This is a genomic window from Mesorhizobium sp. WSM3859 (genome assembly GCF_002295065.1).
In the GTDB taxonomy this organism is placed as follows: domain Bacteria; phylum Pseudomonadota; class Alphaproteobacteria; order Rhizobiales; family Rhizobiaceae; genus Mesorhizobium.
On the sequence record NZ_NSGG01000004.1, the window covers coordinates 453,768 to 511,166 of the forward strand.

A 57,399-nucleotide genomic window follows, 5' to 3' on the forward strand; every position below is an offset into this window, starting at 1 on the left:
CGTTCTACTGCCCTGGCGATCACAAGGTCTATCTCGACATGACCTTCTTCCAGCAGCTCGACCAGCAGTTCGGCGCTTCAGGCGAGTTCGCACGGGCCTATGTGGTGGCGCATGAGATCGGCCACCATGTGCAGAACCTCACCGGCATCATGGGCAAGTTCAACCAGATGCGGCAAGGCATGAGCGAGGCCGACGCCAACCAGCTGTCGGTGCGCATCGAGCTTCAGGCCGATTGCTTCGCCGGGGTCTGGGCGCATTACACGCGGCAGAAGGGCATACTGGAGCAGGGCGACATCGAAAGCGCGCTGAATGCGGCCAAGCAGATCGGCGACGACACGCTGCAGAAGAAGATGCAGGGCTATGTCGTGCCGGAAAGCTTCAATCACGGCACTTCGCAGCAGCGGCAGACCTGGCTGGCGCGGGGCTTCAAGAGCGGCAAGCTGTCCGACTGCAACACGATGAGCGGTCCGATCTGAGGCGGCGTTTCCGCTTCTTTTCGGGTGACGATTTGCAATCAGTGGCAGCTGGCAAGTGATGTCAGCATAAGGCATTCGTGTTCGTTCGCGGATTGTTCCCGCAGCCAACCTCGCCTATAAGGTCCGTCCCGCCCGTGCCCCAAGGCGGATGAGGAGCTTGTCATCATGATAGACCCGAAAACCGCCAAGCGGGGCCTTGCGCTCGTTTTCACGACGCTTTTGCTCGACATCATCGGCTTCGGCATCATCATGCCGGTGCTGCCGGCCTATCTTGAGGAACTGAGCGGCGTCAGCGTCAGCGAGGCCGCCATCGAGGGCGGCTGGCTGTTCTTCGTCTATGCGGCGATGCAGTTCTTCTTCGCGCCGGTCATCGGCGGGTTGAGCGACCGCTTCGGGCGCCGGCCGGTCCTGCTGGCCTCGGTGCTGACTTTCTCGATCGACAACCTGATCTGCGCCATCGCCTGGTCCTATCCGATTCTGTTCATCGGCCGGGTGCTCGCGGGCATTTCCGGCGCCAGCTATTCGACGACATCCGCTTTCGTGGCCGACATCTCGAACGACGAGACCCGGGCGAAGAATTTCGGCCTGCTCGGCATAGCCTTCGGCGTCGGCTTCGTCATCGGCCCGGTGCTGGGCGGGGTGCTCGGCACGTTCGGGCCGCGCGTGCCGTTCTATTTCGCTGCCGGGCTCGCTTTCGTCAATTTCCTGATCGCGTTGGTCTTCCTCCCGGAGACGCTGGACGAAAAACACCGCCGCCGCTTCGAGTGGAAGCGCGCCAATCCCGTCGGCACGCTGATCCAGATGCGCAATTATCCAGGCATCGGCTGGATCGGGCTGGTCTTCTTCCTGATGACGCTCGGCCACATGATGTATCCGGCGGTGTGGTCGTTCGTCTCCAGCTACCGTTATGGCTGGAGCCAAACGCAGATCGGCTTCTCGCTCGGCGCCTTCGGCCTATGCGGCGCGATCGTCATGGCGACGGTGCTGCCGCGCCTCATCCCGAAGCTTGGCGAGTGGAAGACGGCGGCGATCGGGCTGACCTTCACCGCGCTCAGCGCCTTCGGCTATGCGTTCTCGACGCAAGGCTGGATGATCTATGCGGTGATCGTAGCCGGCTGCCTGGAATCCTTGGCGGACCCGCCGCTCAGGAGCCTCGCCGCCGCCAAGGTGCCGCCTTCGGCGCAGGGCGAATTGCAGGGCGCGATGACCTCGATTTTCTCGATCACGTCGATCGTCACGCCACTGCTCTATACCGGCATCTTTTCCTGGTTCACCGGACCGAGCGCGCCGGTCGTGTTCGGCGGCGCGCCATATGTGCTCGGCGCGATTTTCCTGACGCTGGCGGTAATCGTCTTCGTGACGAAGGTGGCCAAGCCGACGCCGAAGGAAGTCGAGCGCATGCACGCACAGGAAGCGGCGCATACGCAGGAAGCAGCAACGGACGCTGCTTGAAGCCTTAAGCTGGCTGCGGCTTGAGCTAGGCCCGTTCCGCCAGCGCTTCCTCGCCGCGCCGTTCGCGGATCAGGTTGACGAAGCGGCGGAAGAGGTAGTGCGAATCCTGCGGGCCGGGCGAGGCCTCGGGATGATGCTGGACCGAAAACACCGGACGTCCGGTCAGCGCGATGCCGCAGTTCGAGCCGTCGAAGAGCGAGACATGGGTTTCCTCGACGCCTTCAGGCAGCGAGTCGGCGTCGACGGCGAAACCGTGGTTCATCGAGACGATCTCGACCTTGCCGGTGGTGTGGTCCTTGACCGGATGGTTGGCGCCGTGATGACCCTGATGCATCTTTTCGGTCTTGCCGCCGAGCGCCAGCGCCAGCATCTGATGGCCGAGGCAGATGCCGAACACCGGAATGTCGGTCTTCAAGAGGTTCTGGATAACCGGCACGGCATATTCGCCGGTCGCTTCCGGATCGCCGGGGCCGTTCGACAGGAAAATGCCATCGGGCTGCATGGCCAGGATCTCGTCGGCGTCGGTCTTTGCGGGGACGACGGTTACCTTGGCGCCGAGGCCCGCCAGCAGGCGCAGGATGTTGCGCTTGACGCCATAGTCGATGGCCACGACATGCATCGACGGCACGCCCCGCTCGCCATAGCCCTCGTTCCAGACCCAGGTCGTCTCGCGCCACACCGAGGACTGGCCGGACGTCACTTCCTTGGCGAGATCGAGGCCGATCAGGCCCGACCATGCCGCTGCCTGCCGCTTCAGATCCTCGATGTCGAAGACGCCGTCGGGCGCATGCGCGATGACGGCATTGGGCATGCCCTTCTCGCGGATCAGCACGGTGAGCGCGCGGGTGTCGATGCCGGACAGCGCGACAATGCCGCGCCGCTTCAGCCACTGGTCGAGATGGCCGGCGGCGCGATAATTGGACGGATCGGTGACATTGGCCTTGAAGATGGCGCCGACAGCGCCGGCGCGGGCCGCCGGATGCAAGTCCTCGATGTCCTCGTCATTGGTGCCGACATTGCCGATATGCGGGAAGGTGAAGGTGACGATCTGGCCGGCGTAGGAGGGATCGGTGAGGATTTCCTCATAACCGGTCAGCGCCGTATTGAAGCACACTTCCGCGACGGCCGACCCGGTGGCGCCGAGACCGCGGCCCTCGATCACCGTGCCGTCGGCGAGCACCAGAAGGGCGGTCGGCTTTTCGGTGGCCCAGGGGGCGGTGGTCGTGGCCATGGCGGCACTCCTGTCAGGCGCGTCAAAAGCAGTCGGCGGGACCGTTTGCGCGACAAGGCGCGCGAGCTGGATATTTCAGCTCCCACGCGTCGGTTTCATTGTCTCATGCAGGACCGAGTACATAGGCGAAGGCACCCGAACGGTCAATGCGGACGCCGCCAGCCAGTCCTGTTTTCCATTCGTCCAGCAATATCAGCGGCTTGCCGGGATTTGCGTCACGCGGCCGGCAAAGCTATTGTCCGCCGCACTCGAAGGAGAAGCACGATGCGCGAGAAAATCGCCGAATCCATGAAGAGCGCGATGAAGGCGCAGGACAAGCACCGCCTGCCGACGCTGCGGCTGATCCAGGCCGCCATCCACGACCGCGACATCGCCAATCGCGGCGCCGGCAAGCCGCCGGCGAGCGAGGAGGAGATCCTGCAGATCCTCGCCAAGATGGTGAAGCAGCGCGAGGAATCGGCCAAAGCCTTCGAAGACGGCAAGCGGCCGGAACTTGCGGCGCAGGAGCGCGGCGAGATGGAGATCATCCGCGCGTTCCTGCCGACGCAGCTCGACGACGCGGCGATCCAGGCTGCGGCGCGCGAGGCGATCGCGGCGACCGGCGCCGCCAGCCAGAAGGACATGGGCAAGGTGATCGGCGCGCTGAAGCAGAAATATGCCGGGCAGATGGACTTCGCCAAGGCGAGCGCCATCATCAAGGGGCTGCTGCAGTAGAAGGCAGCCTCTATCTCTCTGTTTTTTCGCAATTCCGGACGGAAAACCGTTAGACACTTTTCCTGGAATTGCTTCAGTCCTTGCAGATCGGCACCGGCTGCGGCGGCGGCGCCGGATGATCCTTCTTGTACTGCGCGATGATCGGCTCCAGCATCTTCTTCGGCCAGAATTTGGGGGTGCCGATCTCCTTCAGGCAGGAGGCGTTCCAATAGGTGCCAGCGGCTGAGAGTGCCTGGCCGGCGGCCTTGGCGCGCGCAACGGCGGCGATGTCGCGCGATTCAGGGTAGATGTAGAGCGTCGTCGGGCTGTTCTTCACGAGAGGAATGATCTGCTCGGCATCGGCCGGCGACCAGCTGGTGCAGCCATTGCTGCGGCCGCCGGCGTAATTCACCAGCTTGCCGTAGGGCACAAAGCCGTCGTGGTCGGCGTAAGAGCTTTGCGGGTTCTTGCGCATGCACAAGCCCTTCAGGATGGCCGCCGGATGCCCGCCGATGACACGCTGCCTGGCGTTCGCCGTCTCGCCTTCGCCGTCGAACTGGATGAAGGTGCGCATGAACACCGCGTTCTGCGCGCCGACGCGATAATAGCCCTTGAAGGACGTCTTGGTTTCGGCGGTCATATAGGCGCCACCGGCCGTCAGCTCGGAATCCATCGCGTTGCCGAAGTTTTTCGCGCAGCGCCTGCCGTTAGAGAAATCGGCGACGCCTTTCAGATTGCGGCCGCCGCCATGGCCCGAGGAAACCGCGCGGAAGAGCTGCTTGGCTTCGCAGATGATGTAGTAGCGCTGGCCGAGCACGCTGCTGCCCAAGTCACCGGGTCGCGTGGCATCCATGGCGAAATAGCAGGGGTTGCTGACCGAACCGTCGCTGACTTTCTTCTGGTAGAGCGCGCGCGCCCGCTCCAGCACGACCTGAGAGATCTGGCCCTCGCCGTCGCCGACATGGCGCTGCAGCCAGTCTGGGATGTTGGATGGCCGCAAGGCGGCAAATGAGCTGACCGATGCCGTCAGCGCGGCCAGGATCGCGACAAGGCAAAAGATGGCCACACCCGGCGGAACAGATCTCAACCGCACCGTTTTGCCCCTCCTGTCGAAATGTCTCGTACCCGTGAATCACCCGGGCCGATCATAGAAGGTCTCGCACGCATCGGCGAAACACTTCTAGTTTAGCGACGCCTTTTGGAGGTCGGATTTTCCGTCCGCTTCGATTGAGCTATCATCTGATTCCCGGCGCGCCCACGCCTCCTCCCTCCATCGGAAAGCATCGTTCATGCAGGGCAGTCCATCACCCAACCAACTGTTCGAGCGCCAGGCATAAGGAGGGGTTGTCGAGACTGCTCGCGGCAGGAGGTTTTTCGATGCGGGTTTCCGCACCAGTCTATCATCTGAAACGCCAGGCGAGGCTCCTGTCCCGCCGGGAAAAAATTCCCCTTCATGAGGCACTCGACCGCGTTGCCGCCAAGGAAGGCTTCGGCAGCTGGAGCCTGCTTGCGGCCAAAGCCGCCGAGGCGGCGCCCGGCGACAAGCTACTGGCGCGGCTTATGCCAGGCGACATGGTGCTCGTGGCGGCGCGGCCGGGGCAGGGCAAGACGCTGATGAGCCTCGAAGTCGCGGTGGCGACCATGAAGCAGGGCAATCGCGCCGTGTTCTTCACCCTGGAATATGTGCATGCCGATATACTGGACCGGTTCCGCGACATCGGGATCGAACCCGCCGATTTCAATCACCTGTTCACCTTCGACAATTCCGACGTCATCAGTTCAGGCTACATCATCGAGAGGTTGCGGTCGGCGCCGCGCGGCACGTTGGCGGTCATCGACTATCTGCAACTGCTCGACCAGAGGCGGGGAGAATCCCGAGCTCATGGTCCAAATCCATGCCTTGAGGTCGTTCGCCCGCGAACGTGAACTGGTGTTGGTGTTCATCTCGCAGATCGACAGATCATACGATTCCGCCCGGAAGCCGTTCCCGGATATCGGCGATATCCGGCTGCCGAACCCGCTCGATCTGTCGCTGTTCGACAAGGCCTGTTTCCTGAACAAGGGTGAAATCCAGTTTCAGGCGGCTTGAGGGCGATCCGTCTGGCGGCTATCCGTGCCCATCTCGACAGGAAACGGGCCATGATCGAAATCGTCAAACCGGCGCTCGAACACCTGCCGTCCTACAAGGCGGCGCTGGAGCGCGGCTGGTCGCCCGACAATGTGCGGCTCTTGGAAGCGACGCGCGAGCAGCTCGAGGCGATCGAGAAAGAGCCCGTCGAATTTCTCACCAGCCTCGATGACCCCGAGGCCAAGGGGCCGCCCATCACCTTGCCCGACGGCACGACCGTGCCGCGCCTGCCCGGCTTCCGGCGCTGGATTTGGGATGGCGAGGCTGCCGGCTCCATAGGGCTGCGCTGGCAAAGAGGCAGATCGGCGCTGCCGCCGCACGTGCTTGGCCATATAGGCTATGCGGTGGTGCCGTGGAAGGAGGGGCGCGGTTACGCCACAGAAGCGTTGCGGCTGATGCTTGACGAGGCGAGGGCAGTGGGCCTGGACCATGTCGAGATCACCACGGACCTCGACAATCTTGCATCCCAGAAGGTGATCCTCGCCAATGGCGGCATCCTTGTCGGGCGCTTCGCCAAGGTCGCCGCCTATGGTGGCGCGGAAAGCCTCAAATATCGGATCGATCTTTAGATCGAAGCGGTTGGGCGGTCACTCGCCGGGCCTGGCCAGCCTTCCTTCTTCCGCCTTGTGGTAGAACTGGCTCGCCACGAGCCAGCCTTTGAGCGGCCTGAGCGGCGGAATGCAGGTCGCGAGAACGATCGGGATCGAAACGAAGGCGTGGAACCACATGGAGGGCTCGAACATCACCTGCGCCCAGACGGCGAACAGCACCGAAGGCACACAGGCAAAGCAGATGACGAAAAAGGCCGGGCCATCGGCGGGATCGGCAAAGGAATAGTCGAGGCCGCAGACATCGCATTTCGGCGCCAGTTTCAAGAATCCCTCGAACAGGTGGCCCTCACCGCAACGCGGGCAGCGGCCCCGGATTCCCACCTGCCAGGGCACCAGGGGTGGATAATGGGCAAGGTCTTTCATGATCGTCGCTCCAATGGATCTCGCGTGTGGTCAAGCCGGACCTTGAGATCTTGGATACATACATATATCATTATTGTATGCAGACAATGCGACAAAATGTATGGATGAGCGACAAGTGAACGGCGAAAGTGATGTCAGGTGGCTTCCGGTTCTCGAGACAGGGCCGCGACCGGTCTATTTGAAGATCGTCGACGCCCTGGCGGATGCCCGCTCGAACGGCCGCTTGCAGCCCGGCGACAGGTTGCCGCCGCAGCGGGAGCTCGCCCGGCTGCTCGGGGTCGACCTTACGACCGTCACGCGGGCGTTTTCCGAAGCCAGGCGCAGGAACCTGATCGACGCGACGGCGGGTCGGGGCACCTTCGTCACGCCGGGCGAACCGGAAGAGCCTGTCCTCGATCTCAGCATGAACATCCCGCCGGCGCCCGCGGGCCTCAACCTGCCGAGACTGATCCGGACGGGTGTCGAGGGGCTGCTCAAGCGCTCCAGCGCGGAAGCACTGCTTTCCTATCATCCCGGCCCAGGCTCGCCTGCTGAGCGCGCTGCTGGCTCGTCATGGCTCGCCGCAGCGGGAGACAGGCTGCCGGTCGACATGGTCGTTGTCGGCTCGGGCGCGCAGGCGCTGCTCACAGCCGTCGTGCTGGCAGAGACGCGCGAGGGCGACACGATCCTTGCCGACGCGCTGACCTATCCCGGGCTGATCGCACTGGCCGGGACCACGCGGCGCAAGCTCGCCGCCGTCGCAAACGACGGTGACGGCATGCTGCCGCACGATCTCGAAGAGGCGGCGCGACGGCATGGCGCCCGCATTCTCTACCTCAATCCAACGCTGCAAAATCCGACAGCATCGGTCATGCCCGAAGGCAGGCGGCGCGAGCTCGCCCGCATGGCCGGCAAGCTCGGGCTGATCATTATCGAGGACGATCCCTATAGAAGGTTGCTCGCCACGCCGCCGCCGACTTTCCTGCTCCTGGCGCCGGAGCGGACCTTCCATGTCGCGACATTGGCGAAATGCCTCTCGCCTTTCCTGCGCACGGCCTTCCTGGCGGCGCCGGACCAGCAAGCCGCCGAGCGGGTCGCGGCAGCGATACGCGGCACCACCATGATGGCGCCGCCGCTGATGACTGGCCTCGCCTGCGAGTGGCTGCGAAGCGGCCTTGCCGGGGAGATCACCGCCGGCGTGCGTGCCGAAGCGCAGGCCAGGCAAGAGATTGCCCGCAACATCCTGCCCAGAGGTTTCGCGGCAACCGCTACCAGCCTGCATCTCTGGTATCCGCTGGAGAGCCAGTTGCGCTCGGCGGAACTCGCCGACATTGCCCGCCGCAGAGGGCTGGCCATCAGCCCCGCCGAAGAATTCGCTGTCGGGCAGGATTTTGCCAACGGCTTTCGCCTGGCACTGGGCGCTACCCCCAACCGCGAGCGGTTGAAGGAAGGCCTTCAAAGCTTGACTTCCATCCTTTCGGGAGCGCCAGGCTCCTCGCGACCGAGGGTCTGAGGCAGCAAACCGATGGTTGGCGCAGCCCGCTACTCGGCCGCCGCCGGCAGTGGCGGCGTCGCGCGGCTGCGCCATTCCCAGGCTTGCGAGCCGACAGCCACCACCACCGCCACCAGCATGGCCAGGGCGCCGGCGAGCGGCAGGCTGCGATAGCCGTAGCCGGCATTGAGCATCGCCGCGCCCAGCGACGCGGCGAGCGCGATGCCGACATTGAAGCCGGACGGGATCAGCGCGGAAGCGAGGTTTGAGGCATCGGCCGTCCAGGCCAGGATACGTGTCTGGATCGGCGCGCCGATGGCGAAGTTGAGACCGCCCCAGATGACGATGGTGACGATCATCGGCACCGGGTAGGGGCTGACAAGATGGATGACGCCGAGCGCCACCGCCTGCAGGGCGAGCATGACGATCAGCGAGGGCATCAGCTTCCAGTCGGCGAGCTTGCCACCGACCAGGACGCCGATCGTGGCGCCGACGCCGTTGAGCAGCAGCACCCATGGGATCAGGCTCTCGTCGAGGCCGGTCACTTCGAGCAGCATCGGCGTGATATAGGTGAACAGCGCGAACTGGCCGATCATCAGCATCAGCATCAGGATCAGCGAGGTCCAGACCTGCTGGCGGCCGAGCACACGAACCTCACGCGCCAGGCCGGCCGGACGGTTGGCGGCGCCCGCCGTTCGCGGCAGCAGCGCCAGCATGGCGAGGATCGCGACGAGGCCGAGCGCGCCCATCACCCAGAAGGTCGCGCGCCAGCCCCACAGGCTGCCGATCGCGGTGCCGGCCGGCACGCCGATGACGTTGGAAACGGTCAATCCCGAGAGAATGATAGCAACCGCCCGGCCGCGCTGGTCCTCGCGCACCAGGCTGACCGCAACCACCATGGCGACACCGAAATAGCAGCCATGCGCCACGGCGGTCGCGATGCGCAGCAGAAGCATCGCGGTGAAATCGGGCGCCAGCGCGCAGGCAACCTGGCCGAGGGTGAAGGCGATGGTCAGTCCGATCAGCAGCGTTTTGCGTGAGACCTTGCTGGTGGCCAAAGCCAGCAGCGGGCCGCCGATGGCGATGCCGCAGGCATAGCCGGAGACGAGATAGCCGGCGGTCGGCACCGAAACGCCGAGACCCTGCGCCACCTCGGGCAGCACGCCGGCGATGACGAATTCGGTGGTGCCGAAGGCGAAGGCGGCAAGGAAAAGGGCAATGAGCGGCAGCATGATTCGAAAACATATGCGAGGAATACACGCCTCAAACCACGCCCGGGCGGGCTCGGCAATGCAGAAATTGTCGGCCCTACTTTAGCTTTTCTTGAGCGTAGGGCTAGCTGGCCTTCAGCCGCGAGCCGCCGAGCAGGCCGCGCTCCTCCAGCACCGGATAGGCCATGGACGCCAGCAGCGAGTTGATCTGTTTCAGGTCGCGGATGGTGTCGAGGTGAATGGAACTGGTCTCGACGCTCTTGGTCGTGCCGTCGCGCAGGCGAACGAAATGGCTGGCGCTGGTCTCCTTCTCGCGCTCGCGCAGCAGGTCTTTCTCCAGCACCAGCTGGCGCGCGGTTTCCGGATCGCGCGAAACCAGCACGTTGAAGGCAAGGCGCGCATTGGCGAGCACCGAGGCATGGAAGGCGCAAAGCTCGCGCCAGCCTTCCGGCGTGAACTCCAGGCCGCGATCCAGCTTCTTCTTCACATGCACCAGCATGTTGCGCACGATGATGTCGCCGACCTGCTCCAGCTTGACGCAGGCGCCGATCAGTTCCTGGCAGCGCAGCGCCTCGTCCTCGGTCAGCGGGTTCCTGGTGATCTTGGCGAGATAGAGCTTGATTGCGGCGTGTTTGTTGTCGACGCGGTCGTCGAGCGTGGCCAGCGCCTTGATCTTGTCGCTGTCGGCATCCTCGTAAAGTTCGATGATGCGCTTCAGCATGATCTCGACCGTCTCGCAGACCCGCACCACTTCGCGCGTTGCGTTGGCCAAAGCCTGGCTCGGCGTGTCGAGAGCGCTGTCGTTCAGCGCCGAGAGTTCAATGACGTCGAGCGCCGCCGCCGGGTCCGGCTTGGCGCCGACGGCCACGATCTTCTCGGAAACGCGGTAGACAAGGCCGGCAAGCGGCAGGCCGGCGAGCAGGATAACCACATTGAACAGGATGTGCGCGTTTACGATCTGGTCGGGCACGGTGGCGCCAAGGAAGCCGATCGGCGGCTTCACCGTCATGAACAGGATCAGCATCACCAGCGACCCCATGCCGCGCATCAAGAGGTTGCCGATCGGCACGACGCGGATGCCCGGATCGGCATTGCGGGTGAGCAAGGGCGCGATAACGGAGGAACCGAGATTGACGCCAAGCACCAGCACGATGCCGAGCTCCGGAGGGATAAAGCCGCGCCCCGCCAGCGTCACCAGAAGCAGCACGGCGGCGATCGAGGAATGGAAGAGCCAGGTGACCAGTGCTGCGAGCAGATAGGCGGTGACGAAATCGCCGGAGAAATAGCTGATGATCAGCGGCATCAGCGAGCTCTGGCGCAACGGCTCGGACGCCTGGCCGATCATCTCCAGCGACAGGATCAGCAGGCCGATACCGATCAGGATGCGGCCCAACTGCCGCCAGTCGCGCCGCTCGGTGGCCATGAACATGACCGTTCCCGCGATCAGGCAGAGCGGCACCAGCAGTGTCAGATCGAAGGTGAGCAGCTTGACCACCAGCGCCGAGCCGATCTCGGCGCCGCGCACCGCCAATTGGCCGGCGGCGCCCGAAACGATGCCGGCGCCGGCGAAGGAGCCGACCAGCAGCGTCACCGCGGTCGAGCTCTGCAGCGCGATCGCCAGGCCGCAGCCAGCCAGCACCGCCATGATCGGGTTGCGCATGGTGGCGCGCAGCCGGTGGCGCAGCACGTCGCCATAGGCGCGCTCGACGCCGGTCTTCACCATACGGGTGGCGAACAGCATCAGCGCCACCGCGCCGGCAAGGTGCAGGAGGACGACGGAGCCGGTCACAGCCCACCTCGCGGGGTGGCTCTGGCGGCGCGGAGAGAGGTACGAATCTTAGCCATCTCAAGGTCTGGAAATACACCAATTAAGATTAGCCGGATAATAGATTTTGTGATGCGACGATCGTCTCGGCTCGACGGACCATGTCGGAAATGAACGGAGGAAGCATTGGTTGCATGCGTCTCGCGGCGGCGCTTCGACCGGGATGAAGCGTTGCTCGGCCGCAAGGCCGGGCGCGATCCGTACCGTTGTTGAGGCAGTCGGCGCAAGCATCGGAAACCGTTACAGAATTGTAATTCGAACATTCAGTTTCGGTTCATCCGTCGGCCGGTATCCCTCTGCCTATCGACAACAAGGAATACCCACCATGAAGCGTCTCATACTTTGCGCCGTCACCGCCTCGATGCTGGCCGCCTCGGCCTTCTCCGGCCAGGCGGGGCCACTCGCCCAGCCGAGCGCGTCGCAGCCGAACCACACCCAGGTCGACTGGCAGAAGCCCGGCAGGCATGTCGATAAACGGGTCGTGAAGAAGAAGGTCATCGTGAAGCGCAGCCATTGGCGCAACGGCCAGAAATATTCCAACTGGAAGCGCCACCAGCCGATTCGCGACTGGAACCGCTATGGCCTGCGCCGTCCCGGACCCGGCCAGGAGTGGATCCGCGTCGGCAACGACTATGTGCTGGTCAGCATCCTTTCCGGCGTCATCTTCGGCGCGATCGCCGCGCATTGATCCGCGATAACCGGTAATGCGGAAAGGAGGCGGCCGCCCTGGCCGCCTTCTTTTGGTCTGTGAAAAGCGGGTACGATGGGTGAGACAGAGTCGCAGCGCGGGGCCGGCTCGATTATATGGAGGGCAAACGAGCTTTCTTAGATGCGCTTTCCGCCCGCCTTCCTCGACGAGATACGCGACCGCGTGCCGATTTCATCGGTCATCGGCCAGCGCGTCGCGTGGGACAGGAAGAAGACCAACACGTCGCGCGGCGACTATTGGGCCTGCTGCCCGTTCCATGGAGAGAAAAGCCCTTCCTTCCATTGCGAGGACAAGAAGGGCCGCTACCACTGCTTCGGCTGCTCGGTTTCGGGCGATCACTTCAAGTTCCTCACCGAGCTCGACGGCATGAGCTTTCCCGAGGCGGTCGAGAAGGTCGCCGAGATGGCCGGCGTGCCGATGCCGGTGCGTGATGAACGGGAAGAACGGCGCGAGAAGGAACGCGCCAGCCTGACCGACGTCATGGAGATGGCGACCCTCTTCTTCCAGGAGCGGTTGCAGAGCGCCGACGGCGCCAAGGCCCGCGCGTATCTGCGCGACCGCGGATTGACGCCGGCGACGCAGCAATCCTTCCGGCTGGGCTATGCGCCGGACAGCCGCAACGCGCTCAAGGAGCATCTTGCCGCCAAGGGCGTGCCGAAGGCCGATATCGAAGCCTGCGGGCTGGTGCGGCATGGCGACGACATCCCGGTCTCCTATGACTGGTTCCGCGACCGCATCATGTTCCCGATCCCGGATTCGCGCGGCAAGATCATCGCCTTCGGCGGGCGGGCGCTGGCGCCCGATGCCTTGGCCAAATACATGAACTCGCCGGAGACGGAGCTCTTCCACAAGGGCAACGTGCTCTACAATTTCGCTCGCGCCCGCAAAGCTCTCGCCAAGGGCGGCGCTGTCATTGCCGTCGAAGGCTATATGGACGTGATCGCGCTGGCGCAGGCCGGCTTCGAGAATGCCGTGGCGCCGCTCGGCACCGCGCTCACCGAAAACCAGCTCGAGCTTCTGTGGCGCATGGCGCCCGAGCCGGTGCTGTGTTTCGACGGCGATAAGGCCGGGTTGAAAGCGGCATGGCGTGCCGCGGATCTGGCCCTGCCTTCGGTGCAGGCAGGACGCTCGGCACGGTTCGCGCTGCTGCCGGAAGGCAAGGACCCCGATGATCTGGTCAAGGCCGATGGGCCGGACGCGTTCCGGGCGGTGCTGGCGGAGGCGCGGCCGCTTGTCGATCTCCTGTGGATGCGGGAGACCGCCGGCGGCGTCTTCGAAACGCCGGAACGTCGGGCCGAGCTGGGAAAGAGGCTGAATGAGCTCGCCAGCCGTATCCGCGACGAGAGCGTGCGCTACGAATATCAACAGGTGATGCGCGAACGGGTGCGGAGCTTCTTCGGCGCCCAGCGCGACACCAGGCAGGGTCGCCAGGATGGCGGCCGGCCCGGTCAGCGCGGCCAAGGCAAGGCCGCGGCGCCCGGCGGGCAGTTCGCCAAGGGCGGAAGCGGCCGCATCGCGATCACCGAAAGCCTCGGCCAGTCGGCGCTGGTCAAGCGCGGCGGCGAGGGCATGTCGGTGCGCGAGGCGACGATCATCGTAGCCTTGATCAACCACCCGGCGCTGATCGACGAGAATTTCGCGCATGTCGAATTCCTCGACCTGGCCAATTCTGATCTGCGCAAGCTCCACGCTGCCATCCTCGACGCCATGGCGCATGACGCGGCCGACGAACGCGGCGCGGTCATCGCCACCATCGAGCGCGCCGGTTGCGGCGGCATCTGGGAGCGGGCGGTGGAACTGATCAAGCGCGCGCGGCAATGGCCGGCGCTGGAGACCGCCGCGCTCGACGATGCCCGCGACGCCTTCAACCAGGCGATGCACTTGCAGCGCAGCGCCCGCACCTTACATAGAGAGCTGAAACAGGCGCAGGCGGCGCTCGATGCAGACCCTTCGGATGAAAATTTCCGGCATCTCGTCGAGATTCAAGCGCAATTCAACGATGTGCAGGCAACGGAAGCGCTGATCGAAGGGTTCGGCGTTTCATCGGGCAGGGTTGGGCGCGTTTAGGGCCGAACACCACCCATTGGAAGTGAATTGGAAATGCGCAGCGCGTCGAATCGACGCCTGTAAGTCGGGTAATTGATTCGCTTTTTTCATGCGAATCATGCCAGAGGCGCTTGACCTTCTGGCAGATTGGCGGAATCAGGACGATTCGAAACGTTAACCGTGCTCCGGCGTCGGCGGGAAATTTGAGCGATGTGAGGTGCCGGTGACGGCTGGACAGGCAAAATGCCTGCTCCAGATATCAGGGTTAATCTGGACTTAATGCATGTCGCCCAAAAGTGAAAACCGGTTTGGGGCAAACGAGATGCACAAAACAAAAGAGATGACGCGGTTGCCGGGCCGGTAAAAAGCATTCCGGTACGAGCACACACGGCGTAACCGGTCCGACAGTTTACGCGGCCTCGATATTGGGCCGCTTGGAGACGACAAAGAATGGCGACAAAGGAAAAGGAAGAGGTCGAGACCGAACGCGAAGGCGCCACCGATGGCCCTCTGCTCGACCTTTCCGACGATGCTGTCAAGAAGATGATCAAGGCCGCGAAGAAACGCGGCTATGTCACGCTCGACGAGCTCAACGCGGTGCTGCCCTCGGAAGAGACGGATCCGGACCGCATCGAAGACATCAATGCGATGCTCAGTGACATGGGCATCAACGTCGTCGAGGATGACGAGCAGGGCGAAGAGGCCGAGGCCGAGCCCGCCGGCGACAGCGAGGAAGACGCCAACGAGCTTGCCGAGCAGACCGGCACCGCCGTGGCAGCCACGACGACCAAGAAAGAGCCGACCGATCGCACCGACGATCCGGTGCGCATGTACCTGCGCGAGATGGGCTCGGTCGAGCTTCTGTCGCGCGAGGGCGAAATCGCCATCGCCAAGCGTATCGAGGCCGGCCGCGAGACGATGATCGCGGGTCTGTGCGAAAGCCCGCTGACCTTCCAGGCCATCATCATCTGGCGCGACGAGCTCAACGAATCGAAGATCCTGCTGCGCGAGATCATCGACCTCGAGGCGACCTATGCCGGCCCGGAGGCCAAGCAGGCGCCGGTGGTCGAACGCGTCGAGGAAGCACCGTCCAAGCCCGAAGAGAAGCCGCGCGGCCGCGCGGCGGCGCGCGAGGAAGAAGACGACATCACCAATGTCGGCGGCGATACGCGCGGGCTGGAGGAAGAGGAAGACGACGAGGACGAGGCCAGCCTGTCGCTGGCCGCGATGGAAGCGGAACTGCGCCCGCAGGTGATGGAGACGCTCGACGTCATCGCCGACACCTACAAGAAGCTGCGCAAGCTGCAGGACCAGCAGGTCGAGAATCGTCTCGCCGCCGCCGGCACGCTGTCACCCAGCCAGGACCGCAGGCTCAAGGAGCTGAAGGACCAGCTGATCAAGGCGGTGAAGTCGCTATCGCTCAACGCCGCGCGCATCGAGGCGCTGGTCGAGCAGCTCTACGACATCAACAAGCGCCTGGTGCAGAACGAGGGTAAGCTTCTGCGTCTGGCCGAAAGCTATGGCGTGCGCCGCGAGGAATTCCTCAAGGAGTATCAGGGCTCGGAGCTCGATCCGAACTGGACCCGCTCGATCGCCAACCTGACCTCGCGCGGCTGGAAGGAATTCACCAAGAACGAGAAGGATGCGATCAAGGAACTGCGCGCCGAGATCCAGAACCTCGCCACCGAAACGGCGATCTCGATCCTGGAATTCCGCAAGATCGTGAACCAGGTGCAGAAGGGCGAGCGCGAGGCCGCGATCGCCAAGAAGGAAATGGTCGAGGCGAACCTTCGCCTGGTCATCTCCATCGCCAAGAAATACACCAACCGCGGCCTGCAGTTCCTGGATCTCATCCAGGAAGGCAATATCGGCCTGATGAAGGCGGTCGATAAGTTCGAATACCGCCGCGGCTACAAGTTCTCGACCTACGCCACCTGGTGGATCCGGCAGGCCATCACCCGCTCGATCGCCGACCAGGCGCGCACCATCCGCATTCCGGTGCATATGATCGAGACGATCAACAAGATCGTGCGCACCTCGCGCCAGATGCTGCACGAGATCGGCCGCGAGCCGACCCCGGAGGAACTGGCGGAAAAACTCGCCATGCCGCTGGAAAAAGTGCGCAAGGTGCTGAAGATCGCCAAGGAGCCGATCTCGCTCGAAACGCCGGTCGGCGACGAGGAGGATTCGCATCTCGGCGACTTCATCGAGGACAAGATGGCGATCCTGCCGATCGACGCGGCGATCCAGGCCAACCTGCGCGAGACCACGACGCGGGTGCTTGCTTCGCTGACGCCGCGCGAGGAGCGCGTGCTCAGAATGCGCTTCGGCATCGGCATGAACACCGACCACACGCTGGAAGAAGTCGGCCAGCAGTTCTCGGTGACGCGCGAGCGCATCCGCCAGATCGAAGCCAAGGCGCTGCGCAAGCTCAAGCATCCGAGCCGGTCGCGCAAGCTGAGAAGCTTCCTCGACAGCTGAGCGCAAACGCAACCATACGAGATCGAAAGGGCGCCCTCCGGCGCCCTTTTTCATTTCCACCCGCGCTTGCCGAGAATGGCAGGCGGTAGGATACTCAATGTCGAACGCATTTCCGGACGGTTGGCCGGATGCCCCGGCCACTCCGCTCCGACGGGAGGTGTGCCATGACGACTTACATCTTGCTTCTCAACTGGACCGAGCAGGGCGCCAGGAATGTGCGAGATTCGCCGAAGCGGCTCGATGCGGCCAAGAAGCAGTTGGGGGATATGGGCGGGTCGTTCAAGGCGTTCTATCTCACCATGGGCGAATGCGACATGGTGGCCGTCGTCGAGGCGCCTGACGACGCGGTGCTGGCGCGATTTGCCCTGATGTTGTCCTCCGGAGGCAGCGTGCGGACGCGGACATTGAAGGCGTTTCCGGAATTCGCCTATCGCGAGATCATCAGTTCGCTCGGGTAGGAGACGGCTGAAGCCGGGACCGGAGCGGCTGTTGCGAAGCCGCGCCGCATTCCCGATAGTCGCGCCATGCCCAAGCCGCTGCTGACCGTCTGGTACAACACGCGCTGTCCGGTGTGCGACGCCGGCATCAGTCGCCAGAGGCGGCGGCTGATCGAGGCCGTCAAGGCGGGCCGCGTCGAATTCCGTGACATCAATTTCGAACCCGAAGCGCTTTCGGCCTTCGGCGCCTCGCTTGAGGATATCCGCCGGCGGCTGCACGCGACCGATAGCGAAGGCCGGCTGCTGGTCGGCGCCGACGTGGCGATCGCGGTCTGGCGGCTCACCCCGGGCGAGGGGTGGCTGGCGAGCCTGCTCGGCAACGTGGCAACGCTGCCGCTGACGCGCTTCGCCTATGACCGTTTCGCCGACCTTCTCTATGCCTGGAACCGGCGCAAGGGCCGCTGGTAGGCCGCAACTCCACCCCCAACTATAGCGTTGTGCTAGGGCCTTGGCGCATCCTGCGATACATCGTAAGATATATCTTGACTCAACGAACGATGAGCCTTACTTAAGATGTATCGTAAGATATAGACCAAGGAGCAATCCATGCACAGACACGATGATTCCGGGCACCATTTCGGCGAGCGCATGTTCATGCATATGGCCGGCAGATTCGGCGGCAAGTTTGGTGGCAGAGGGAGCGGCGGTTTCGGTCCGTTTGGGGGCAGGGGCGGCGGCCGCGGCCCGGGCGACATGTTCCGCGCCGGGCGAATGCTCGCCGACGGCGATCTGAAGCTGATCACGCTGTCGCTGCTGGCTGATGCGCCACGCCACGGATACGACATTATCAAGGCGCTGGAAGAGCGCACCAGCGGCATCTACAGCCCGAGTCCAGGCGTGGTCTATCCGACGTTGACCTTCCTCGAAGAGGCGGGCTATGCGGTGTCGTCCAGCGAGGGCAACAAAAAGGTGTTTTCGATCACCGAGGCCGGCAAGGCTCATCTCGAGGAGAACCGCGAGGTGATCGACGGCGTGCTCGACCATCTCGAGCGGTTCGGCCGCAAGATGGCGGCGGCGCGCGAATGGTTCGGCTGGGGTGACGACAAGGACGAGGGGCGCCGCGGCCGTTCGGAAAAGCGCGACCAGTTCCGCGCGCTGCGCCATCGTCTGCGCGCCGCGCTCGGCGACATCGCCGACGCGCCGGAGGACAAGCAGGCCGAGGCGATCAGCATCCTCGAAGACGCCGCCGAGGCGATCGAGGCGCTGGCGCGGCGCTAACGCTTTCCCAAGGAAAGCCAAAAAAGCCCGGAGCGACCCGGGCTTTTCGCATTCAGTAAGCGGTCGAAAGCGGCGAGGACTATTCCTTGCCGACATACTCGCTGATCAGCTTCTCATTGCGCGCCTTCTCGATCTTGGCTGTGGTTTCGGCCGAGATCCGCTCGTCGGTGCGGTACTTGACCAGGTTCACCAGACTGCCGGTGAGCAGGAGGACGCCCATCGCCCAGTAGCCCTTGGTCGAGAGGTCGACCGGGGCCAGCCACAGCGATAGGCCGAGCATGAAGTAGGCGGCGCCCACCGACACCGTGTTGAACAGGATATAAGTCTGATTGCCGTTCATCGAATTGCTCCTTGGAATTTGATCTGTTTTTCGGAAAGCGGGTTCAGTTCAGGGATTTGAGGCGCGCCAGGACGTCCTCAGCGCGCACCTTGGTGGCCGGTCCATGGCCTGCTTCGGCGAGGCGTTCACGGATCGCCTCGTGACGCAGTTCGCCGTCGATCTCGTCGAGGATGCCGGCCTCCTCGAACGGGTCGCTGCTTTCCCTGATGCGGGCCAGTAGTTCCTCTGCCTCGTTGATGCTCGCCGTGCGGCCGATCGAGCGGTTCAGGCGCGCCTGGGCCTTGTGTTCGGCATCGATCGCCCGGGCGGAGATCATGCCCTGGTTGAGGCCGATGATGCGGCGATGCGCCTGTTCGACGGACAGGCGCATGCGCAGGGTCTTCTCGCCGAGGCTCTTGACCGTGGCGCGGCGGATCTCGCGCTCGTTCTCGAGCTCCGCGATCGCGGAAGCGCCGCCTTCGGCAAGCGCCTGGTTGTTGGCGGAAAGCGCGCTCAGCGTGCGGGTCTCCAGGTCGGCGATGCGGCGGTCGAGCTGGTCGAGGCTGGTCTGCTCGGCACGCTGGCGCACGATCAGCGAGGCGAGTGTCTGCTTGGCGGCGGCGAGGCCCGTCTCCGCGTCGCGGATGCGCTGCGCCAGAAGGTCAATGGCGAAACGGTCCTTCAGATTGTCCTCGGCCCGGGCGCTGGCGCCGTCCAGCAATGTCTTGATCAGGCTAAGCATTGAGTCTTCTCCCTGTTGATGTGAACGTTGTTCACAATGCCAACATAACACGAAATGAACATTGTTCAAGAACTATTTTGAACGCTGTTCATGAAGCGTCGGACATGGTAAACGCAGGCAAACAGAATGAACTCCCGACGTGGCATGCCGGCCACCCGATAGAGCGACAGGAAAGAGCATGGCGCTGGACAAGGAAGAAATCAGCGAGAAGGTGCTCGCCATCGCCGAGGCGCTGCTCAACGAGGGCGGCGCCGAAAATCTCAAGGCGCGCACGATAGCCGAGCAGGCCGGCATTTCGGTTGGATCGGTCTACAATCTGTTTGCCGATCTCGACGAGGTGCACCGCGCCGTCAACATGCGGCTGCTCGACCGGCTCGGCGCGACAGGCCTCGCGGCCATGGCCGATCTCGAAAGGCAAGGGGTGACCGATGTCCAGCACCGCATCCTGGCCATGGCGGCGGCCTATGTGCGCTTCGTCGAGGCGCATCCCGGCAGCTGGCCGGCGGTGCTGGCCTTCAACCGCCGCCGCGCGACGCGGCCAGGCCCCGACGCCTATGACGCTCTGCTCGACGCGCTCTTCGATATTGTCGCCGGCGTGCTCAAGGCAGGCGATTTCGGCCTCGACGACGACCGCCGCGCGCTTGCGGCCCGGACTTTGTGGTCAAGCGTGCATGGCATCGTGACCAGCGGCTATGTGGCGAATTCCAACAGCCGGCAGGCCGAGGAGATCTGGCATCAGATCGAGCTGCTGGTCGGCGTTTTCGTCAAGGGGCTGGAACGCGGCGGCGCATTCGCGCATGCTGAGACAAAGCCTGAATGAACAAAGGGCGCCGCGATTTCCTGGTGCCCGCGTGAAATGGGAGTTTTGAAAAATGTCTTTTCTGAAGAAGCTTTTTGGCGGCGGCGGTGGCGAGGCAACGGAAGCCGGCAGTGCCAAGCCGGCAAAGCAGGTCGAGCACAAAGGGTTCCTGATCAGCGCGACGCCCTACAAGGCCGAGGGCCAGTACCAGACCTGCGGCGTCGTCTCGAAGGAAGTGGACGGCGTGCTGAAAGAGCACCGCTTCATCCGCGCCGACCGCTTCGCCGGGCTGGACGACGCCGTCGACATCTCGATCAAGAAAGGCATCCAGTTGGTCGACGAGCAGGGCGAGAAGATGTTCGGCTGAATATCATCATAGTCGAGGATCGATCGGCTCGCTTTCCAGAGCCAGCACAGCGAAGACGCATTCGTGGACCCGTCGCAGCGGTTGCCTCGCGACGAATCGCATCAAAGCCTCGTGGCCGAGAGCGAACTCATTGAGCGCGAGGTTGCGCTTGCCGCCCAGATGACGCTCGCGCAGCCGGACAAGATTGTCGGGCGCATCATACTCCGGTCCGTAGATGATGCGCAGATACTCGCGGCCGCGGACCTTGAGCGCCGGCTGGATGAGGCCCTTCTTGCCACGGCAGACGAAGTCGCGCGGCTTGACCACCATGCCTTCGCCGCCCGAGGCAATCAGCGTCTCCCACCAAGCGACGGCCTCCGCGCAGGCGCTGACGTCGGCCAGATCGACGCTGCGCCACCTGGTGCGCGCGACAACGCTCTCTGTGGCCAGGCGATCGGCCAGCGACATGTGCCAGACGTGGTCATGGTCGAACCAGAGGCAGCCCTCGCTGGCCAGCAGATGGAACGGCGCTACCCTGAGATCATCGACATTCGAAACCGGCCAGACATAGGGTGACCAGGCGGTGGCGTATTTGCCTGCCCGCTCGGCGCGACCGGCAAACCGCGCGTTAAGATCGGCCACATCGATACCGCGCGCCTTCGCTCTTTCCAAGGCATCGCGACCGAGCCGCAGGCCGGCCGCGGACGACGCCGCCACCGGTCCGTACTGACTTTCGATAAGGCTGCTTGCCTTGGCCGACCAGGGCATGATTTCGGCGTCGAGCAGCAGCCAGTCGGTTTGGAGTTCCTCCCACAGGCCCGCGGCGTCAACGCTTGCGCGAAGCCGGCCGAGCAGGCCTTCCGTCATGGCGGCATCGCTGAAGAAGGAACGCCCTGTCCGGGTCCATATCGCGCCGGTCTCGTCGCCGGAGATGCCGAAGCGGCTGCGCGCCGCCTGCGCGGTCCGGCACAGCGCCACGATCGCCCGCGAACCCATGTGCTTTTCCTCGCACACGACCTCGGCGACGCCGCGCTCGCGAAAATAGGTGAAAGCCTCTTCCGGGCGTTCGAGCCAGTCGGCATGACCGCTTGTCTCGGACGGCGACATCGTCGGCGGCAGGTAGACCAGCCATTGCGGCGCCACCGCGAAGCGGCTCATCACCTCGAGCGCGGCCGAGGCATTTTCCTCGGCCACGACGACCCGGCCTTTCAGCTCGGTCTCGATCCAGCGCCGGCCGGAGACGTCCTGGATATTGAGCACGCCGTCAGCGTCGGCCTGAGCCGATTTTCTCGAGTTTGACGGGCCAAGCGGACGCACAGGCTCCGACCAGGTGCGAATTGCCGGCACCTCGACCAGCTCGCGTTCCGGCCGGCGAAGTGCCGTCAGCTTTCCGCCGAACACGCAGCCGGTGTCGATGCACAGCGTGTTGTTGACCCATTCGGCCGACAGCATCGGCGTGTGGCCGTAGACGACCGCCGTCTTGCCTCGATAGGCGGCCGCCCAGTCGGCCCGCACCGGCAGACCGAATTCGTCGATCTCGCCGGTCGTTTCGCCATAGAGCGCGAATTCGCGCACTGCGCCCGAACCGCGTCCGATCATGTCCTCCTTCAGGCCGGCATGGGCGACGGCCAGCCGTCCGCCGTCCAGCCAGACATGACTGCGCAGATTGTCGAGGAAGGCCGGCAGCGCCTCCTTCAGTCCCCGATCCTGGGCCTCCAACTGGTCGATCGTTTGCTGGAGGCCGTGAGCGATCGTGACCTTGCGACCTTCCAGCCAGCGGCTGAATTTGCGTTCGTGGTTGCCCTGGACGCAGTAGGCAGTGCCGGCGGCAACCATGCTCATCGCAATGCGCAGTACGTCGGGCGTGTTGGGGCCGCGATCGACAAGATCGCCGACAAAGACAGCCTTGCGGCCTTCCGGAGGAGACACGACGACACTTCGTTCGCCGCGATGCTCAGACCAGGCAAGGCTGTATCCGAGCTTGCCAAGCAAGACTTGAAGCTCTTCGGCGCAGCCATGCACATCGCCGATGATGTCGAAGGGGCCGGCATCGTGACGCTTATCGGTCCAAAGCGGCTGGCGCGAGACTTTTGCCGCGTCGATGCTGGCCTCGCTGCCAAGTTTCCACACCTGGCGAAAGCCTTCTCGCTGCAGCCCGCCGAGACCCTTGCGGATTTCCATCGTCATGCGCTGGGCCACTCCGGCGCCGAAAGAACGATCCGGCCGGTTCGCGTTACGTGCAACGCAGACATCGACGCCCGGATCGAGAACAATGGCGACGGGCAGGGCATGCCACCTGCGCGCCAGTTCGATCCAGGCCTTGCGATCGGCTGCCCGTACGTTGGTGGCGTCGACGACAGCCAGCTTGCGGTGCTTCAGCCGCTTGCCGATGATGTCGCGCATCAATTCGAAGGCGTCGGCCGACACATCCTGATTGGTTTCGTCATCGCAGACGAGCCCGCGGCATCGGTCGGATGAGACGATCTCGGTCGGCAGAAAATGTCTGGCCGCAAAAGTCGACTTGCCGGACCCGGTCGAGCCGATCAGCACGACCAGGGCGAAATCCGGGATCCCCAGATCTGTCTTGTCGGTGTCCCTCATCGCGTGAACACCGCCATCTGTGTCGGCGCGCCGAAGCTGGCATCAACGTCACCGATGCCGCTGATCGTGGCGGCATAGCTGTAGGTCTCCGCGATTTTTGCCGTCCAGGCTTCGAACTCGGCGCGGCTCCATTCGAAGCGATGGTCGGGGTGACGGAAGGAGCCTGCTGCCAGACTGCTGAAAAGCGCGTTGTGATCGGCGTTCGGCGTTGTCACAATCACCGTCTTCGGCGCGGCTTCGCCGAAGACGGTGAGCTCAACCAAAGGCAGCCTGTCCTGGTCGAGATGCTCGATGACCTCGACCAATACAGCGACGTCGGCTTCCGCCCAGCGATTGTCGCGATAGGTCAGCGAGCCGTGCAGCAGCGTGACGCGCCCTTCCGGCGGGCCGCCCGCTTCATTCAGTTTCAGCCGCCTTGCCGCCCATTCGAGCTCGCGAACCGCAGGGTCCAAGCCGAAGAGTTTTTGGACGCATCGCTCGCGCACCAGCCGGTCGAGCAGCTTGCCTTCGCCGCATCCCAGATCGGCGACAACTTTGCCGCCGCTCGCGCGGATGGCCTCGACGACTGCGTCCAGACGCCTGTCGTGCAGCCGGACCGAAGCCTCAAGCCTCTCCTCAGGCGAGCGGCGGGTTTCGGCTGGCGTCTCCGCAGCCGTGACTTCGGGGACCAGGCGCGCCAGGGCCGCCCGGGCCAAAACCGATCGATTGCGCAAATAGCGGCGTGCGATCAGCTCCTTGGCAGGGTGATGCTCCAGCCATCCGGCGCCTTTGGACAGCAGCTTCTCGACCTCGTCGTCGCCGACCCAGTAGTGCTTGGCGTCATCCATCACCGGAATGAGCACATAGAGATGGTTGAGCAGGTGGCTCAGCCGGCCGAGCCCCGACAATTTCAGATGGCCGTAGCGCAGCCCTCCGTTCCTGGTGCCGGCGGCCTCGATCGGGGTCAGCTCGACGGTCCAGCCCAGCGGTTCGAACAGTTGCCGCACCATTTCTTCGCCGCCGCGCATAGGCAGCGGCGCCACGACAGCCTCCAGCGGCAGGTCGCTGTCGGCGAGCTGCTGGCGTTCCTTGGATATACCGGTCATTGCCGTGCGGAGCATCTTGTTGAGCGCAACCGATAGGAAGGACGATGCCGCGTAGGGCCGGTCGTTCACATACTGGTCGAGCAGGCCGTCGGCCTGACCCTTGCCTCTGACCAGTCCCACCGGGTCGACATCGAGCAGAAGTGCTGCCTCGCAACGCGCCTCACCGGCCTCCGGGTAGAACAGCCATGCCTTGCCGAAGGACAAGTCGGCCTCGTGCAGGCGCCCGGGATGCTTGTGCAGCAGGAAGCCAAGATCCGTGGCGGGACGATGTGTGGTTGCTACCGAAAGGAACATGCGAGAGCGATAGCGCAGCCGGTTGGAATAACCAATGGCGGTCCGACGTTATTTCCGCTCCTTTTCAGAACGCTCGAAGGTTGTTTCCGTCCCGCTCAGAACGCGACCTTGTCGCCGCCCTTGAGCTGCAGGATCTGCCGCGCCTCGTCGGGCGTGGCAATCGAGGCGCCGAGGCCTTCGATGATCTGGCGGACCTTGGTCACCTGTTCGGCGCTCGAACGGGCCAGCTTGCCCTTGCCGATCCACAGCGAATCCTCCAGCCCGACTCGCACATTGCCGCCGAGCGCGATCGCCTGCGTGGCGATCGGCAATTGATGGCGGCCGGCGCCCAGCACCGACCAGTGATAGTCGTTGCCGAACAGGCGGTCGGCGGTGCGCTTCATGTGGGCGACGTCCTCCGGATGCGTGCCGATGCCGCCGAGGATGCCGAACACGCTCTGGACGAAGAACGGCGCCTTCACCAGGCCGCGCTCGACGAAATGCGCCAGCGTGTAGAGATGGCCGATGTCGTAGCATTCGATCTCGAAGCGCGTGCCGTTGTCGGCGCAGGTGCGCAATATGTGCTCGATGTCGCCGAAGGTGTTGCGGAAGATACGGTCGCGCGAGGATTCTAGATAGGGCCGCTCCCAGTCATGCTCGAAGGTCTTGAACCGCTCCAGCATCGGGAACAGGGCGAAATTCATCGAGCCCATGTTGAGCGATGCGACTTCCGGAGCGAACACCTTCGCCGGCCGGACGCGCTCCTCCACGCTCATCGTCGCCGCACCGCCGGTGGTGATGTTGACGACGCAGTTGGAGCGCTGCTTGATGACCTGCAGGAACGGTGCGAACGCCTCGGTCGATTGATCGGGCCGACCGTCGACCGGATTGCGGGCGTGGAGGTGGACGATCGCGGCGCCCGCCTCGGCCGCCTCGATGGCGGCAGTGGCGATCTCCTGCGCCGTCACCGGCAGGTGCGGCGACATTGACGGTGTGTGGATCGAGCCGGTTACCGCGCAGGTGATGATGATCTTGTTCTGGTTCGCCACTTATGATCCTCGATCTCTTCGTTATGTCGACCGCGCCTATTTGACCGCGCCTTGCGTGATGCCGGAAATGAACTGCTTCGACAGCACGATGTAGAGCAGGGTATAATCGGCAGCGCCGCCAGTGTCAGCCCGGTGAACAGCACCCCCCAGTCGGTGGTGAATTCGCCGACGAACACGGTCAGCCCTTGCGGCAGTGTCTTCAAATTGTCGGAGGTGATCAGCACCAGCGGGAAGAAAAAGTCGTTCCAGATCGGCACCGCGTTCTGGATCGCCACGAAATGCAAAAAGAGGCAGGCGCTGGCGGGCGCCTGCCTCTTTCATTCCTGTCATCGGTGATCAGGCTGCGACGGCGGCCTGATTGGCATTGGCAGCGATCGCGTCGACCTTGGCGGTTGCCTTGGCGAGCGCGGCGGTGACGGCATCAGCGCCCATGCCGACGCCCTCGACGCGGATCACTTCGACATCGGTCATGCCGAGGAAGGCGAGCACGCTGCGCAGATAGGGAACCGCGTGGTCCATCTGCACCGCGGCGCCTTCCGAATAGATGCCGCCGGAAGCAAGCACGATATAGACCTTCTTGCCGCTGACGAGACCCTTCGGGCCACCTTCACCATAGGCAAAGGTCTTGCCGGAGCGGGCGACGTGGTCGACCCAGGACTTCAACGTCGAGGAAATACCGAAATTGATGAAACCGGTGGCGAGGATGATCGTGTCGGCCGCGAACACCTCGTCGAGCACGGCGTCGGAAACGCCGACGACCTCGGCCTGGCGCGGCGTGCGGGCTTCGGCCGGCGTGTAGATGCCGGTCGAGTAGTCAGGATCGATATGCGGCAGCGGGTTGGCGACCAGGTCGCGCACGACGAGCGTGTTGGACGGATCGGCGCCAACCAGCTTCTGGGCAAGATCGGTGGCAACGCGGGTCGAATGCGAAGCAGCGCCGCGCGGGCTGGAGGTTACGAGAAGAATAGACATGGCGGTGTCCCCTTGGGGTTGGATTGAACTTTCCCCGCCAATATGGGATTGCTGCCCTATCAGGATAACTGGTATAATCTATATATAATCCATCAACAAAACGGATGGGGTGCCTAATGCAACCAAACCCGACATTGGATCAGCTCCAAATCCTGGTGGCGGTGGCCGATACCGGCAGCTTCTCGGCAGCGGGGCGCAAGCTCAACCGGGCGCAGTCGGTGGTGAGTTACGGCATCGCCAATCTCGAAGCGCAGCTTGGGCTGAAGCTGTTCGAGCGCGAAGGCGTGCGCGAGCCGCAGCTGACCGACGTCGGCAAGGCAATGCTGGAGGACGCGCGTCGCATGATCGGCGTGCTGCAGCGCATCCGCTCGCGCGCCGACGGCTACCGGCAAGGGCTGGAAGCGGAAGTGGCGGTGTCCGTCGACGTGGCACTGCCTTCGCCGGCGCTTGTGCGGGTGCTCAAGGCTTTCGAGGCCCAGTTTCCGGCTGTCATGCTGCGGCTCTATATCGGCTCGCTCGGCCTGATCGTCGATCAGGTCGTCAATGGCCAGGTGGACCTTGGCTTCGGCGGCCTGCAGGGTGATGCCGAAGTCAATCTGCTGTACATTGGCTTCACCTCGATGGTCCCGGCGGCGGCGCCCGACCATCCGCTGGCGAAACTGCCCAAGCCGGTCGCGGTCGAGGATCTGCGCGAGCATATCCAACTCGTCGTCACCGACCAGTCGGAGCGGACGCGCGGGCGCGATTACGGCGTCTTTGCCTACCGCACCTGGCGGCTGACGGATGTGCGCACCAAGCACGCGCTGATGCGCGAGGGCCTCGGCTGGGGCGGCCTGCCGCGCTGGCTGATTGCCGACGATCTTGCCAGCGGCCGCTTGGTCGAACTCGATCTCGAGCCTTATCGCGAGGTGCGTTCGCCGATGTACGCCATCCACCGCAACGACCGCAGCCCTAAGCCGGCGGCTTCCTGGCTGATCGACGAATTCAAGCGGCAGCTGGGCTGCTTCAACGAGATGGAGCCGGGCGTGTGGACGGATGCGGGGCCCGAGACAAGCAGTCCATGAGCGCGATCAGCACCGCGCGATAATCCCCGGCGGACGCGCCGGCCTCGATGGCCAGAGCCGCCCGGTCAAAGGCGGCGGCCAGCAAGGCGGTCAGCGCCTCGGCCGGCAATCTGGTCATCGCTTGCGCCCGCATTGCGGCGACCAGGCCTTCGCGCAGCGAGCGGTTGCCGTAGCGGTTGTCGATCTCGTCCATCGCCTTACGGCCAAGCACGGCCGGCCCGTCGCGCAGCAGAAGCCGTGTCCGGCCGGGCGCCCGCATTGCCTCGAGATAGGCGTCCGATCCGGCGATCAACGCGTCGCGCGCGGACAGCGACGGCGGCGAGGCTTCGTCGATCTCCACCGCCACGGCCGCTGCTTCCTGCTCGACGACCGCCGCGAACAGCGCCTGCTTGTCGGCGAAGTGGTGATAGAGCGCGCCGCGCGTCACGCCGGCTTCGGCGACGATCTCCGGCGTGCCGGTCTCAGCATAGGATTTTTCCGTGAACAGCTTTCGCGCCGCGCGGATCAGATCGGCGCGCGTCGCCTCGGTGCGATCTCGGTTGGAGCGGCGTCCGGACCCTTGTTGCATACATGCAGCCTGTATGTTATTTGCACTTACATACAGACTGTATGTCGGATGAGAGGAGAAGGAAAGATGAAGACGACGAGCTATTATCCGGTTCTGATGACGGGTGATGTTGAAGGCACGGCGGCCTTTTACGTGGAGCATTTCCGCTTCAAGCCGCTCTTCGAGAGCGGCTGGTACGTGCACCTGCGCTCGACCGAGGACAGGCGCGTCAATCTCGGCATCGTCCAGGGCGACCACGAGACGATCCCGGAGGAGGGACGGGGACGCACGTCGGGCCTGCTGATCAATTTCGAGGTCCGCGACCCTGACGCCGTCTATGAGCATGCCGTCGCCGCCGGCCTGCCGATCCTGCGCAGCTTGCGCGACGAGCCGTTCGGCCAGCGCCATTTCATCACCAAGGATCCCAATGGCGTGCTGATCGATGTCATCAAGCCGATCCCGCCGAGCGAGGAATTCTTGGCGCAATATGCCGAGGGGATGGCGGGAAGCTAGGCCGGCGAGGCTTAGCTCGTCCGCGCCACCGGCGTCACCGCCACCTGGCTGACGCCCGTGCGGCGCACGACGGTGCAAAGCGTCTCGCGACCGATGCGCTCGGCATCAAGGATGCGCACCAGGTCGTCCACGCCGGTGACCGGCCGGCCGTCGATTGCGGCGATGATGTCGCCCTCCTTCAGGCCTGCCTTGGCGGCGGGACCGTTCTTTTCGACGCTGCGCAGGCGCACCGCCGTGTTCGTGGACACCTGCGACAAGAGCGCCGCCCGGCGCGGCAGGTTGGTCGTGTCGGCGGAGACACCGATGAAGGCGCGGCGCACGCGGCCGAAGCGGATGATTTCGGAGATGACGAAATTGGCGGTGTTGGACGCGACAGCGAAGGCGATTCCTTGAGCGCCATGGATCATGGCGGTGTTGACGCCGATCACCTCGCCGGCCGATGAGACCAGCGGCCCGCCGGAATTGCCGGGGTTGAGCGCGGCGTCGGTCTGGATGACGTCGTCGATCAGCCGGCCGGTCGAGGCGCGCATCGAGCGGCCGAGCGCGGAGACGACGCCGGCCGTGACCGTCCATTCGAAGCCGAGCGGATTGCCGATGGCGATCGCGATCTGGCCGCGGCGTAGGCGCTTGGAGTCGCCGAGCGGCGCAACATCGGCGAAACTGCCGTCGGCGCGCACCAGCGCGATGTCGGTGTCGGGATCGCGGCCGAGCACGTGGCCCTCGCGCGAGGCGCCGTCAGGCATGGTGACGCGCACGGCTCGCGCATCGCCGACGACGTGGAAGTTGGTGACGACCAGTCCATCCTGCGCGATAACGAAGCCGGAGCCGTGACCGCCGGCGCCGATGCGCTCGATGCGGCAGACGGCCGGACCGATGCGGTCGACAGCGTCGGCCACGGATGCCGAATAGGCATCCAGCAATGTGTCGTCAGATGGAAGTTTTTCGGCGGCGAAGGCCATGGGCGTGTTCCCTCGTAGAATGATGACTATATGTGCGGAGCAGCCAAGGGCGCCGCGACCTGACCACATGGCCAGTCCGGCTGCCGACTAGCCGTCAGGCGAGTATCCGCGGCCGCGCTAGCGAGCGATATCTGGGTCACCGAACCCAGGAGACAGTCTTATGAGCGACTTCAACCTCAGTGCCTTTTCCGACGCGATCGCCGATGTCGCGGCCACCGCTGCCCCCGCGTTGGCGAGTTTCGTTACGCACCATCACCGCACCGCGAGCGCCTTCCATTGGCGCGACGGCTACTTTGTTACCGCCGAGGAGGCGGTCGAAGCCGGCGAGGAGATCGAATTGACGCTGGCCTCCGGCGAAACCGCCAAGGCCGAACTCGTCGGCCGCGATCCGTCGACGGGCGTTGCCCTGCTGAAGCCGGCTTCCGGCGCTGCCGGTTTGCCGCAATTGGCGCAGGCCGGTGCGGTGCGTCCGGGCAATCTGGCGATCGCGGTGGGCAACAGTGATGGCGCAGCACTTGCCGTGTTCGGCACGATCGGCGAGGTCGGGCCGGCCTGGCGCTCGATGCGCGGCGGCACGATCGACCAGCGCATCAACCTCGCCATCAACACCGGCGGTCGCTTCGAGGGCGGGCCGGTGCTCGACGCCAAGGGCGGCCTGGTCGGCATGCTTTTGTTCGGGCCGCGCCGGCGGGCGCTGGTCATGCCTTACGAGACGATCGAGCGCGCGGTTGCCACGCTGCGCGAGAAGGGTCATGTCGCGCGCGGCTATCTCGGCGCCGGGCTGCATCCAATCCGCAACGGCGACACCAAAGGCGCTATGGTCATGAGCCTCGACGACAACGGTCCGGCCAAGGCCGCCGGCCTGCATATCGGCGATATCGTCGTCGCCTGGAACGGCGAGGCCGTGCATGGCCCGCGCGAACTGATCCGCAAGCTCGGGCCGGACAGCGCAGGCACCACCGTGACGCTTGGTATCTCGAGCGGCGGCACGCAACGCGACGTTTCGATCACCATCGGCGAGAAGCCACTGAGCTGAGAGGATCGATGGCAAGCAGCGCGGCACAAGTGATCGCACGACCGGAATCGTCAGCCCACCGGCTGACGGTGCTGGTGGCGCTCGGCGATGCACAGCGCGTCGAGCAGCTTGCCGATGCGCTTGCCGCCAGTGACGATCTGCTGCCGATACTGGGTGGGAGCAGCACTGGTCAGCCAGCGGATGTCGCGGTGACCGACGATCCGGCCTTGGAAAGCCGCGCCGTCGGTTCGACGATGCCTGTTGTGCTGCTGTCCCGCCGCAGTGGGCACGAGCGGCTTCCCGGCAATGTGGTCGCCGTGCTGCCGCCATCTGCCGACGGTTTGCTGATCGCTGCCGCGGCGCGGCTCGCGGCTTCCGGTTATCGCATCGACACGGCTGGGCCATCGGAGATCGCGCATGGCGATTTCCATGACGGGCTCGCCGACGAGGATGTGCCGGACGACAATCAGGCGCGCCCGGCCTTGTCGCCACGCGAGGCGGAAGTGCTGGCGCTGCTCGCCGAAGGCGCGCCGAACAAGGTGATCGCCAGGCGGCTCAATATTTCGGTCCACACGGCGAAGTTCCATGTCGCCGCCATCCTGATCAAGCTCGGCGCCGCCAACCGGACGGACGCAATCGCGATAGCGATGCGACAGGGGCTGGCACTGGTCTAGCTCTCTACCGCACGACGCTGCGTAATCACCCATTGGTTCCTTGGGTCTTGCGCCACGGCCGTCCGCCGCGCAATTTGCCTCCACATCGAAGAGGAGGCAAAGGATGTCGCTGAACGGAAAGACGCTGTTCATCTCGGGCGGATCGCGCGGCATCGGGTTGGCGATCGCGCTCAGGGCGGCGCGCGACGGCGCCAATGTGACGATCGCCGCCAAGACCGCCGAGCCACATCCGAAACTGCCGGGCACGATCTACACGGCGGCGCAAGAGATCGAGCAGGCGGGCGGCAAGGCGCTGCCGGTGCTTTGTGACATCCGCGACGAAGCGCAGGTCGCCGAGGCTGTGGCCAAGACGGTGGAGCGGTTCGGCGGCATCGACATCTGCGTCAACAATGCCAGCGCCATCCAACTCACCGGCACGCTGGAGACCGACATGAAGCGGTATGATCTGATGCACCAGATCAACACGCGCGGCACGTTCCTGGTCTCCAAAATGTGCATTCCGCACCTGAAGTTAGCCAAGAACCCTCACATCCTGAATCTGGCGCCGCCACTCGACATGAAGGCCAAATGGTTCAAGAACCACGTCGCCTACACGATGGCGAAGTTCGGCATGTCGATGTGCACGCTTGGCATGAGCGCCGAGTTCGCTGGAGCTGGCATCGCCGTCAACTCGCTGTGGCCGATCTCGACCATCGACACTGCCGCGGTGCGCAATCTTCTGGGCGGCGCGACGGTGGCGGCGATGAGCCGCTCGCCCGACATCATGGCCGATGCCGCGCATGCGATCTTCCTGCGTCCCTCGCGCGAGGCGACCGGCAATTTCTACATCGACGAAGAGGTGCTGCGCGCCGAGGGCGTGGCCGATTTCTCGATCTATGCGCCTGGCGCGGCCGATCAGCTCGCGGGCGACTTCTTCGTCCCCGACGAGGTGTTTGCGAACTCGCAGACGAAAGTCAGAAGAATCTACTGAAGGGGCACGGCCTTACTCCGCCGCGGCCTTCTTGCCCTTGGCCAGCGCCATCACCCGGTCGATATAGGCCAGCATCAGCGCCGAGACGACGAAGGCGAGGTGGATGATGGTCAGCCACATCAGCTGGTCGGTCGTATAGGACACCGAATTCAGGAACACCTGCAACAGGTGGATGGAAGAGATGGCGACGATGGTCGAGGCGACCTTGACCTTCAGCGAGCCGACATCGATCGTGCCCAGCCAATGGACCTCGCCGTCCTGTTCGTCGAAGCGGCTGACGAAATTCTCGTAGCCAGAGATGATCACCATCACCACCAGCGATGCGACCAGCGCGGCATCGATCAGGCCGAGCATCTTCAGGATCGTGTCGGTGTCGCCAAGCGTGAAGGCGGTCATGACGAACTCATAGAGCTTCTTGCCGAAGGAGAGCGCGTAGATCGCCAGCGCCACGCCAAGGCCGAGATAGAAGGCGACCAGCAGCCAGCGCGAGGCGAGGATGACGGATTCGATGGCGAGTTCGAGACGCTTCATGAAGGGTTCCGTCAAATTGCGATAGAGGGTATTTCGGCCAGACAGGGCCGGTTTTCAAGACAAAAAACCCCGCCGGAGAGGGGACCGGCGGGGCTCAGTATGTCCCGCTGGAGTCGGGACAGGGCAGGGAACGCCCTGTCCGGAATTTGGGTGTCGCAATGCGGCAATTCAATGAGTTAGCTCTATTCGACAGGACAAATCTTCTTGAGCCAGGAAAGGAAAAGGCCCGTCCGACGCGGACGGGCCCTTACCTTAAGCGCTGATTCCAAAAATCCGATCAGGATCTTGAAATCAAAGGCTAAACTGCGTCGCGCTGAACGAATTCAGCGCGGCGCGGTTTATGTCTTTGTCTAATGCATGTCGTTGTCCCAAAACCGCTGGACACTTTTGGGCGACATGCATCGTTTACTGCTCGCTGTTGCTCGCCACCGGCGCCACCAGCGAGGTAATGCGTCGGATGGCGACACGGCGGTTCTCGCGGTTCGGACCGGGCGTGTTCACCTTGAGATATTCCTCGCCATAGCCCTGCGTGGTGAGGTTCTCGGCCGGGATGCCAAAGGCATTGGTCAGTGCCTCGGCAACGGCTTCGGCGCGGCGGTCCGACAGCGCGAGGTTCGCCTCCGGCGTGCCGACGGCATCGGTGTGGCCTTCGATCAGGAAGGTCTCGGCCGGATTTTTCTTCAGCAGCTTTTCCATGGCGCTGGCGACGCCATCGAGCTTCTGCACCTCGGTGTCGGAGATCGTGGCCGAGCCGAAGTCGAAGTTCAGCGTGTCGAGATCGATGCGCCGGGCGATGTCGCGCACGCGGGCGGACCGCTTGACCTCGTCGATCGAGTAGAGACGCTGCACCCTTTCCACCGGCGGCTGCTCGAGGAAGGTATAATACTCGTCCGGATCCTCGACTTCCTCCGAATCCAGGATGTAGTCCCGGCGCGGGATATCGAGCCGCATCGGCGGCAGCTCGTCGCCGGGATCGCGCCACTCGTCGACATCGTTATAGTAGCGCTCGTCGACATAGGTCAGCACATATTCGCGGCCCTCCGGCGTAATGCGCGATCGCCGGATGACGTCGCCATTACGGTTGCGGATGGTGACGATCCTGACGCCGTTGTCGCGCTCCACGATTTCGCGGGTGCGGCCGCCCGACAGATCCTCGTAGTAGACGTCCCTGGCGCCGCGGGTGATGCGAGGCGCCTCGTTGCTTTCCACGAAGGTCTGGTTGTTGAACTGGAGGATGACGCGGTCGCCGAACTGTTTCACGACATCCGCGCCCTGCGGCCGGCGACGCTCGCGCACAACCTGCTCGGGCGTAAGCTCGATGCGCTTGCCCTTCTCCTGGTCCACCGGGACGATCTTCTCGGGCTTGATCGCCTGCTGCGCCGACTTGTCGTCGGTGGGCGGCGGACCCTGATCGACCGGAGCCGGCTTCTGCGCCTGCTCACCACCCTGCTGCTGTTCGGCCTGGTTGGCGTTCTGGCCATTTTCGGTTTGAGCGCCACCTGCCTGGCCACCGCCGATCTGGCCGTTATCTTTGCGGCCCTTGTGCTTGCGCATGACGTCCTTCTGGCTGTCGAGCAGGGGCGCTTCGTTCGGGTTCGCGGGCGTTTCGCCTTGTGCGGCGTTGCCGCCATTGGCGGGCTGATTGTTGTTGGCCGGCTGTTCACCTGTAGCAGGCTGTTGGCCTGTCGCCGGCTGCTCGGCCGTCGCCGGTTGCTGCCCGGTAGCAGGCTGCTCACCTAGCTTCTTGCCGCGTTTCTTCTTGTCCTGGGTCTCTGCGCCCTGGGCCGGCTGCTCACCGGTCTGCAACGGTTCGGCCTGCGGCACGGGTTCACCTGCCGGCGCCGGCTTTTTGGCCGGCTCATTGGTCTGCGTCTGCTCGGCCGGGGCGGTCTCGCCCTGCTGGTTCTGCTTGTGCCTCTTCTTGAACTGGTTGCCGCCTTGTTGATTGTCGTTGGCAGGGGCGGTCTGGTCGGTCGGCGCGACCTGCTCGCCAACCTGGCCGGCGGGCTCGCCCTGCTGCTGATCGTGCATGCGCTTCTTCTTACCCTGGTTGCCTTGCTGGTCGCCGGCGGCAGGCGCGACCTGTTCCGTGGGCTGCTGGTCAGCTGGCGCCGCTTCGATCTGCTGCTGGTTGCGCTTCTTCTTGCGCGGCTGCTGCTCGTCTGTCGCGGGCTGGGCGCCCTGGTCGGCGGGCGCCGCCTCGGTCTGCTGCTGGTCGCGCTTCTTGCGCGGCTTGAACTGCTGCTCGTCGGTCGCGGGCTGGCCGCCTTGATCGGCAGGTGCTGCCTCGATCTGCTGCTGCTGATCGCGCTTCTTGCGCGGCTTGAATTGCTGCTCGGCCGGAGCAGCTTCGCCAGATTGGCCACTATCCATCTGCTGCTGCTCTTGCCGCTTCTTACGCGGCTTCTGCTCGGTCTCGGCAGGCGCGGCTTGTTCGGTTGCCGGCGCCGATTCGCTTTGCTGCTGCTCGCGCTTCTTCTTCTTCGGCTGTTCGGCTCCGCCCTGGGCGCATTCCTCGGCCGACTGCCCTTCGGCGCAAGCGGCTTGAGCCAGCACGAGCGGCGCACCGTGCAGGCTGCCGGAAGCGACACCCCCCTGCAGCGGGTACGCGCCCAACGGCGCGGATGCCATAAGCAGGCCGATTGCCGTGCCCGCCAGAATCCGTGGTTGGCGTTTCATATCATTTTCTCCTAATGGGTCCCATCCCTGCCCAAACTTTCATCAGCCGCAATTGGTTCCGTTACAGGGCATTGACGCCAGCCAAGGATGTTCGGCCGGCCTTTTGAAGGCAATTTCGTGTTTTTCTAATGTTGATAGTGAGCCTGCGTGACAGCAGTGCTTGACCGGAAGGTCGCGGAGGGCCAAATCCACCGAAATGACCGCGCCATTCTGGAAAACCAAGACACTTGAGGCGATGACCCCGGCCGAGTGGGAATCACTTTGCGACGGCTGCGGCAAATGTTGCCTGTCGAAGCTCGAGGACGAGGATACGGGCGAGATCTTCTGGACAAGCGTTGGCTGCCGGCTGTTCGACGCCGAAAGCTGCCGCTGCTCCGACTATGCAAACCGCCTGACACGGGTGCCCGATTGCGTCGGGCTGACGCCGCAGAATGTGCGCACCATCACCTGGCTGCCAAAGACCTGCGCCTACCGGCTGATCGCCGAGGGCCATGATCTCTATTGGTGGCATAGGCTTGTTTCGGGAAGTGCTGCGACCGTGCATGAAGCCGGCATTTCGATCCAGGGCCGGGTGAAGGCCAAGGAGACCGATCTGGCCGAGCCGGACGACTACTTTGATTATATATTGGATGACGAACCGTAAGCGGTTCGCATCTTGGCGACGAACCCTGCGGGTTCGCGTCCTAATGATGAACCGTGGGGCGCTTTTTGACGAGGAACGACGAACCCTGCGGGTTCGCGTTTAGAACCTTGAGGGGGACAGCGTTTTCGCGAAGAGCGACGAACCCTATCGGGTTCGCGCGTACATGAACCGGACATGAACAGGCGGTTCGCGGAAAGTTCAGACACAAAAAGGTATTTTCCAATCATCGGTTCTAGGGGCGAAAGCCCGCAACAAGGAGAAAAGACGATGTTCAACACGATCAAGACTGCTGCCCTTTCGGCGCTTGTCGGGCTCGGCACGCTTGCCGCGATTCCGGCGCATGCGGACAGCCTTTATCTCGGCTTCGGCAACAACCAGGATCCGCGCTTCGGCGTCTATACGGGCGACGACGACGGCTATTACCGCCGCGACTGGCGCCGCAACCGCGACTGGCGTGGCTGCTCACCGGACCGCGCCCTCGACAAGGCCGAGCGCATGGGCCTGCACCGCGCCCGCATCGTCGACATCAGCCGCCGCACGGTGAAGGTCGTCGGCCGCCAGTATGGCGACCGCGTGGTGGTTGTGTTCGCCAACGAGCGCGGCTGCCCGATCATCTATCGCTGAGGCTGAAAGGACGGTCCTCTATGAGGATCGCATATGAGTAGCGGAGCCCCTCGAAGGTGAGGCGCGGCTCGAAAAAAGCCCCGGAGGACCGATCCTCCGGGGCTTTCTGCGTGTCGGTGGCGCCTGTGGCGCGCCGGCCGATCGTTACTTCAGCTCGAAGGAGACCGTGACCTGGACGTTGTAGGAATTCTCGCCAGCCTGCACCGGGACGGCCGAGCGGGCCGCATCGAATGATTTGGCCGCCATCGGCATCGGCGCCGGCGCGATATTCTGGTCGGTGATCTCGAGTACCTTGCCCAGGCTGACGCCAGCCGCTTCGGCGAGCGTCTTTGCCTTGGCCATCGCGTTGGCGACGGCCTTCTTGCGCGCCTCGGTGATCGTTGCTTTCGGATCGTCATTGGTGAAGGCGATGCCGCCGCCCTGGTTGACGCCGAGCGAAACCGCTTTATCGAGGATCTCGCCGGTCTTGTCGACGTCGCGCACGCGCACCGAAAGCGTGTTGGTCACTTGATAGGCGACGAGCTCGGCCTCCTGGCTGCCGTCGGCCTTGTTGGTGTAGTTGTAGCGCGGGTTGATCTGTATGCCCGCCGTCTGCAGGTCGCGCTCGGCAATGCCGGCGGATTTCATCGCCGCGATCACCGCAGCCATGGCGTCGTTGTTGGCGTCGAGCGCTTCGCGCGCGCTCTTTGCCTCGCGCATGACGCTCAGCGAAAGGATCGCCATGTCGGGCGCCACGGTCGCTTCGCCTTCGCCGGATACGATGATGCGGGGTGGGGGCTGCGTGTCGGCGGCGCTTGCCAGCGCCGGGAATGCGACCGCGGCAGCGAGCGCGATAGGCAAAAGATATCTGGTCATGAAAACTCCTCGATGTCTGCGGTCCGCAGCCCAGTGCCGCGCTCGCATCGACCCTGCAAAAGGCATCGATATCCTGCAATGCGGCGCATGGGCCGGGACCTGTTCACGCGCCTTATGGGCGCAAGCCGCTCTACGCAGCGAATATGGGCTGATTTTGGCGGTCTGCGCCATCGCTTCGAGGGTAATGTGCTGAGAGTTCGGCAAATCCGATGGCGAGGGCGACATAGACCAGTGTCAATCACTTCTGATGGATTAGCCCCTTGGACCATTTGATGCGTCCTGCTGTCCAATAGGCGAACAAGGGACGGACGAATCAGCTTCAAGCCAAGAGGATTCCGCCTTGCGGGCCTGTTATTTGTCTGACATAATTTACCTTCTTCTAATTTTGCAGTGGGTAATTGGGGCTCAGAGATGGCTAAAGAATCTTCGAGTGCCGCTTCTGCGGCAAATAAAGTGGATGCAAATCTGATAGGTAATGCAGAGGGAAACGGGCTGAACTTCATGGCCTCCCAGGCTCGCGAGGGCGGGCCAGGCGGTGACGCTCCAGGTGTCGACAAGATACGCGATCTTTTGTTCGGCAATCAGATGCAGGACTATGATCGCCGATTCTCCAAACTTGAGGAACGGTTCCTGCAACGCTTCAAGGATGTCGAATCCGAAACCAAGCGCAATCTTGAAACCTACGAGTCGAATGCCAAGAAGCAGGTTGACTCGCTGGCGACGCAGTTGCGCAACGAAAAGGACGCGCGCGCCGAGGCCGACAAGGAGATGGACCGCAATCTTCGCGATCAAAACCAGGCGCTCGAAAAGCAGGTGCGCGCCTTGTCGGATCAATTGAGCGAGCTCGAGCGCGAATTCGCGGATCGCATGAGCAGAAGCGACCACTTGCTGCGCGAGGAGATCAAGCAGAAGAACGAAAGCGCTCAAATGCTGATGGAGAAGATCTTTTCCGATCTCAGCAACGTCAAGACCGACCGGAACCTTCTGGCCGGCCTGTTCGTCGAGGTCGCGAAATGTCTCAACCAGGATCCCGTCGGCAGCAAGGGCAATTCGGAGCGTGGCTGGAAAGTGAGTTGATCGGAACTTGACGTCGAGCGTCGAACCAATCAGCCTATCTCAAAGACAAGCTTCGAACGATACCGGTATTGATCGCGAGGCTTTGGCCCGCCTTTTGGTGGAAATTGCCCGGAACGTCGATCCGGACAACCATGCCCTCTACGAAGGCGTTCCAGCCGCCGACCATCGGCTGGAAAGGCTCCGCCAACTGCTCGTCGGCGGCGAAATCTCGGAGCTGTCACGCGTTACGCACCTGCTCGACGAACCCGAGCAGCTTGCCACCGCGGTTGGCAACGTTCTGCCCGAGGCAACCGCGCGCGCGTCGCATGCGCAACTCGGCGAGGCCCTTGCCCCGGCCGTCGAGCGGGCCGCGCAGCGGTCCATCCAAAAGAATCCGAACACGCTGACGGATATATTGTATCCGGTGTTTCTGCCGGCCATTCGCAAGTCGATCGGCGAAAAGATCGACCAGACCTTCCAGTCATTGAATGAGTCTCTAAGGCATATATTCACATGGCATGGGTTGAAGTGGAGGTTTGAAGCCTGGCGAACGGGGACAAGCTTCTCGGCGGTTGTTCTCAAGCATTCTCTTATCTATCGCGTGGAACATGTCTTTCTCATCAGTCGCGCCTCCGGGCTCCTGATTGCGCATGTAACTTCCCAAGACGCAACCAGCGAAGACCCTCAACTGATTTCCTCGATGCTGAGCGCGATCCAGGATTTTGTGAAGGATTCTTTCAAAGAGAAGGAAAACAGCGGCCTCGACACCATCCGGTTCGGGGAACTTCGCCTCTGGTCGGAAGTCGGACAGTTTGCGACCCTGGTTGCGGTGATCCGGGGAAATCCTCCGGAGGAACTGCATGAAGTCATCCGCGATGTACTGCTTCGCATCCATCAAGAATCCTCGCGGGCCCTGGAGCGGTTCGACGGCGACAGTTCCCAGTTGCCCGGCGTGGAGACGCAGTTGCAGACCTGCGTCGAGCTGCAGCACATGGATTCGAAAGAGGGATTTCCGTGGCTGGTGGTGACGGCGGTCCTGCTGGTTTTGATCGTGGCGGGCGGCTGGTCCTTTCTCTCCTGGCAATCCGCACACCGCTGGCAGACATACCTGTCGCGGCTGGCGGCCCAGCCGGGCATCGTCGTTTCGGACCAGAAAATCCGTGGCGGCGACTTCTATGTCGCCGGCCTGAGAGACCCGCTCGCCGCGGACCCGCAGTCTCTGCTGCCGGGAACGGAGGTCGATCCCGCCCGCGTTCATTCAAACTGGCAGTTCTATCAGAGCTTCGAGCCGCAGTTCGTGCTGAAGCGGCTGTCGGCGTCGTTGGCGCCTCCGGATTCGGTACGACTCTCGGTCGTCGATGGTCGCATCGTCGCCGAGGGTGAGGCGACAACCACGTGGATCAACCGGGCGCGGGCCGCTGCCCAGCAGCTTTCGGCAGGCGGCCCGGTCTTCGACATTTCCCGGGTCCGCGATGTGAGCGCCGAGGAGCGCTGGCAGGCCTATGTGTCGCAACTGGAGACCCAGCCTGGCATCATCGTCGCCGATCAGAATGTGCGCGACGGCCAATTCTATATTACCGGTCTGAGAGACCCGCTTGCCGCCGACCCGCAGTCGCTGTTGGCCGAAACGCAGGTCGATCCCGCGCGTGTTCATCCAAGCTGGCAATTCTACCAGAGCCTTGAGCCGCAGTTCGTGCTGAAGCGGCTTACGGCGTCGCTCACGCCGCCGGATTCGGTGCGGCTTTCAGTCGTCAATGATCGCATCGTTGCCGCAGGTGAGGCCACCACTGCGTGGATCAACCGGGCGCGGGCGGCCGCCCAGCAGCTTTCAGCCGGCGGCCCGGTCTTCGACATTTCCGGGGTCCGTGATGTGAGCCCCGAAGAGCGCTGGCAGGCCTATGTGTCGCGACTGGAGACGCAGCCGGGCATCATCGTCGCCCAACAGAATGTGCGCGATGGCCAATTTTATATTACCGGCCTGAGAGACCCGCTTGCCGTCGACCCGCAGTCGCTGCTGTCCGGGACGCAGGTCGATCCCGCTCGCGTTCATGCAAGCTGGCAATTCTATCAGAGCCTCGAGCCGGCGTTCGTGTTGAAGCGGCTGACGGCGTCGCTGTATCCGATGGATAAAGTGCGACTTTCGATCGTCGATGGCCGAATCGTTGCCGAGGGTGAAGCTCCCGACACCTGGATAGATCGGGCGCGCGCAGCGGCAAGGCAGCTTTCAGAAGGCGGGCCGGAGTTCGACATCTCCAAGGTTCGTGATGTGAGCCCCGATGCGCGCGCGGCGGAGCATTGGCAGTATTATGTGTCGCGACTTGAGGCCCAACCGGGAATCATCGTCGCTCAACAATCGGCAAGGGGCGGACAATTCTACATTTCCGGCCTGAGAGATCCTCTTGCCGCCGACCCGCAAGCTCTGCTGTCCGGAACACAGGTCGATCCTGCCCGCGTTCATTCACAGTGGCAATTCTATCAGAGTCTTGATCCGAAGTTCGTGGTGAAGCGGCTGACGGCGTCGCTGTCCCCGCCGAAATCGGTTCGGCTTTCGATCGTCCAGGGTCGCATCGTTGTCGTGGGCGAGGCATCTGCCGGCTGGATCAGCCGGGCGCAAGCCGCCGCCGACCAACTTTCGGCGGACGGAGTGGTTCTGGATGTCTCGCAGCTGCGCGAGCTAAACCTTGCAGAACTCAATCATTTGAGAGAGGCCATCCAGACGACCGGTATTTTCTTCGATTCCGGTAGAGTTGTCCCGGGACCGGAGCAGACGCCGGCGCTCGACAGATTGGCTGATCAGTTGAAGGAATTCGCCGAAAATGCCCGCAAGGCAGGCGTGACAGCGCGGTTCATGCTGACCGGCCATTCGGACACAACGGGCCGTGAGACGGCCAACGCGTCGATCAGCGCCGCCCGCGCCGAAACAGTTCGCGCGCTTCTCAACAAGCGCGGCGTCGCTCCGGAACTGCTCTTGGTTCGCGGCGCCGGCACCTTTGAGCCGGCGGTGCCCGAAAATGAAAATAGCCGAACTGGGAACTCCACCAATCGCCGCGTTTCGGTTACGGTGAACCTGGAGTAGTGCGGAGCCCAGGATGCTGCAAAAAAAGATCTGCATGTTGGGCGGGTTCGCCGTCGGCAAGACCAGCCTGGTGCGAAGGTTCGTCCAAAGCATCTTCTCGGAAAACTACCTGACCACGGTCGGCGTCAAGATCGACAAGAAGAGCGTCGCCTTCCCGGATAAGACCGTGGACCTGATCTTGTGGGATCTGGCCGGCGAAGACGATATCGGCTCGTTCCGCGTCAGCTATGTGCGAGGCGCGACCGGGCTCGTGCTGGTCGTCGATGGAACCCGGCCCGCCACTCTTGCCGTGGCGCTCACGCTGCGCGAACGGTGCGAGGCCGAATTCGGCGCCATGCCGTTCGTATTGCTGTTCAACAAATCCGATCTGACCGATCGGTGGGCGATACCGGAGGGCGAGATCGACGAACTCAAGCAACGTGGATGGCAGATCTATCTGACGAGCGCGCTTTCGGGCGAACATGTCGACGATGCGTTTCGTCAGCTTGCTTCGATGGTCGCCAAGTAGACCATGTCCAGTTTGCCGAAAGAAGTCAGAAGCTGGATGTACGACTTCTTCTCGAAAGAGCGCTCGGCCGCATATCTGAAAATCGACGCCCGGCAATGCATAGAAGAGAAAGGCGGCAACCTCGACTATTACGGGCTCTCGTCGCTTCGCATCGACGAGCCGGTTGCCGAGCAGCTTGAAATCATGGAAGGGCTGCTGCCTTGCCCCGAGCTTCCATTTCATATGCCGATGATGGAACTGCCCGGCGGGCATGTCGCGGACCTTCATTTCTTCGGCGATGGTGGCTCGGTGTGGCTGCTCTTTCTCGACGCCACACCCGAACGCGACCACCAGCAGCGGCTTCAGCAGAAGGCATACGAAATGACGCTCCTGCAGGAGAGGGAGCGTCAACTCAATGCCAAGCTGCAATCGACGAACGAGGCATTGAGGGAGAGCCAGGAGGGTTTGTCGCGCGAGTACCGGCGCGCCGAATCCCTGCTCCTCAACATTCTTCCGGCCTCGATCGCGGAGCGGCTGAAAGCGGACGAGCAAATTGCAGACAGCCACGCGGAGGTCAGTGTGCTTTTTGCCGACATCGTCGGGTTTACGGAAAGAGCGCGGAGCGTCGGAGCCACGACGACGCTCGCTATCTTGAATTACTTCTTCAGGGCGGCGGATCTGCTCTCGGAACAGCACGGCTGCGAAAAGATCAAGACGATCGGCGATTGTGTGATGGCGGTTGCCGGCCTGCCCGTCGCGCGATCCGATCATGCACACGCTCTTGCGCATTATGCGCTCGAGCTGCGGGAGTCGGCCAGGCGCGAGCGCTTCGCAGGAGAACCGCTAAGCCTTAGAATTGGAATTCACTCAGGGCCAATCGTCGCGGGCGTCATAGGCAAAAGGCGGTTTGTCTATGACCTGTGGGGCGACACCGTCAATCTCGCCGCTCGCATTCAAAAGGCCGCGGAGCCCGATGAAATCCGTATTTCAGATGCAACCCACGAATTGCTCGGACCGGATTTTGCCTGCGACCCGCTTGGGGAAACGGAATTGCGTGGCACGGGTCGTGTGCGAATGTGGCGGCTCCGCGGCTGATTTGCCGTGCCTCGAGGGCGCAGTTCCAAATCGCTCCTATCCCCTCATAATGCGATAGACGGTTGCATCACCCTGCACGCCTCGAAGAGGCGCGTCAAAGGCCACGACACGATGGCCGGCGAGCATGTCGCCGACCCCTGGCGCGGAATGGAGCGCCTCGGAAATGCAGACCTGTCCGGCTTCCGCCAAGGACTGCACGCGCGCGGCCACATTCACGGTCTGGCCGAAATAGTCGAGGTTGTCGTTGAGCGTCACGGCGATCGACGGTCCACAGTGGGCACCGATTTTGAGGATGATCCCCGGCCCGTCGTGGTCGCTGTTGAAACAATCGATTTCTTCAAAGATGTGGAGTGCGGCCGAAATCGCATCCGACGGCTGTGAAAACGCAGCCATCACCGCATCCCCGATCGTCTTGACCACCGCTCCGGAATGTTGCTGAACCGCGGCGTTGACCAGAGCAAAATGCTCGCGGACCAATGCGTAGGCGTTGAGGTCACCCAGGCGCTCATACATGGCGGTCGAACCCTTGAGGTCGGTGAACAGGAAGGTGATCTGCCGGATGCCGAGTCCCTCCTTCTCGTCGACACGTTCGGACCGGAAGAGCTGACGGAAAGTTTGCCGCGCGAGCAACGCTCCGCCGGAGACATAGGGGTCGAAATCGAGCGCCGGCTTGGTGGTCAGCGCGACAAGCTCGGGCGGCCAGTTGATGACAAGCAATGAACCTCGCACCGGCCCCCTGTTCGCTACCTCAATGACAATCGGACCAGGCGGCACGGCGGGCAACGCCGGCAAGAAGCGTTTGCCGTCATAATCGATCTTCAGAAGCGTCGGCGCCAACACCGGATCGCCGGATATCGGCACAGCGAATGCGGCCTGCGTCTGCACGTTGACGCCCGCAAGGGCGCCCGGTCCCAGGTCGGCGCGGAGCACTGTGGTGGTCCCGGGCGGCAGAAACGTCATGCCCCGGACGAAGCCGCGCAGAACGTCAACAAAGCGAACGTCTTGCCCGGGTAATCGCCCGTCATGTCCGAAGTGCAGCTTCCAGTGAAAATCCTCGACAGGCAGCGTCTCGGGATGATGGTGCGGCAGGCGCCGCAGCTTCGGCGATATCGAAAAGGTGACCTCGATGAAATCGTCGAGGTCGGTGTCGCCCGACACGTCGCACAGGCCACAGACGTAGTGGGTCTTCAGCGTGCGCAGGGCGCCGAAACTGTCGAGCACCATCCCGGACTGGGGACAGAGCACATCCCAGCTCATGTCGAATAGCCCACAGCGGGCGGCGTGAAGGAAGAGGTCGATTGCTTCAGGCTCGGCGATTGCGCGGTCGCGAGCAAAGGCCAGCGGATTGACACGATAGAGCGAGTGGTCGTCGGCGCTCCTGATCAGCGTCTCGAATTTCGAGATGACGCGCGGGCTCCAGGCGCGCGCCTGCTCCACCTTGGTCATCTTGCTTTCGAGAAGGCGATCGTCGACTACCGTCACGCCCGATCCTCAACCTTGCCTCGCCACAGCCTACTAAAAAACCAGCGCGATGCGAATGGATTGAATTCTTTTGTTGTACGACAGTCGGCCTGGATCAGGATGACGTTTCATCGAACCGCCAGCCTGATCCAACTCCTGGTGGAGCATGTTCTTTTCCGAAAACCGGTTCCCGCTTTTCGGATCATGCCCCGGAGGTTGAAAATAAAAGTATCGCTGCCGCGGGCGATGCCGCGCCGCGCTGCGACCGGCAGGTGTCACAGCTTTCCTACTCCGTTGTGCTGGCTTTTTTCCTGCGCCGGTTGGTGTGCGACTGCGCGACGGCCAGTTTCAACTCGGGTGTGATCTCCAAAGGCGCATTCTCTGCCCCATGTGGGCTCTGCAGCCCCTCGACGTGAACGGTCGGGAATGGCAGTTCGATGCCCTGCTCCTTGAAGGCCTGGCGGAGGCGTAAAAAGAATCTCCCTTTCATAGCGAAGGCACCTCCCGGTCTGGTTGTGACCTTGACCCTCAATACGATGCCATACTCACCGAACTCCTGCACGCCTTGCATCTTGATCGGTTCGATGACCCAGTTTTTGAATTCGGGATCTTCCGCCAGCTCCAGGCCTATCCGCTTGATCAGCTTGCGAGCGAACTCGATGTCGGTGTCATAGCCGACGGTGATGTTGAATTTGTCGGTAACCCAGTCACGGCTCTGGTTCTGGACGGCTCCGAGTTCACCGAACGGTATTGTGAACAGCGGGCCACGATGGTGGCGCAGCTTTACGGAGCGCAACGAAAAGCTCTCCACCGTACCCCTGTAGCTGCCCGATGAAATGTATTCGCCGACACGAAATGCATCGTCGAGCAGATAGAACACGCCTGAGATCACGTCCTTGACGAGGGTTTGTGCGCCAAAACCCACAGCGACGCCAACGACGCCGGCGCCGGCGATCAGGGGGCCGATCTGGATACCGACCGAGGCGAGCATCATCAGCACCGCCATGACGACGATCACTGCGAGCAGAATGTTTTGGATGATCGGCAAGAGCGTGCGCAGCCGCGCCTGCTGCGGATCGACGATCGGCATCTCCTCGTCGCTGATCACCGCGTGCTGCGCTTCGATGCCCAGCTTTCTCTCGATCAAGGCCTTGATGATCGACCAGCCGAAATCGGCGGCAAGCGCAATGACAATGACATTGATCAAGCCGCGCAATATGAGCGTGGTCGTCGTGTTGCTGTCCTGCATCGACTGCATGTCCAGACCCCAGGCACGCGCAAGAAGGTAAGCCGCCGCCAGGATCAAGATCATCCGGACTGCGCGATCGATGACAGCGATCGTGACCGCCGGGATCGTAGGCCGGCCGGCATCTTCCGAACCCGGCCGCAGGACGAAATTGACCCCGCGCTGCGTCAGCACGATTGCGAAAGGCAGGAAGAATGCGGCGAAGGTAAACCAGAACAATATGGGAAGGCCGGCGATGCGCAGCAGGAACAGGACGACGAAGTAAGCAGTCAAAAACCATGTCGCTGCCGTGTGACCGTGCCCATCGTTCCGCTGTGTTCTTGGCCGACGCCAAACGGCAATCAGAAAGAGCAGCAGCAGCACGAAATCGGCACCTACCGACAGCACCAGCATTCCGTCCTGATCAATGCCGAGACCCGGCAAGAGGATGAACGCGGCGGCGAAGAAGGCGCAGACGCCGAAGATCCTGGGTACCCAATAGAACCAATGGTCGGCCGTTTCGTTGGTCACCGGCAAAGCACGAACCTCGACGGCGTTCTCGACCTGCATGAAGGAGGGGACGAGCAGGGCTGCGAGGTACATGCGCACAGCCGCTGTGGCGACCGCAGCCATCAGAAAGGTCAGCACGATCTCGCGGATAAGCATTGGCCAGTCAAACAACATGAACGCGCCAGCGCTGCCCAGCGCGAACGAGAGGATCAGCAGGCTGGAATAAAGCGTGCGGCCACCAATCTTCCTGGCCCGCCCAATGGGCGCATCCTTCGATTGCGCGATGATCCACAGACGGAACGGACGGGTGAGCTTGTACGTTGCCCAAGTGAGCGCCAGGCCGGCAGCGATGAAAATCGCGATCAGCAAAAGCATGCCGGCAGGCCTCTTGCCGGACATATCCTCCATGGTCTCTGCCCGAATGCGTGCGAACTGGCCTGGCAGCGAGGGCAAGGTCCCCACGATTCTTTCGATATGATGCTTGATCCGATCGAGCGTCGAGGACGCCATCGTATTCATCCGGCCGGGCGCGGCCGCGGCGTCGGACGATGATCCGGACGGCGAAGCTCCTGCCGCGGCAGGCGTTCCGGTCGGCCCGGCGTCCTGCTTTCGTTGCTCGGCCACCCAGGCCTTCACCGAAGGATCGTCGAGAAGATCGAATAGCTGTTTGACCTTTTCAGGCGGGACGGTCGCTGTCGCCTGCGCCTGTGCCGGACCAGTCAACAAGAGGGCGATGCCAAAGACGAGCGGCCCGGCAATCAGGACAAACATCGCGGTCAGATCTCCGAGACGTCGTGCCGGTCGTGCCCGATTCCTGGCTCTCAATCGTCGATTCATGAATGGCATCGTGCTGCAACCTTCCGGTCAAATCGGTAAGCAAGGACATCTACGTCCATCGTTGCCCTACCTTGAAGAAACCGACATTGCGGTGCAAGACGTCGCCGTCCCAGAGCGCGCGATCGAAGCGCCTCTCAAAGTTTCCCGCCCTATTGGATGTGATCCACAATGTTCATCAAAGGGATGGGGTCCGCTCCCACTCAATTTACGTGGACGACGACGTAGCGTCCGCCATAGGGTTGATAATATGTGCTGCCGCAGTGCCAAAGCACGGTGCCGTTGATCGAAGTCTTCACGCAGGCCGCCGGGAGCCTGGCCACGTAAATGGTCGAGCGGCGGATCGTTCGGCGCGTGGTGCGCCTCGCGACGCCTGCGACGCTGCCAGGCGTGAGCGGATGGCCAACTCGCGCCTGCGCTTCGCCGACGAAAGGAGCGAAGGGCGCAAGGGCATCGATGAGCCCCGCAAACATCACAGCGACGACGATCCCGGCGGCGCCGGTCAATCTCAAGCTAGGTCTCGTCATTTTTGATCCTCCCAAGAGCTCATCGCTCCGTGCGTTTTTTCCGGCCCACGCAACTACGCTTCCGAGGCAAGCTGTGTCGAACCGCAACCAAACTGGACCCCACCTTGCGGCCGGAGGCGGTATATAGTTGGCATTTTAGAATCTACTAATTCTCAAGTTCGACTTCTATCCGGATTGCGCAAATTCCATCGAACCGCTTGCATGATGCCGGCATTTCTCGGCGCAGGTTGCGCCCCAGTCACGATCTTCCGGCGCGCTGCAGTGTTTCGTAGGGAGATTCGCCGAAGAAGAGTCGATAATTCGCGGCGAAACGGCCCAGATGGGTGATCCCCACATCCATAGCGACGGCGGTAACGCTCAAGCCGTCAGCACGTGCCGTGGTAAGGAGCCGTCTGGCTTCGTTGAGGCGGAGCGCTCTGATGAATTCGAGCGGGGTTACAGCAAACGTAGTGCGAAAGGCGTACTCCAGCTGTCGACGGCTTACACCGATTTCTTTGCACAGTCGAACGATGGGTATGTCTTCCTGGATATGAGTGCGAATGAAATCCTCGGCCGCCGATGCTTGTCTTAAATGACGACTCGTGGAACCGGCCGTCCCGGTCTCATGATTGCCTGCGCCCGCGAAGGCGTCAGCCATCATCCCTAGATATTCCACGAACGCACCTGGAGGCTGCTCCGGCAGAACGGAGTGACTTGCAATTGCCCCGAGGTGGTCCGCCATCGACTTCATCAGGCGTCGGATTCTTTGCGCTTCGTCGGTGGGGAGCCGTACTGCCGAGGGGCGATCGCTGATCTGTTCGAGGACCGTTCCCGCGGCAATCGACTGGATTTCCACCCAGGTTGCGGTCGGAACAATGGCGACAACGTAAGTGAGGCCGGGCCGGACCGTTGCAGTCACGCTCGTGCCGGCAGGGATCGCCAGGATCAAGTCGTCTTCAAGCGGGATCCCGCATATTGCCGACCCGCAGGCCCGCTCGACGGCCACCAACGCCACGGAGCCTGGATCGAAACCGCCATTGGCGCGAAAGGCGCAATTGAATTCTGGCAGATCGAGCGCCCACCTGCCGGGAGATTGGATTTGCCGAATGCGGGAGGGAAGGTACCCGGGCGAAAGCCTATCTATTTTCACCGGCAGACCAGAGGCGGCGCTGGTGAGGTCGTCAGGGCCAAGTTGCACATCCCTGTACGAAGGCGATGATGGCCAGGCAGTCAAGGCACGTCCTTTGCGCAAAGTGGATAGCGGGACGATTGTATTAGATATAGCTTAAGTGCAAATTGCGCGAGATCAATCGGCGTTTTGATACCGCCGGAATGTGGCTTGGGGGATAGCGCGTGCGCCGAAATTGGCAGAGCACATGAGGAGGTCATCAAATACGAAGCTGAGTCTTGGCTGGGCGTGGTGGAGCAGCAAATAAAAATGGGGGACAATGATGAAGAAACTTCAGTTGGCGGCCTTGGCAATGGCAGGAGTACTGACATTTGGTGCCACCAATGCTTTTGCAGCAGACATCACCAAGCCACAGGATGAAGGTTGGACCTTTACCGTCGCCCCGTATCTGTGGGCGTCGGGCATCAAGGGCGAAAGCGGCCTCTTCGGATTTCCGCCTCAGGACGTCGATGTGAGCTTCAGCGACGTGCTGAACAACCTCAGATTCGGCTTTATGGGGGTCACGGAAGCCCGCAATGGGCCTTTCACCATCAGCACGGACATTGTGTACGCCAAGCTCAACGCCGACATCGCTACCCCCAGGGGAATCCTCGCCTCCAATATCGATGCGACGGTGAGCACTTTCATGGGCACTGCGCTCGGTGGCTACAGCGTCTACTACCAGGATGGGGCGAATTTCGATCTTGTCGCTGGCGCCCGCCTGTGGTCGGTTGACAACCGTTTCGAGTTCCACGGCGGTGCGCTTGGCGGTACTTCGGCCAGCGACGGAGACACATGGGTCGATCCAGTGATCGGCGCCAAGTTCAAGGCCGACGTCGGTAACGGATTCTACCTGGCCGGCTGGGGCCTCGTCGGCGGTTTCGGCGCGGGATCCAAATCGATGTGGGACGTGATGGGCGGCGCCGGGTATCAGTTCAACGACAAGATGTCGATGTTCGTCGGTTACCGGGCCGTACACGACAATTACAGCCACGACGGCTTCGTGAACAAACTCACCCAGCAGGGGCCAATGCTGGGGTTCACCTATCAATTCTCACCAGCCCATCCAGGATAAAAGCGGATTGACATGAAGTGGCGGGTTCCGGGCGGCGCTTGCGACTGCTGAGAATGAGGATCTGCGCCGTCGAATACCTTTTTGGCCGCACCCGGAACGTTGAAACCGCCTGGCAGGCTCATCCCCCTGGGCGGCGCTCCCTATGGCCGGCGATGCTGGCCCGGATGTCAAAACTTTGCGCAAAGTGGATAGCGGCACGGTTGTACAAGGAATAACCTGGAATCCGAATAGCGCGAGATCAAACAGCGCAGGAATATCGCCGACGAACGGCGAGTGGGGATCATGGGCAGGCTGAACCACTTCAGAGATGTGCGCAGAGGGCATCTGGTGCCCCTGAAGCAATCCTCTGTTGTGTAGCCGGCGAGTGCTTGGCGGGAGCGTCAAAAAAATCAGATGCGAATTGGTTTGAGTGGAGCGGCGTGAATTAGCAGAGCAGGGGCGTAACATGAGAAACGATCGTGACTTCCCGGCTGAAGCCGGCACAACCAGCAAAATTACGCGGCGGGATGCATTGATGGCCGGGACGGCTGCCGCCGTTTCGCGATTGGCCGTACCCGTCGGCCTTTCAGGCGCACTCGCCGGGCTCGCCGGCGTCCAGGCTGCGGCGGCAGGGCCATCGCAGCCGAACATCGTCTTCATCGTTGCGGACGATCAGGGTTGGAAAGACGTCGGCTATCACGGATCAGACATCAAGACGCCCAACATCGACAAGCTCGCCGCCGAGGGGGCGAAACTCGAAGAATATTACGTACAGCCGATGTGCACACCAACGCGTTGCGCCCTCATGACCGGCCGCTATCCGCTACGCTATGGCATGCAGGTTGGCGTCGTCCCCGCCGCAGGGACCTATGGCCTTCCGCTCGACGAGACACTTCTTCCGCAAATCCTCAGAGAAGCTGGCTATCAGACGGCGATGAGCGGTAAATGGCATCTCGGCCACGGCAAGACGGATTACTGGCCGAAACAACGTGGATTTGATTCATTCTACGGGGCAACGGTCGGCGAGATCGACCATTTCAAACATGCTTCGCACGGTATCGCGGACTGGTACAGGAACAACAAGCCGATCAAGGAGCCGGGCTTCGACAACACCCTGTTCGGTCGGGAAGCTGTCCGAGTCATCAATGCTCACGATCAGAAGAAGCCGCTCTTTCTCTACCTCGCCTTCACCGCGCCCCACACGCCATTCCAGGCTCCGAAGGAATATCTCGACCGGTATAAGGACATCGCCGACGAGAACCGGAGAACCTATGCCGCAATGATCTCGGTGATCGATGACGAGATCGGGAATGTCGTGGCCGCCCTCGAGAAGAAGGGGATACGCGAAAATACCCTGATCGTTTTCATGAGCGACAATGGCGGTGTCATCAACTCGATGTTCACGGGCGACTCGAAGGTGAGCGGCAAGCTGCCTGCGAATAACGGCCCCTATCGCGACGGCAAAGGCACCCTCTATGAGGGCGGCACCCGCTCGGTCGCCTTCATGAACTGGCCCGGCAAGATCAAGCCTGGCGTCTTCAATGGCCTCATGCACGTCGTTGACATGTTGCCGACACTGGCCGGGCTGGCTGGTGCCAAGCCTGGCAAGGACAAACCTCTGGACGGCATGGATATGTGGCCGGCCATCAGCGAGGGAAAGCCTTCGCCGCGCACGGAGATCGTCTACAATGTCGATCCGATGACCGGCGCGGTGCGCGAGGGCGAATGGAAACTGGTGTGGGCGGCGGCGTTGCCGCAACGGATAGAGCTGTTCAATTTGGCGGAGGACAAATCGGAAGCCACCAATCTGGCTGACAAGTATCCTGACAAAGTCAAGACGTTGCAGGCAAGGATCACCGAGCTCGCAACCCAGATGAAGCCTCCGCTGTTGCTGATGGAAGCCGTGCGGCTGACCTACTTCACGCCGCTGGTGACGCCAAGCCCTGAAGAAATGTTCGCCGCGGGGGACTGAAAGGCGGATGCGTTCTGCCGTTCCGACGAGGCCGCCCGATGACTGAGGCACGACTTGTCGCAAGGCCGGCGGCCGCGTCGCACGTCGATATGGTCTGGATCCCGGGCGGCCAATTCCTGATGGGCTCGAACAGCCACTATCCGGAAGAGGCGCCGGCGCACCGCGTCGCCGTCGGCGGCTTCTGGATGGATCGCACGACGGTCACAAATGCAGAGTTCAGACGCTTTGTCGAGGCCAGCGGTTACGTCACGCTGGCCGAGCGTCCGGCAAATGCCGCGGATTATCCCGGAGCCAGCGCGGAGGCCTTGGCGCCGGCCTCAGCCCTGTTCGTCAGGCCTCCGCGCAGCATTGATCGCAACAATCATTACAACTGGTGGGCCTACGTACGCGGCGCCAACTGGCGGCATCCGCGGGGCCCCGCGAGCGGCCTCAAAGGGCTCGAAAACCATCCTGTCGTGCACATCGCCTACGAGGACGCGGAAGCTTATGCGAGCTGGGCAGGAAAGGCGCTGCCGACCGAGGCCGAGTGGGAGTTCGCCGCGCGTGGCGGGCTGGACGGCGCCGACTTCGTATGGGGCGACGAACTGACCCCAGGTGGCCAGCATATGGCCAATACCTATCAGGGCGAGTTTCCCTATCACAACGACTGTGAGGACGGTTACGAATGGACCGCGCCGGTCGGCTCTTTCCCGGCAAACGGCTGTGGACTTTATGACATGGCCGGCAATGTCTGGCAGTGGACTGCCGACTGGTATCAGGAACACCGCCGGATCGAGAGCCCCTGTTGCACGATGGACAATCCGCGCGGCGGGGAGCGGGACGCGAGCTACGACCCGCTGACGCCCGACATCAGAATTCCGCGTAAGGTCACCAAGGGTGGTTCCTTCCTGTGCGCTCCCAGCTACTGCCGCCGTTACCGTCCGGCTGCTCGTATGGCGCAGCCCGTGGATACCTCCACCTGCCACCTTGGGTTTCGGTGCATCGCGCGTTCGGTGTGATGAGCAGGTGCCGAGATGTTCAGGTCGGGGAAGACAGGACCTAGCACTTCGTGCGAATGTAGCTTCACGAAGGGCTTCGGATTCTTGTTGCCGTCCATCTACACCACGAAAACCGGGTCAGAGTGATCAGAGCTATCTGACCTTTCGCATCGCGCCGGTCGCATGGGAGACTATGAATTCGCGGACGGTGAGGGGCGATCTGCGGCCTCTTGGGTAATACGAATTGAAAATTGCGCCCTCATGTTTCACAACAGGTCGGTTAGGCCTCAGGATGGCTTCCTCAACCGCCCTGGTTCCCAAGGCGAGAATTCTAAAAGACGTTCAGAAATGATCCAGCACGTACAAGACGCTCGAATTCTCATGTACAGCCACGACACGTTCGGGCTCGGCCACCTGCAGCGCTGTCGGACCATCGCGCATTCGCTGGTCGAGGATTTCCGCGGACTTCAGGTGCTGATCATTTCAGGCGCGCCTATCGCCGGCGCCTTCGATTATCGCGCCCGTGTCGACTTCGTGAAGATCCCCAGCGTCATCAAGTTGCGCAACGGCGAGTACACCTCGCTGGAAAAGGATATCGATCTGCATGAGACGCTCAGGATGCGCCAGTCGATCATCCGCCACACGGCCGAGACCTTCCGGCCGGATATCTTCATCGTCGACAAGGAACCGCTCGGCCTACGCGGTGAGATCGAGGATACGCTGTCCTACCTCAAGACGCGGGGTACCACGCTCGTGCTTGGCCTGCGCGAGGTGATGGATGCGCCGCATCTGCTCGAAGCAGAGTGGGCACGCAGGGATGTCATGCGCAAGATAGGCCTGTTCTACGACAAGGTCTGGGCCTATGGTCCGCCGGATTTCTACGATCCGTTGACCGGCTTGGATGTGCCGCCGGCTGTCAGGGCAAAGATGAGGTTCGTCGGTTTCCTGCAACGGAGCCTGCAGCGGATCGAGTTGCCCGGCCACCGGCCGGAGGGCGAGTATATCCTCGTTACCACAGGGGGTGGCGGCGACGGCGCCGAATTGATCCACGACGTCATCGATGCCTATCAGCAGGACCCGCAATTGCAGCATAGGGCGCTGATCGTGCTTGGGCCTTACATGCCGGCGCGCAAGCGCAACAAGCTGCTCAAGAAGGGGGCCAAGATTCCCTGCATTAAGATCATCGAGTTCGACAACCGCATGGAAGATCTGATTGCCGGGGCCAAGGCGGTAGTGGCGATGGGTGGTTACAACACCTATTGCGAGATACTGTCTTTCGACAAGCCCGCGCTGATCGTGCCGCGCACCGAGCCTCGGGAGGAACAACTGATTCGCGCTCGGCGCGCAGCCGAACTCGGCCTCATCGAGATGCTTTTGCCGGACGAAGCCAAGGATTCCCAGCGGTTTGCCGATGCACTGGTGGCGCTGCCGGACCGGCCCCGCCCATCCCAGAGCAATCCGCATCTGAGGCTGGAAGGGCTGCCCCATATTTCCGAAATCGTCGCGGAACTGCTCGACCGGCGGGCCAGCCCTCACCTTTCGGTCATTGAAGGAATGAGCTGAGTTGCAACGCCGCAAGATCGTCGTGGTTCTGAAGGGCTATCCGCGGCTGTCGGAAACCTTCATCGCGCAGGAACTGCTCGGTCTGGAGCGCGCGGGGTTCGACCTGATACTCGTCGCGCTCAGGCGGCCGACCGACGAAAAACGCCATCCCGTGCATGACGAGATCAAAGCGCCCGTCCGATATCTGCCGGAATATCTGCATGAAGAGCCGCTGCGCGTGGTTCGCTCGCTGCTTGCCTATCTGCTGCGGCCGGGTTTCTGGCGCGCGCTCGGATCGCTGGCTACCGATATCCCCCGCGACTTCACGCGCAATCGCGTGCGCCGCTTCGGGCAGGCGCTCGTGCTGGCGGCCGAATGGCCGGAAGACGCGGGATGGTTGCATGCGCATTTCGCGCACACGCCGGCATCGGTGACGCGCTACGTCAGCCAGCTTCGTGGCCTGCCCTGGAGCTGCTCGGCCCATGCCAAGGACATCTGGACTTCGGCAGACTGGGATCTAGCCGGCAAGCTTTCCTCGGCGCGCTGGACGGTCACCTGCACGAAAACCGGCTTCGATCGCCTGAAAGAACTCGCCAACGGCAACTCTGCCGTGCATCTGAGCTACCATGGGCTCGACCTCGATCGCTTCGGCAGTTTCGGCGAGGCGCGAAAACAGCATGACGGCTCGGCGCCGGGCGAACCGGTTATCATTCTGAGTGTCGGGCGCGCCGTTGAAAAGAAAGGTTACGATACCTTGCTGAAGGCCCTTGCCCTCTTGCCTGGCGATTTGGCGTGGCGTTTCGAGCATATCGGCGGCGGCGAGGAACTGGAACGGCTCAAGGCACTGGCGCGAAAGCTTGGGCTGGATGGCCGCGTCTCCTGGAAGGGAGCGCTTGCGCAGGAGGAGGTGCTTGAGCACTACCGCTGCGCCGACATCTTCGCCCTGGCCTGCAGGATCACCGCAAATGGCGACCGGGACGGTCTGCCGAATGTCCTGGTGGAGGCGGCCAGCCAGCGGCTTGCCTGCGTGTCGACCGATATTTCCGGCGTGCCGGAGCTTTTGTCGCCGGACGAAACCGGGCTGCTGGTTCCGACGGAAGACCCAATTGCCCTGGCACAGGCGCTGGAGCGCCTGATCCGTGATCCCGTGCTGCGCGCCCGCCTCGGCGACGCCGCTGAGCGGCGCGTGCGCGGCAATTTCGATCATACGGCAAGCATCGGACAGCTCAAAGAACTGTTCGAGCGCGAGTGGCGGGCCGCCGATTGAAGCGCGTCTTCCTCTATGTCCAGCACCTGCTCGGTATCGGCCATCTCGCGCGCTCCAGCCGCATCGCAGCGGCACTGGTCGATGACGGGTTTGACGTAACCGTCGTGACCGGCGGCGCGCCGATCGCGGGGTTTCCGGGGCCAGGCGTAAAAACTGTGATCCTGCCGCCTGTCACCTCCGGTGATGAAGGATTTTCCGGCCTTGTCGACCTGCAGGGCAAACCCATCGACGATGATTTCAAAAAACGGCGTTCAGAGACACTGCTGCAGGCATACCGGGATTGCAGGCCTGACATCGTCATTGTCGAGGCCTTTCCATTTGGACGCCGGCAGATGCGTTTCGAACTCTTGCCGCTGATCGAGGCCATCGAGGCGACATCGCCCAGACCGCTGCTGGCGACGTCCGTCCGGGATATCCTTCAGGAGCGCGTCAAGCCGGGCCGAAATGAGGAAACGGTCGACCTCATCAACAGGCATTTCGACCTAGTCATGGTCCACGGCGATCCGGCTTTCGCAACCATCGACAAGACATTTCCACTGGCTGGGGCAATCAGGGCCGAGGTCACTTACACAGGGCTCGTTGCCGCGCCGCCATCGCCCGCGGCCTCCGAGCGCTTCGACATTCTGGTGTCGGTTGGCGGTGGGGCTGCCGGAAGGGGCCTTGTCAGTTCCACTATCGCAGCGGCGCGGAATGCCAACAATGGCTGGAAATGGTGTTTGATCACCGGCCCCAACTTGCCGAAAGACGAGTTTGACGCCATCGCACGCGATGCCACGCCGGGCCTGTCCGTCTTCCGCTTCCGCGAGGATTTTGCCAGCTTGCTCACCGGCGCCCGCCTGTCGGTCTCGCAGGCGGGCTACAACACGGTCTGCGATGTCCTGCGCGCGGGTTGTCGCTCCCTGCTTGTTCCATTTGCAGCCGGCGGGGAAACCGAACAAACGGTTCGCGCCCTGATGCTCGAAGAACTCGGTCTTGCAACGGTGCTGATGGAAAAGGACCTGACGCCTGAAGGTTTGGCGCAGGCGATCGAACAGGCGCTTGTGGCGCCGAGCCCGCCCGCGCATCGTCTCGATCTGGAAGGGGCGCGTCACTCGGCGCAAATCCTGCGCGAGCGGCATCGAACGCGGTCCCTAAAGGGCCCGGTCTCGGAAAAAGGACATGATCGAGCAGATGGCGGGGCCTAAAGCGCGTCGCACTGGCACCGCGCTTTAAGTCTTTGTTTTGATGCATGTCGTTGTCCTAAACCGCTACGCGCTTTTGGGCGAAATGCATCAAACAGTCCCAATCAGCATGAAGCGCGTATATCTTTTTGTCGGTAGTTCGCCGGAGAATCGTATCTCCCGCAGCGCCGCCATTGCCTCGAAGGCTGCAAGTGAAGCCACGCAGTTGATGTGCGTCGGCTCGCTGAAATAGTCATTCGATTGCAGCAGTACATTCGTGCCCCGCGGAAGCAGGGCAAGCCAGGCGCGCAGATCGGCGATGTGCTCGCAGCTCGTA

Annotated in this window: 52 protein-coding genes and 1 pseudogene (2 of these 53 running past the window's edge); 31 read left to right on the forward strand and 22 right to left on the reverse strand. The window is 62.8% G+C overall.

Translation table 11 applies throughout. From position 1 onward, the window contains the following. Both CK230_RS12160 and CK230_RS12165 read left to right on the forward strand, forming a co-directional pair. Nucleotides 1-476, forward strand: the 3' portion of a protein-coding gene (locus tag CK230_RS12160; RefSeq protein ID WP_095817377.1) for a neutral zinc metallopeptidase. It extends 439 nt beyond the left edge of the window; only the last 476 of its 915 coding nucleotides appear in the window; the start codon falls outside the window, past its left edge; its stop codon occupies nt 474-476. Nucleotides 477-641: 165 nt separating this feature from the next. Further along, entirely contained in the window at nt 642-1,928 is a 1,287-nt protein-coding gene (locus CK230_RS12165; RefSeq protein WP_095817378.1) for a TCR/Tet family MFS transporter, read from the forward strand. 25 nt (nt 1,929-1,953) lie between these two features. Here CK230_RS12165 and carA read toward each other — a convergent pair whose 3' ends face one another. After that, nucleotides 1,954-3,159: a glutamine-hydrolyzing carbamoyl-phosphate synthase small subunit gene (gene carA, locus CK230_RS12170; RefSeq protein ID WP_095817379.1), complete on the reverse strand. Its 1,206-nt coding sequence runs from the start codon at nt 3,157-3,159 to the stop codon at nt 1,954-1,956. A gap of 264 nt (nt 3,160-3,423) precedes the next feature. On the opposite strand from carA, the gene CK230_RS12175 reads away from it, so the two are divergent. Next, complete coding sequence (locus CK230_RS12175) at nt 3,424-3,873, forward strand: GatB/YqeY domain-containing protein (protein WP_095817380.1); 450 nt, start codon at nt 3,424-3,426, stop codon at nt 3,871-3,873. Between the two features lie 73 nt (nt 3,874-3,946). Here the strand turns inward: CK230_RS12175 and CK230_RS12180 are convergent, their stop codons facing one another. Beyond that, nucleotides 3,947-4,945 carry a hypothetical protein gene (locus CK230_RS12180; RefSeq protein WP_095817381.1) on the reverse strand — a complete coding sequence of 333 codons (999 nt, stop codon included), beginning with the start codon at nt 4,943-4,945 and terminating at the stop codon, nt 3,947-3,949. A 284-nt stretch (nt 4,946-5,229) separates the two neighbouring features. Here CK230_RS12180 and CK230_RS12185 point away from each other — a divergent pair. Together CK230_RS12185 and CK230_RS12190 are read left to right on the forward strand one after the other, a co-directional pair. After that, a pseudogene (locus tag CK230_RS12185) lies at nt 5,230-5,941 on the forward strand (DNA helicase). A gap of 50 nt (nt 5,942-5,991) precedes the next feature. Next, on the forward strand, nt 5,992-6,549 hold the full coding sequence (locus CK230_RS12190) for a GNAT family N-acetyltransferase (protein WP_095817382.1): 558 nt from the start codon (nt 5,992-5,994) through the stop codon (nt 6,547-6,549). 18 nt (nt 6,550-6,567) lie between these two features. Here CK230_RS12190 and CK230_RS12195 read toward each other — a convergent pair whose 3' ends face one another. Further along, a complete protein-coding gene (locus CK230_RS12195) occupies nt 6,568-6,954 on the reverse strand; it encodes a DUF983 domain-containing protein (protein WP_095817383.1) in 387 nt (128 codons plus the stop codon). Nucleotides 6,955-7,069: 115 nt separating this feature from the next. Here CK230_RS12195 and CK230_RS12200 point away from each other — a divergent pair, with 115 nt between their 5' ends. Next, nucleotides 7,070-8,446, forward strand: coding sequence for a PLP-dependent aminotransferase family protein (locus CK230_RS12200; protein WP_176480078.1), 1,377 nt, complete (start codon nt 7,070-7,072; stop codon nt 8,444-8,446). 29 nt (nt 8,447-8,475) lie between these two features. Here the strand turns inward: CK230_RS12200 and CK230_RS12205 are convergent, their stop codons facing one another. Together CK230_RS12205 and CK230_RS12210 are read right to left on the reverse strand one after the other, a co-directional pair. After that, nucleotides 8,476-9,660: an MFS transporter gene (locus CK230_RS12205; protein WP_095817385.1), complete on the reverse strand. Its 1,185-nt coding sequence runs from the start codon at nt 9,658-9,660 to the stop codon at nt 8,476-8,478. Nucleotides 9,661-9,760: 100 nt separating this feature from the next. Continuing rightward, on the reverse strand, nt 9,761-11,425 hold the full coding sequence (locus tag CK230_RS12210; protein WP_095817386.1) for a Na/Pi cotransporter family protein: 1,665 nt from the start codon (nt 11,423-11,425) through the stop codon (nt 9,761-9,763). Between the two features lie 361 nt (nt 11,426-11,786). Between CK230_RS12210 and CK230_RS12215 the strand changes: the two genes are divergently transcribed. From CK230_RS12215 to CK230_RS12240, 6 genes are all read left to right on the forward strand, one after another. After that, nucleotides 11,787-12,149 (forward strand): RcnB family protein, encoded by a 363-nt coding sequence (locus CK230_RS12215; protein ID WP_095817387.1) that lies wholly within the window; start codon nt 11,787-11,789, stop codon nt 12,147-12,149. Nucleotides 12,150-12,290: 141 nt separating this feature from the next. Next, entirely contained in the window at nt 12,291-14,237 is a 1,947-nt protein-coding gene (gene dnaG, locus CK230_RS12220; protein WP_095817388.1) for a DNA primase, read from the forward strand. 429 nt (nt 14,238-14,666) lie between these two features. Continuing rightward, nucleotides 14,667-16,697, forward strand: a complete 2,031-nt coding sequence (gene rpoD, locus CK230_RS12225) for an RNA polymerase sigma factor RpoD (RefSeq protein ID WP_095817389.1) — start codon at nt 14,667-14,669, stop codon at nt 16,695-16,697. 164 nt (nt 16,698-16,861) lie between these two features. Beyond that, on the forward strand, nt 16,862-17,155 hold the full coding sequence (locus CK230_RS12230; RefSeq protein ID WP_095817390.1) for a GYD domain-containing protein: 294 nt from the start codon (nt 16,862-16,864) through the stop codon (nt 17,153-17,155). 66 nt (nt 17,156-17,221) lie between these two features. Continuing rightward, complete coding sequence (locus tag CK230_RS12235; RefSeq protein WP_176480079.1) at nt 17,222-17,602, forward strand: DCC1-like thiol-disulfide oxidoreductase family protein; 381 nt, start codon at nt 17,222-17,224, stop codon at nt 17,600-17,602. Between the two features lie 138 nt (nt 17,603-17,740). Further along, nucleotides 17,741-18,412 carry a PadR family transcriptional regulator gene (locus tag CK230_RS12240; protein WP_095817391.1) on the forward strand — a complete coding sequence of 224 codons (672 nt, stop codon included), beginning with the start codon at nt 17,741-17,743 and terminating at the stop codon, nt 18,410-18,412. 79 nt (nt 18,413-18,491) lie between these two features. Here CK230_RS12240 and CK230_RS12245 read toward each other — a convergent pair whose 3' ends face one another. Both CK230_RS12245 and CK230_RS12250 read right to left on the reverse strand, forming a co-directional pair. Continuing rightward, nucleotides 18,492-18,752: a YiaA/YiaB family inner membrane protein gene (locus CK230_RS12245; protein WP_095817392.1), complete on the reverse strand. Its 261-nt coding sequence runs from the start codon at nt 18,750-18,752 to the stop codon at nt 18,492-18,494. Between the two features lie 43 nt (nt 18,753-18,795). Then, complete coding sequence (locus CK230_RS12250; RefSeq protein ID WP_095817393.1) at nt 18,796-19,473, reverse strand: PspA/IM30 family protein; 678 nt, start codon at nt 19,471-19,473, stop codon at nt 18,796-18,798. A 178-nt stretch (nt 19,474-19,651) separates the two neighbouring features. Here CK230_RS12250 and CK230_RS12255 point away from each other — a divergent pair, with 178 nt between their 5' ends. Both CK230_RS12255 and CK230_RS12260 read left to right on the forward strand, forming a co-directional pair. Continuing rightward, complete coding sequence (locus CK230_RS12255) at nt 19,652-20,293, forward strand: TetR/AcrR family transcriptional regulator (protein ID WP_095817394.1); 642 nt, start codon at nt 19,652-19,654, stop codon at nt 20,291-20,293. Nucleotides 20,294-20,345: 52 nt separating this feature from the next. Next, nucleotides 20,346-20,639, forward strand: coding sequence for an HlyU family transcriptional regulator (locus CK230_RS12260; RefSeq protein ID WP_095817395.1), 294 nt, complete (start codon nt 20,346-20,348; stop codon nt 20,637-20,639). Between the two features lie 6 nt (nt 20,640-20,645). Here the strand turns inward: CK230_RS12260 and CK230_RS12265 are convergent, their stop codons facing one another. From CK230_RS12265 to CK230_RS12285, 5 genes are all read right to left on the reverse strand, one after another. After that, entirely contained in the window at nt 20,646-23,219 is a 2,574-nt protein-coding gene (locus CK230_RS12265; RefSeq protein ID WP_095817396.1) for a polynucleotide kinase-phosphatase, read from the reverse strand. Continuing rightward, on the reverse strand, nt 23,216-24,598 hold the full coding sequence (locus CK230_RS12270; RefSeq protein ID WP_095817397.1) for a 3' terminal RNA ribose 2'-O-methyltransferase Hen1: 1,383 nt from the start codon (nt 24,596-24,598) through the stop codon (nt 23,216-23,218). Before CK230_RS12270 ends, CK230_RS12265 begins: the two co-directional genes overlap by 4 nt. Before the next feature lie 95 nt (nt 24,599-24,693). After that, a complete protein-coding gene (locus CK230_RS12275; protein ID WP_095817398.1) occupies nt 24,694-25,626 on the reverse strand; it encodes a 3-keto-5-aminohexanoate cleavage protein in 933 nt (310 codons plus the stop codon). Nucleotides 25,627-25,662: 36 nt separating this feature from the next. Continuing rightward, nucleotides 25,663-25,947, reverse strand: coding sequence for a hypothetical protein (locus tag CK230_RS12280; RefSeq protein WP_245429888.1), 285 nt, complete (start codon nt 25,945-25,947; stop codon nt 25,663-25,665). A 15-nt stretch (nt 25,948-25,962) separates the two neighbouring features. Continuing rightward, entirely contained in the window at nt 25,963-26,598 is a 636-nt protein-coding gene (locus CK230_RS12285; protein WP_095817399.1) for an FMN-dependent NADH-azoreductase, read from the reverse strand. A 116-nt stretch (nt 26,599-26,714) separates the two neighbouring features. Between CK230_RS12285 and CK230_RS12290 the strand changes: the two genes are divergently transcribed. Continuing rightward, on the forward strand, nt 26,715-27,662 hold the full coding sequence (locus CK230_RS12290; RefSeq protein WP_095817400.1) for a LysR family transcriptional regulator: 948 nt from the start codon (nt 26,715-26,717) through the stop codon (nt 27,660-27,662). Here the strand turns inward: CK230_RS12290 and CK230_RS12295 are convergent. Next, complete coding sequence (locus CK230_RS12295; protein ID WP_095817401.1) at nt 27,604-28,230, reverse strand: TetR/AcrR family transcriptional regulator; 627 nt, start codon at nt 28,228-28,230, stop codon at nt 27,604-27,606. The genes CK230_RS12290 and CK230_RS12295 overlap by 59 nt on opposite strands. 66 nt (nt 28,231-28,296) lie before the next feature. Between CK230_RS12295 and CK230_RS12300 the strand changes: the two genes are divergently transcribed. Beyond that, complete coding sequence (locus tag CK230_RS12300) at nt 28,297-28,722, forward strand: VOC family protein (protein ID WP_095817514.1); 426 nt, start codon at nt 28,297-28,299, stop codon at nt 28,720-28,722. Between the two features lie 11 nt (nt 28,723-28,733). Here the strand turns inward: CK230_RS12300 and CK230_RS12305 are convergent, their stop codons facing one another. Then, nucleotides 28,734-29,681 carry a trypsin-like peptidase domain-containing protein gene (locus CK230_RS12305; RefSeq protein WP_095817402.1) on the reverse strand — a complete coding sequence of 316 codons (948 nt, stop codon included), beginning with the start codon at nt 29,679-29,681 and terminating at the stop codon, nt 28,734-28,736. 160 nt (nt 29,682-29,841) lie between these two features. Between CK230_RS12305 and CK230_RS12310 the strand changes: the two genes are divergently transcribed. The 3 genes from CK230_RS12310 to CK230_RS12320 all read left to right on the forward strand — a co-directional run bounded on the left by CK230_RS12310 (nt 29,842) and on the right by CK230_RS12320 (nt 32,340). Next, nucleotides 29,842-30,717 carry a S1C family serine protease gene (locus CK230_RS12310; RefSeq protein ID WP_095817403.1) on the forward strand — a complete coding sequence of 292 codons (876 nt, stop codon included), beginning with the start codon at nt 29,842-29,844 and terminating at the stop codon, nt 30,715-30,717. Nucleotides 30,718-30,725: 8 nt separating this feature from the next. Continuing rightward, entirely contained in the window at nt 30,726-31,370 is a 645-nt protein-coding gene (locus CK230_RS12315; RefSeq protein ID WP_095817404.1) for a helix-turn-helix transcriptional regulator, read from the forward strand. 103 nt (nt 31,371-31,473) lie between these two features. Continuing rightward, the gene (locus CK230_RS12320; protein ID WP_095817405.1) at nt 31,474-32,340 is read left to right on the forward strand and encodes an NAD(P)-dependent oxidoreductase; all 867 of its coding nucleotides are present in this window, start codon (nt 31,474-31,476) and stop codon (nt 32,338-32,340) included. Nucleotides 32,341-32,352: 12 nt separating this feature from the next. Here CK230_RS12320 and CK230_RS12325 read toward each other — a convergent pair whose 3' ends face one another. Together CK230_RS12325 and CK230_RS12330 are read right to left on the reverse strand one after the other, a co-directional pair. After that, entirely contained in the window at nt 32,353-32,871 is a 519-nt protein-coding gene (locus CK230_RS12325; protein ID WP_095817406.1) for a TIGR00645 family protein, read from the reverse strand. Between the two features lie 405 nt (nt 32,872-33,276). Beyond that, complete coding sequence (locus tag CK230_RS12330) at nt 33,277-35,550, reverse strand: OmpA family protein (protein ID WP_095817407.1); 2,274 nt, start codon at nt 35,548-35,550, stop codon at nt 33,277-33,279. A 196-nt stretch (nt 35,551-35,746) separates the two neighbouring features. Here CK230_RS12330 and CK230_RS12335 point away from each other — a divergent pair, with 196 nt between their 5' ends. Both CK230_RS12335 and CK230_RS12340 read left to right on the forward strand, forming a co-directional pair. Then, entirely contained in the window at nt 35,747-36,193 is a 447-nt protein-coding gene (locus CK230_RS12335; RefSeq protein WP_095817408.1) for a YcgN family cysteine cluster protein, read from the forward strand. A 267-nt stretch (nt 36,194-36,460) separates the two neighbouring features. Next, nucleotides 36,461-36,817, forward strand: a complete 357-nt coding sequence (locus tag CK230_RS12340; protein WP_095817409.1) for a hypothetical protein — start codon at nt 36,461-36,463, stop codon at nt 36,815-36,817. A 144-nt stretch (nt 36,818-36,961) separates the two neighbouring features. On the opposite strand, the gene CK230_RS12345 is transcribed toward CK230_RS12340, so the two are convergent. Further along, nucleotides 36,962-37,672 (reverse strand): SIMPL domain-containing protein, encoded by a 711-nt coding sequence (locus tag CK230_RS12345; RefSeq protein WP_095817410.1) that lies wholly within the window; start codon nt 37,670-37,672, stop codon nt 36,962-36,964. A 390-nt stretch (nt 37,673-38,062) separates the two neighbouring features. Between CK230_RS12345 and CK230_RS12350 the strand changes: the two genes are divergently transcribed. From CK230_RS12350 to CK230_RS12365, 4 genes are read left to right on the forward strand one after another with little or no spacing between them, the layout of a single operon-like run. After that, the gene (locus tag CK230_RS12350) at nt 38,063-38,749 is read left to right on the forward strand and encodes a hypothetical protein (RefSeq protein ID WP_245429889.1); all 687 of its coding nucleotides are present in this window, start codon (nt 38,063-38,065) and stop codon (nt 38,747-38,749) included. A 7-nt stretch (nt 38,750-38,756) separates the two neighbouring features. Beyond that, nucleotides 38,757-41,804 (forward strand): OmpA family protein, encoded by a 3,048-nt coding sequence (locus tag CK230_RS12355; RefSeq protein WP_095817412.1) that lies wholly within the window; start codon nt 38,757-38,759, stop codon nt 41,802-41,804. Nucleotides 41,805-41,817: 13 nt separating this feature from the next. Beyond that, entirely contained in the window at nt 41,818-42,312 is a 495-nt protein-coding gene (locus CK230_RS12360) for a Rab family GTPase (RefSeq protein ID WP_095817413.1), read from the forward strand. 36 nt (nt 42,313-42,348) lie between these two features. Beyond that, on the forward strand, nt 42,349-43,386 hold the full coding sequence (locus CK230_RS12365) for an adenylate/guanylate cyclase domain-containing protein (protein ID WP_245429890.1): 1,038 nt from the start codon (nt 42,349-42,351) through the stop codon (nt 43,384-43,386). A 36-nt stretch (nt 43,387-43,422) separates the two neighbouring features. Here the strand turns inward: CK230_RS12365 and CK230_RS12370 are convergent, their stop codons facing one another. The 4 genes from CK230_RS12370 to CK230_RS12385 form a co-directional block, all read right to left on the reverse strand. Next, complete coding sequence (locus tag CK230_RS12370; protein ID WP_095817415.1) at nt 43,423-44,868, reverse strand: adenylate/guanylate cyclase domain-containing protein; 1,446 nt, start codon at nt 44,866-44,868, stop codon at nt 43,423-43,425. 265 nt (nt 44,869-45,133) lie between these two features. Continuing rightward, entirely contained in the window at nt 45,134-47,353 is a 2,220-nt protein-coding gene (locus CK230_RS12375; RefSeq protein WP_095817416.1) for a mechanosensitive ion channel family protein, read from the reverse strand. A 266-nt stretch (nt 47,354-47,619) separates the two neighbouring features. Beyond that, nucleotides 47,620-47,889, reverse strand: coding sequence for a hypothetical protein (locus tag CK230_RS12380; RefSeq protein ID WP_245429900.1), 270 nt, complete (start codon nt 47,887-47,889; stop codon nt 47,620-47,622). 292 nt (nt 47,890-48,181) lie between these two features. Then, complete coding sequence (locus tag CK230_RS12385; protein WP_141246020.1) at nt 48,182-48,871, reverse strand: helix-turn-helix domain-containing protein; 690 nt, start codon at nt 48,869-48,871, stop codon at nt 48,182-48,184. Between the two features lie 499 nt (nt 48,872-49,370). Between CK230_RS12385 and CK230_RS12390 the strand changes: the two genes are divergently transcribed. From CK230_RS12390 to CK230_RS12415, 6 genes are all read left to right on the forward strand, one after another. Beyond that, on the forward strand, nt 49,371-50,165 hold the full coding sequence (locus CK230_RS12390) for a hypothetical protein (RefSeq protein WP_095817419.1): 795 nt from the start codon (nt 49,371-49,373) through the stop codon (nt 50,163-50,165). A gap of 445 nt (nt 50,166-50,610) precedes the next feature. Further along, entirely contained in the window at nt 50,611-52,116 is a 1,506-nt protein-coding gene (locus CK230_RS12395) for an arylsulfatase (RefSeq protein ID WP_095817420.1), read from the forward strand. A gap of 38 nt (nt 52,117-52,154) precedes the next feature. Beyond that, on the forward strand, nt 52,155-53,114 hold the full coding sequence (locus CK230_RS12400; RefSeq protein ID WP_095817421.1) for a formylglycine-generating enzyme family protein: 960 nt from the start codon (nt 52,155-52,157) through the stop codon (nt 53,112-53,114). Nucleotides 53,115-53,441: 327 nt separating this feature from the next. Continuing rightward, nucleotides 53,442-54,656: a glycosyltransferase family protein gene (locus CK230_RS12405; protein ID WP_095817422.1), complete on the forward strand. Its 1,215-nt coding sequence runs from the start codon at nt 53,442-53,444 to the stop codon at nt 54,654-54,656. A 1-nt stretch (nt 54,657) separates the two neighbouring features. Continuing rightward, nucleotides 54,658-55,902, forward strand: a complete 1,245-nt coding sequence (locus CK230_RS12410) for a glycosyltransferase (RefSeq protein WP_095817423.1) — start codon at nt 54,658-54,660, stop codon at nt 55,900-55,902. Further along, nucleotides 55,899-57,086 (forward strand): glycosyltransferase family protein, encoded by a 1,188-nt coding sequence (locus CK230_RS12415; RefSeq protein WP_245429891.1) that lies wholly within the window; start codon nt 55,899-55,901, stop codon nt 57,084-57,086. Before CK230_RS12410 ends, CK230_RS12415 begins: the two co-directional genes overlap by 4 nt. Nucleotides 57,087-57,173: 87 nt before the next feature. On the opposite strand, the gene CK230_RS12420 is transcribed toward CK230_RS12415, so the two are convergent. Continuing rightward, on the reverse strand, nt 57,174-57,399 hold the 3' end of the coding sequence (locus CK230_RS12420) for a class I SAM-dependent methyltransferase (RefSeq protein WP_095817515.1). Its footprint extends 446 nt past the window's final position; only the last 226 of its 672 coding nucleotides appear in the window; its start codon lies off the right edge, out of view; its stop codon occupies nt 57,174-57,176.

Coding starts and splice junctions, on each gene's coding strand:
- CK230_RS12165 (WP_095817378.1), top strand. CDS start 642: ATGATAGACCCGAAAACCGCCAAGCGGGGCCTTGCGCTCGTTTTCACG.
- carA (WP_095817379.1), bottom strand. CDS start 3,159: ATGGCCACGACCACCGCCCCCTGGGCCACCGAAAAGCCGACCGCCCTT.
- CK230_RS12175 (WP_095817380.1), top strand. CDS start 3,424: ATGCGCGAGAAAATCGCCGAATCCATGAAGAGCGCGATGAAGGCGCAG.
- CK230_RS12190 (WP_095817382.1), top strand. CDS start 5,992: ATGATCGAAATCGTCAAACCGGCGCTCGAACACCTGCCGTCCTACAAG.
- CK230_RS12195 (WP_095817383.1), bottom strand. CDS start 6,954: ATGAAAGACCTTGCCCATTATCCACCCCTGGTGCCCTGGCAGGTGGGA.
- CK230_RS12215 (WP_095817387.1), top strand. CDS start 11,787: ATGAAGCGTCTCATACTTTGCGCCGTCACCGCCTCGATGCTGGCCGCC.
- dnaG (WP_095817388.1), top strand. CDS start 12,291: ATGCGCTTTCCGCCCGCCTTCCTCGACGAGATACGCGACCGCGTGCCG.
- rpoD (WP_095817389.1), top strand. CDS start 14,667: ATGGCGACAAAGGAAAAGGAAGAGGTCGAGACCGAACGCGAAGGCGCC.
- CK230_RS12230 (WP_095817390.1), top strand. CDS start 16,862: ATGACGACTTACATCTTGCTTCTCAACTGGACCGAGCAGGGCGCCAGG.
- CK230_RS12235 (WP_176480079.1), top strand. CDS start 17,222: ATGCCCAAGCCGCTGCTGACCGTCTGGTACAACACGCGCTGTCCGGTG.
- CK230_RS12240 (WP_095817391.1), top strand. CDS start 17,741: ATGCACAGACACGATGATTCCGGGCACCATTTCGGCGAGCGCATGTTC.
- CK230_RS12245 (WP_095817392.1), bottom strand. CDS start 18,752: ATGAACGGCAATCAGACTTATATCCTGTTCAACACGGTGTCGGTGGGC.
- CK230_RS12250 (WP_095817393.1), bottom strand. CDS start 19,473: ATGCTTAGCCTGATCAAGACATTGCTGGACGGCGCCAGCGCCCGGGCC.
- CK230_RS12255 (WP_095817394.1), top strand. CDS start 19,652: ATGGCGCTGGACAAGGAAGAAATCAGCGAGAAGGTGCTCGCCATCGCC.
- CK230_RS12260 (WP_095817395.1), top strand. CDS start 20,346: ATGTCTTTTCTGAAGAAGCTTTTTGGCGGCGGCGGTGGCGAGGCAACG.
- CK230_RS12265 (WP_095817396.1), bottom strand. CDS start 23,219: ATGAGGGACACCGACAAGACAGATCTGGGGATCCCGGATTTCGCCCTG.
- CK230_RS12270 (WP_095817397.1), bottom strand. CDS start 24,598: ATGTTCCTTTCGGTAGCAACCACACATCGTCCCGCCACGGATCTTGGC.
- CK230_RS12280 (WP_245429888.1), bottom strand. CDS start 25,947: ATGAAAGAGGCAGGCGCCCGCCAGCGCCTGCCTCTTTTTGCATTTCGT.
- CK230_RS12285 (WP_095817399.1), bottom strand. CDS start 26,598: ATGTCTATTCTTCTCGTAACCTCCAGCCCGCGCGGCGCTGCTTCGCAT.
- CK230_RS12290 (WP_095817400.1), top strand. CDS start 26,715: ATGCAACCAAACCCGACATTGGATCAGCTCCAAATCCTGGTGGCGGTG.
- CK230_RS12295 (WP_095817401.1), bottom strand. CDS start 28,230: ATGCAACAAGGGTCCGGACGCCGCTCCAACCGAGATCGCACCGAGGCG.
- CK230_RS12300 (WP_095817514.1), top strand. CDS start 28,297: ATGAAGACGACGAGCTATTATCCGGTTCTGATGACGGGTGATGTTGAA.
- CK230_RS12305 (WP_095817402.1), bottom strand. CDS start 29,681: ATGGCCTTCGCCGCCGAAAAACTTCCATCTGACGACACATTGCTGGAT.
- CK230_RS12310 (WP_095817403.1), top strand. CDS start 29,842: ATGAGCGACTTCAACCTCAGTGCCTTTTCCGACGCGATCGCCGATGTC.
- CK230_RS12315 (WP_095817404.1), top strand. CDS start 30,726: ATGGCAAGCAGCGCGGCACAAGTGATCGCACGACCGGAATCGTCAGCC.
- CK230_RS12320 (WP_095817405.1), top strand. CDS start 31,474: ATGTCGCTGAACGGAAAGACGCTGTTCATCTCGGGCGGATCGCGCGGC.
- CK230_RS12325 (WP_095817406.1), bottom strand. CDS start 32,871: ATGAAGCGTCTCGAACTCGCCATCGAATCCGTCATCCTCGCCTCGCGC.
- CK230_RS12330 (WP_095817407.1), bottom strand. CDS start 35,550: ATGAAACGCCAACCACGGATTCTGGCGGGCACGGCAATCGGCCTGCTT.
- CK230_RS12335 (WP_095817408.1), top strand. CDS start 35,747: ATGACCGCGCCATTCTGGAAAACCAAGACACTTGAGGCGATGACCCCG.
- CK230_RS12340 (WP_095817409.1), top strand. CDS start 36,461: ATGTTCAACACGATCAAGACTGCTGCCCTTTCGGCGCTTGTCGGGCTC.
- CK230_RS12345 (WP_095817410.1), bottom strand. CDS start 37,672: ATGACCAGATATCTTTTGCCTATCGCGCTCGCTGCCGCGGTCGCATTC.
- CK230_RS12360 (WP_095817413.1), top strand. CDS start 41,818: ATGCTGCAAAAAAAGATCTGCATGTTGGGCGGGTTCGCCGTCGGCAAG.
- CK230_RS12365 (WP_245429890.1), top strand. CDS start 42,349: ATGTACGACTTCTTCTCGAAAGAGCGCTCGGCCGCATATCTGAAAATC.
- CK230_RS12375 (WP_095817416.1), bottom strand. CDS start 47,353: ATGTTTGTCCTGATTGCCGGGCCGCTCGTCTTTGGCATCGCCCTCTTG.
- CK230_RS12380 (WP_245429900.1), bottom strand. CDS start 47,889: ATGTTTGCGGGGCTCATCGATGCCCTTGCGCCCTTCGCTCCTTTCGTC.
- CK230_RS12390 (WP_095817419.1), top strand. CDS start 49,371: ATGATGAAGAAACTTCAGTTGGCGGCCTTGGCAATGGCAGGAGTACTG.
- CK230_RS12395 (WP_095817420.1), top strand. CDS start 50,611: ATGAGAAACGATCGTGACTTCCCGGCTGAAGCCGGCACAACCAGCAAA.
- CK230_RS12400 (WP_095817421.1), top strand. CDS start 52,155: ATGACTGAGGCACGACTTGTCGCAAGGCCGGCGGCCGCGTCGCACGTC.
- CK230_RS12405 (WP_095817422.1), top strand. CDS start 53,442: ATGATCCAGCACGTACAAGACGCTCGAATTCTCATGTACAGCCACGAC.